At 61.1% G+C, this 57,671-nt stretch carries 44 protein-coding genes (2 of these 44 cut by a window edge); 19 read left to right on the top strand and 25 right to left on the bottom strand.

What is annotated here, in order from left to right; translation table 11 throughout:
* Positions 1 to 1,113: the 3' portion of an Rne/Rng family ribonuclease gene (locus E4631_RS04295; protein ID WP_166648256.1), read on the top strand. Its footprint begins 498 nt before the window's first position; the window shows 1,113 of its 1,611 coding nt (coding positions 499–1,611); its start codon lies off the left edge, out of view; the stop codon is at positions 1,111 to 1,113.
* Positions 1,114 to 1,258: 145 nt separating this feature from the next.
* Here E4631_RS04295 and E4631_RS04290 read toward each other — a convergent pair whose 3' ends face one another.
* Positions 1,259 to 1,939 (bottom strand): porin family protein, encoded by a 681-nt coding sequence (locus E4631_RS04290; protein WP_133659874.1) that lies wholly within the window; start codon positions 1,937 to 1,939, stop codon positions 1,259 to 1,261.
* A 102-nt stretch (positions 1,940 to 2,041) separates the two neighbouring features.
* On the opposite strand from E4631_RS04290, the gene E4631_RS04285 reads away from it, so the two are divergent.
* Complete coding sequence (locus E4631_RS04285; RefSeq protein WP_133659875.1) at positions 2,042 to 3,037, top strand: gliding motility lipoprotein GldB; 996 nt, start codon at positions 2,042 to 2,044, stop codon at positions 3,035 to 3,037.
* 73 nt (positions 3,038 to 3,110) lie between these two features.
* A complete protein-coding gene (locus E4631_RS04280) occupies positions 3,111 to 4,310 on the top strand; it encodes a glycosyltransferase family 4 protein (protein ID WP_133659876.1) in 1,200 nt (399 codons plus the stop codon).
* Between the two features lie 78 nt (positions 4,311 to 4,388).
* Here the strand turns inward: E4631_RS04280 and E4631_RS04275 are convergent, their stop codons facing one another.
* Positions 4,389 to 4,652: a hypothetical protein gene (locus E4631_RS04275; protein ID WP_133659877.1), complete on the bottom strand. Its 264-nt coding sequence runs from the start codon at positions 4,650 to 4,652 to the stop codon at positions 4,389 to 4,391.
* Between the two features lie 241 nt (positions 4,653 to 4,893).
* On the opposite strand from E4631_RS04275, the gene E4631_RS04270 reads away from it, so the two are divergent.
* On the top strand, positions 4,894 to 5,112 hold the full coding sequence (locus E4631_RS04270) for a hypothetical protein (RefSeq protein WP_135318586.1): 219 nt from the start codon (positions 4,894 to 4,896) through the stop codon (positions 5,110 to 5,112).
* An 83-nt stretch (positions 5,113 to 5,195) separates the two neighbouring features.
* On the opposite strand, the gene E4631_RS04265 is transcribed toward E4631_RS04270, so the two are convergent.
* Positions 5,196 to 7,859: a T9SS type A sorting domain-containing protein gene (locus E4631_RS04265; protein ID WP_133659879.1), complete on the bottom strand. Its 2,664-nt coding sequence runs from the start codon at positions 7,857 to 7,859 to the stop codon at positions 5,196 to 5,198.
* A 424-nt stretch (positions 7,860 to 8,283) separates the two neighbouring features.
* Entirely contained in the window at positions 8,284 to 9,258 is a 975-nt protein-coding gene (locus tag E4631_RS04260) for a MoxR family ATPase (protein WP_133659880.1), read from the bottom strand.
* Between the two features lie 201 nt (positions 9,259 to 9,459).
* On the opposite strand from E4631_RS04260, the gene E4631_RS04255 reads away from it, so the two are divergent.
* The 5 genes from E4631_RS04255 (at position 9,460) to E4631_RS04235 (ending at position 22,051) form a co-directional block, all read left to right on the top strand.
* Positions 9,460 to 14,715, top strand: a complete 5,256-nt coding sequence (locus tag E4631_RS04255; RefSeq protein ID WP_133659881.1) for a translocation/assembly module TamB domain-containing protein — start codon at positions 9,460 to 9,462, stop codon at positions 14,713 to 14,715.
* A gap of 105 nt (positions 14,716 to 14,820) precedes the next feature.
* A complete protein-coding gene (locus E4631_RS04250) occupies positions 14,821 to 17,175 on the top strand; it encodes a BamA/TamA family outer membrane protein (RefSeq protein ID WP_133659882.1) in 2,355 nt (784 codons plus the stop codon).
* A gap of 563 nt (positions 17,176 to 17,738) precedes the next feature.
* Positions 17,739 to 19,718, top strand: a complete 1,980-nt coding sequence (locus tag E4631_RS04245) for an endo-1,4-beta-xylanase (RefSeq protein ID WP_135318585.1) — start codon at positions 17,739 to 17,741, stop codon at positions 19,716 to 19,718.
* Between the two features lie 157 nt (positions 19,719 to 19,875).
* Entirely contained in the window at positions 19,876 to 20,877 is a 1,002-nt protein-coding gene (locus E4631_RS04240) for a DUF1028 domain-containing protein (RefSeq protein ID WP_133659883.1), read from the top strand.
* Positions 20,878 to 20,953: 76 nt separating this feature from the next.
* The gene (locus tag E4631_RS04235; protein ID WP_133659884.1) at positions 20,954 to 22,051 is read left to right on the top strand and encodes an alpha/beta fold hydrolase; all 1,098 of its coding nucleotides are present in this window, start codon (positions 20,954 to 20,956) and stop codon (positions 22,049 to 22,051) included.
* 125 nt (positions 22,052 to 22,176) lie between these two features.
* Here the strand turns inward: E4631_RS04235 and E4631_RS04230 are convergent, their stop codons facing one another.
* The 8 genes from E4631_RS04230 to E4631_RS04195 all read right to left on the bottom strand — a co-directional run bounded on the left by E4631_RS04230 (position 22,177) and on the right by E4631_RS04195 (position 31,728).
* Positions 22,177 to 23,214 (bottom strand): acetamidase/formamidase family protein, encoded by a 1,038-nt coding sequence (locus E4631_RS04230; protein WP_133659885.1) that lies wholly within the window; start codon positions 23,212 to 23,214, stop codon positions 22,177 to 22,179.
* 152 nt (positions 23,215 to 23,366) lie between these two features.
* A complete protein-coding gene (locus E4631_RS04225; protein WP_133659886.1) occupies positions 23,367 to 24,437 on the bottom strand; it encodes a chorismate mutase in 1,071 nt (356 codons plus the stop codon).
* Between the two features lie 118 nt (positions 24,438 to 24,555).
* The gene (locus tag E4631_RS04220; RefSeq protein WP_133659887.1) at positions 24,556 to 25,404 is read right to left on the bottom strand and encodes a prephenate dehydrogenase; all 849 of its coding nucleotides are present in this window, start codon (positions 25,402 to 25,404) and stop codon (positions 24,556 to 24,558) included.
* Positions 25,405 to 25,469: 65 nt separating this feature from the next.
* Entirely contained in the window at positions 25,470 to 26,696 is a 1,227-nt protein-coding gene (locus E4631_RS04215; protein WP_133659888.1) for a pyridoxal phosphate-dependent aminotransferase, read from the bottom strand.
* A 130-nt stretch (positions 26,697 to 26,826) separates the two neighbouring features.
* Positions 26,827 to 27,714 carry a prephenate dehydratase gene (locus tag E4631_RS04210; protein ID WP_133659889.1) on the bottom strand — a complete coding sequence of 296 codons (888 nt, stop codon included), beginning with the start codon at positions 27,712 to 27,714 and terminating at the stop codon, positions 26,827 to 26,829.
* Between the two features lie 290 nt (positions 27,715 to 28,004).
* Positions 28,005 to 28,856, bottom strand: a complete 852-nt coding sequence (locus tag E4631_RS04205) for a pirin family protein (RefSeq protein ID WP_133659890.1) — start codon at positions 28,854 to 28,856, stop codon at positions 28,005 to 28,007.
* Positions 28,857 to 28,884: 28 nt separating this feature from the next.
* Complete coding sequence (locus tag E4631_RS04200; protein ID WP_133659891.1) at positions 28,885 to 30,177, bottom strand: glycoside hydrolase family 2 TIM barrel-domain containing protein; 1,293 nt, start codon at positions 30,175 to 30,177, stop codon at positions 28,885 to 28,887.
* 186 nt (positions 30,178 to 30,363) lie between these two features.
* Positions 30,364 to 31,728 carry a Gfo/Idh/MocA family protein gene (locus E4631_RS04195; RefSeq protein ID WP_133659892.1) on the bottom strand — a complete coding sequence of 455 codons (1,365 nt, stop codon included), beginning with the start codon at positions 31,726 to 31,728 and terminating at the stop codon, positions 30,364 to 30,366.
* 227 nt (positions 31,729 to 31,955) lie between these two features.
* On the opposite strand from E4631_RS04195, the gene E4631_RS04190 reads away from it, so the two are divergent.
* The gene (locus E4631_RS04190) at positions 31,956 to 33,032 is read left to right on the top strand and encodes an NADH:flavin oxidoreductase/NADH oxidase (protein WP_133659893.1); all 1,077 of its coding nucleotides are present in this window, start codon (positions 31,956 to 31,958) and stop codon (positions 33,030 to 33,032) included.
* A gap of 97 nt (positions 33,033 to 33,129) precedes the next feature.
* Positions 33,130 to 34,581 (top strand): Gfo/Idh/MocA family protein, encoded by a 1,452-nt coding sequence (locus E4631_RS04185; RefSeq protein ID WP_133659894.1) that lies wholly within the window; start codon positions 33,130 to 33,132, stop codon positions 34,579 to 34,581.
* A 93-nt stretch (positions 34,582 to 34,674) separates the two neighbouring features.
* On the opposite strand, the gene E4631_RS04180 is transcribed toward E4631_RS04185, so the two are convergent.
* A complete protein-coding gene (locus E4631_RS04180) occupies positions 34,675 to 35,190 on the bottom strand; it encodes a DinB family protein (RefSeq protein WP_133660002.1) in 516 nt (171 codons plus the stop codon).
* A gap of 57 nt (positions 35,191 to 35,247) precedes the next feature.
* Complete coding sequence (locus tag E4631_RS04175; protein ID WP_133659895.1) at positions 35,248 to 35,814, bottom strand: hypothetical protein; 567 nt, start codon at positions 35,812 to 35,814, stop codon at positions 35,248 to 35,250.
* Between the two features lie 130 nt (positions 35,815 to 35,944).
* Between E4631_RS04175 and lysA the strand changes: the two genes are divergently transcribed.
* Positions 35,945 to 37,156, top strand: a complete 1,212-nt coding sequence (lysA, locus tag E4631_RS04170; RefSeq protein WP_133659896.1) for a diaminopimelate decarboxylase — start codon at positions 35,945 to 35,947, stop codon at positions 37,154 to 37,156.
* Positions 37,157 to 37,210: 54 nt separating this feature from the next.
* Here the strand turns inward: lysA and E4631_RS04165 are convergent, their stop codons facing one another.
* Positions 37,211 to 37,627 carry a hypothetical protein gene (locus E4631_RS04165; RefSeq protein ID WP_133659897.1) on the bottom strand — a complete coding sequence of 139 codons (417 nt, stop codon included), beginning with the start codon at positions 37,625 to 37,627 and terminating at the stop codon, positions 37,211 to 37,213.
* Between the two features lie 130 nt (positions 37,628 to 37,757).
* On the opposite strand from E4631_RS04165, the gene E4631_RS04160 reads away from it, so the two are divergent.
* From E4631_RS04160 to E4631_RS04145, 4 genes are all read left to right on the top strand, one after another.
* Entirely contained in the window at positions 37,758 to 38,366 is a 609-nt protein-coding gene (locus E4631_RS04160) for a pentapeptide repeat-containing protein (RefSeq protein WP_133659898.1), read from the top strand.
* A 175-nt stretch (positions 38,367 to 38,541) separates the two neighbouring features.
* Positions 38,542 to 38,916 carry a cupin domain-containing protein gene (locus E4631_RS04155; protein WP_133659899.1) on the top strand — a complete coding sequence of 125 codons (375 nt, stop codon included), beginning with the start codon at positions 38,542 to 38,544 and terminating at the stop codon, positions 38,914 to 38,916.
* 99 nt (positions 38,917 to 39,015) lie between these two features.
* Entirely contained in the window at positions 39,016 to 39,807 is a 792-nt protein-coding gene (locus E4631_RS04150; RefSeq protein WP_133659900.1) for an SDR family oxidoreductase, read from the top strand.
* A gap of 131 nt (positions 39,808 to 39,938) precedes the next feature.
* Positions 39,939 to 40,466 (top strand): NADPH-dependent FMN reductase, encoded by a 528-nt coding sequence (locus tag E4631_RS04145; RefSeq protein WP_133659901.1) that lies wholly within the window; start codon positions 39,939 to 39,941, stop codon positions 40,464 to 40,466.
* A 66-nt stretch (positions 40,467 to 40,532) separates the two neighbouring features.
* Here the strand turns inward: E4631_RS04145 and E4631_RS04140 are convergent, their stop codons facing one another.
* The 3 genes from E4631_RS04140 to E4631_RS04130 form a co-directional block, all read right to left on the bottom strand.
* Positions 40,533 to 42,167 (bottom strand): PepSY domain-containing protein, encoded by a 1,635-nt coding sequence (locus tag E4631_RS04140; protein ID WP_133659902.1) that lies wholly within the window; start codon positions 42,165 to 42,167, stop codon positions 40,533 to 40,535.
* Between the two features lie 77 nt (positions 42,168 to 42,244).
* The gene (locus tag E4631_RS04135) at positions 42,245 to 44,590 is read right to left on the bottom strand and encodes a TonB-dependent receptor (RefSeq protein WP_133659903.1); all 2,346 of its coding nucleotides are present in this window, start codon (positions 44,588 to 44,590) and stop codon (positions 42,245 to 42,247) included.
* 116 nt (positions 44,591 to 44,706) lie between these two features.
* Entirely contained in the window at positions 44,707 to 45,078 is a 372-nt protein-coding gene (locus E4631_RS04130; protein WP_133659904.1) for a hypothetical protein, read from the bottom strand.
* Positions 45,079 to 45,415: 337 nt separating this feature from the next.
* On the opposite strand from E4631_RS04130, the gene E4631_RS04125 reads away from it, so the two are divergent.
* From E4631_RS04125 to E4631_RS04115, 3 genes are all read left to right on the top strand, one after another.
* A complete protein-coding gene (locus E4631_RS04125; protein WP_133659905.1) occupies positions 45,416 to 46,201 on the top strand; it encodes an MbnP family protein in 786 nt (261 codons plus the stop codon).
* 67 nt (positions 46,202 to 46,268) lie between these two features.
* On the top strand, positions 46,269 to 47,291 hold the full coding sequence (locus tag E4631_RS04120) for a cytochrome-c peroxidase (protein ID WP_133659906.1): 1,023 nt from the start codon (positions 46,269 to 46,271) through the stop codon (positions 47,289 to 47,291).
* Between the two features lie 110 nt (positions 47,292 to 47,401).
* The gene (locus E4631_RS04115; protein WP_133659907.1) at positions 47,402 to 48,535 is read left to right on the top strand and encodes a cytochrome-c peroxidase; all 1,134 of its coding nucleotides are present in this window, start codon (positions 47,402 to 47,404) and stop codon (positions 48,533 to 48,535) included.
* A 182-nt stretch (positions 48,536 to 48,717) separates the two neighbouring features.
* On the opposite strand, the gene ftsZ is transcribed toward E4631_RS04115, so the two are convergent.
* The 7 genes from ftsZ to murD all read right to left on the bottom strand — a co-directional run.
* Positions 48,718 to 50,235 carry a cell division protein FtsZ gene (gene ftsZ, locus E4631_RS04110; RefSeq protein ID WP_133659908.1) on the bottom strand — a complete coding sequence of 506 codons (1,518 nt, stop codon included), beginning with the start codon at positions 50,233 to 50,235 and terminating at the stop codon, positions 48,718 to 48,720.
* A gap of 106 nt (positions 50,236 to 50,341) precedes the next feature.
* On the bottom strand, positions 50,342 to 51,748 hold the full coding sequence (gene ftsA, locus E4631_RS04105) for a cell division protein FtsA (protein WP_133659909.1): 1,407 nt from the start codon (positions 51,746 to 51,748) through the stop codon (positions 50,342 to 50,344).
* An 85-nt stretch (positions 51,749 to 51,833) separates the two neighbouring features.
* On the bottom strand, positions 51,834 to 52,592 hold the full coding sequence (locus E4631_RS04100; RefSeq protein WP_133659910.1) for a cell division protein FtsQ/DivIB: 759 nt from the start codon (positions 52,590 to 52,592) through the stop codon (positions 51,834 to 51,836).
* A gap of 132 nt (positions 52,593 to 52,724) precedes the next feature.
* Complete coding sequence (gene murC, locus E4631_RS04095; protein WP_133659911.1) at positions 52,725 to 54,110, bottom strand: UDP-N-acetylmuramate--L-alanine ligase; 1,386 nt, start codon at positions 54,108 to 54,110, stop codon at positions 52,725 to 52,727.
* 146 nt (positions 54,111 to 54,256) lie between these two features.
* Positions 54,257 to 55,345, bottom strand: coding sequence for an undecaprenyldiphospho-muramoylpentapeptide beta-N-acetylglucosaminyltransferase (murG, locus tag E4631_RS04090; RefSeq protein WP_174805477.1), 1,089 nt, complete (start codon positions 55,343 to 55,345; stop codon positions 54,257 to 54,259).
* A gap of 195 nt (positions 55,346 to 55,540) precedes the next feature.
* Positions 55,541 to 56,740 carry an FtsW/RodA/SpoVE family cell cycle protein gene (locus E4631_RS04085; protein ID WP_133659913.1) on the bottom strand — a complete coding sequence of 400 codons (1,200 nt, stop codon included), beginning with the start codon at positions 56,738 to 56,740 and terminating at the stop codon, positions 55,541 to 55,543.
* A gap of 19 nt (positions 56,741 to 56,759) precedes the next feature.
* Positions 56,760 to 57,671, bottom strand: the 3' portion of a protein-coding gene (gene murD / locus E4631_RS04080; protein WP_133659914.1) for a UDP-N-acetylmuramoyl-L-alanine--D-glutamate ligase. The gene runs 468 nt beyond the window's last position; 912 of the gene's 1,380 nt are visible here — the last part of the coding sequence; the start codon falls outside the window, past its right edge — the gene reads right to left on this strand; its stop codon occupies positions 56,760 to 56,762.

The raw sequence follows: 57,671 nt of genomic DNA, 5'->3' as shown, positions 1-57,671 counted from the left end.
AAGACGGAGCGTGACCGACTCAAGCGCCTCATTGCCAGCATTAAGCCCGAAGGGTTTGGCGTCATCATCCGCACCGTGGCCGAGGGCCACGAGGTAGCTGAGCTCGACCGCGACATGCAGAGCATGGTGGACAACTGGAACTCGCTCTACGAAAACCTGCGCAAAGGCCAGCCCCGCGATAAAATGCTGGGCGAGCTAGGCCGTACCTCTTCGATGCTTCGCGACATGCTGAACGAGTCGTTTGACTCGATTGTCGTGGATACGCCGGGTCGCTTTGAGGAGATGAAGGAGTACGTGCAGAAAATCGCGCCGGATAAAATCGGGCTCGTGAAGCTGCACAATAATAAGGCTAAGGTGTTTGAGCACCTGGGCATTGAGAAGCAGCTTAAGACGCTGTTTGGCAAGACGGTGAGCGTGCCGGGCGGCGGCTACCTCGTCATTGAGCACACCGAGGCGCTACACGTAATTGACGTAAACTCGGGCTCGAAGAGCAACCAGGAAAACGACCAGGAGGCTACGGCCCTGATGATTAATCTGCTAGCGGCCAAGGAGGTAGCGCGCCAGCTGCGCCTGCGCGACATGGGCGGTATCATCGTAGTGGACTTCATTGACATGCGCGCCGCTGAGAGCCGCAAGAAGGTGGAGGACGCGGTGTACCACATCATGAAGCAGGACAAGGCCAAGTTTACCATCCTGCCGCTCACCAAGTTTGGCCTGATGCAGATAACCCGGCAGCGGGTGCGCCCGGCCGAAACCATCGTGACCGGCGAGGTGTGCCCCACTTGCGGCGGTACGGGTAAGATTTCGGCGTCCATCCAGGTGACGGACGAAATCGACAACAGCATCGACGACCTGCTGGTAAACCAAAACCAGAATGGCCTCACGCTCTACGTGCACCCCTTCCTGCACGCTTACTATACCAAAGGGCTGGTAAGCAAGCAGATGAAGTGGTACTTGAAGTACTACAAGTGGGTGAAGGTGATGAAGGATACTGCCCTCGGCCTCACCGATTTCCGCATCGAGGACGAGCACGGCGAGCAGATTGAGCTGCACTCGGCGGCCGCCGCGATGGCGCGCGCCCAAGACCGTGAGGTAGTAGAGGTTGATGTCTGAACCGCGGATTTTTCGGATTAATCGGATTTTGCGGACGATTTTCAACAACTCGTTAGCTAAAAAAAGGGCTGCCTCTAATAAGGCAGCCCTTTTTTAATCACTCACAAAACCCGTAAAATTCATTGGAATCCGTGCTAATCAGTGGTCAGAATTTGAGGCCCAAATCCAGCGCAAAAACGCTATTTTTAATACTTACATCGCTGAAGTTCCGGTCCTTCTGGAAATAGCGGTCGAGGTCTACTAGCCCGTGATGATAGCTGAGGCCTGCCAGTACTTTGGTGCTCTGCCCCAACTGGTATTCGGCACCGATTGAGCCCAGCACGTTCAAATCGACGGCGAATACGTGGTCCAGGGCTTTGGTTTGGGCATTACCATTGTAGCTATCCGTGTAGTATTTGTCGCCATTGATGCGGGCGCCAACCGGCACGGCTATCGAAGGCCCGAGCTGAAAATAAAGCCGGGTAGCCGGCGCTATCTCATTAGTAAATAGCTTAATGGTGATGGGTACTTCTACGTAATCAATACCTAACTTGTGCGTAACGGTAGTTGGCTTAGCACCAGCTGGCATTGGTTCCTGGTAGGAATAGGTACCGCCCTTACCCGTTAGGAAGAGCCCGGTGTTGAACGCGTAGTTCTCACCAAAGAAGTAATCGACGAAAATGCCACCACCAAAGCCAACTTTGCTATTACCATTTTGGAAGCTATTACTTTGCGAGCTAGTGCGCAGGTATGCAATAGACGGCGATACCTTGAGGCCGATTTCGACCTGGGCAAAGGCGGCGGGGGCTACGGCCAGCGCCGCGAGGGTAAGCAATAGTTTCTTCATAAATAGGTGTGGAGGTATTGAGTACTGCGGAACGTGGCCCCGCGTGGGGAAAGTGTAATTTTGTGCAAAAATAGCTTTAGCTTGAAAATATCTGCATTTATCATGGCGCTGAGCCTAGCGGCCGTAGGGCTGCTGGCCGGTTGCCAGCGCGACGCCGAAGAGGGTGGCTGCCGCCCCGACCCTGCCAGTAGCGCGCCCGCCGTGGCCCTACCCCTGCACCACCTCGAAAGGTCCTTTTTCCAGATTAAAAATCCGGCCGAAGGGTTGCAGTTTATGCGCGCCAACCCGATTTTTGCGCAGTATTATTTGCAGGCAGCTCAGGCTCCGGCCGATACGCTGGCCAAGGCGCTGGCGCAGCTGGCAACCAACCCCGACCTGCAAAAGCTGAGCCAGCAAACGGCCACGGCCTTTGCCGACTCGGCGGCACTGCGCCAGGATATGGCGGCCATGTTTGGGCGCGTTAAGTATTATTTCCCCGATTTTAAGGCGCCGGCCGTGGCGGCTACCTACGTGAGTGGGCTAATGGGAAAGGATATTTTTATCAATGACAACCTGCTGGTAATCAGTCTCGACTGGTTTGCGGGGCCGCAGGCCAGCTACCGGCCCGACCTGCCGCAGTATATGCTGCGCCGCTACCGCCCCGCCAACGTGCTACCCACCCTGGCGCTGGCTGTGTCGAGCAAGTACAACAAGCACCAGCTGACGGCCACTTCGATGCTCGACCAGATGGTAGACCAGGGGAAGCGCCTATACTTCGCGGGCCAGGTGCTGCCCTGCGCGCCCGACTCGCTGCTCATTGGCTACTCGGGCAAGGAGCTGAAAAATGTGCGGTTTAACGAGGCGCGCATCTGGGGGCATTTTCTGGAAAATAACCTGCTCTATACCACTACCCCCTTCGTGGTGCAGAAGTACGTAGGCGAGCGGCCCAACGTGCCCGAAATCGACCGCACGTGCCCCGGCCGCGTGGGCCAGTGGGTGGGCCTGCAAATCGTGCGCAAGTACATGAGCGAGCATTCCGACGTGTCGCTGGCGCAGCTAATGGCGCAGCAAGATGCCCAACGCCTGCTCAACGACTCGCACTACCGACCCAAGAAGTAAATGGGTACCTGAGTAAGTGAGTAATTTTTTCTACTGTCGCACTTGCTCAATTACTCATTTACTCACTTACCGTATGCACATCGCGGTTTTTAGCCAGTACCACACCAGCCCCGACTGCCCGGCCACCAGCCGGCACTACACGCTGCTGGCTGAGATTGCGCGGCACCACCGCGTAACGCTGCTTACTACCCCCGCTTGGCGGCCCCAACAATTGACGCACGAGTGGCCTTGGGTGCCGCCGGGCGTGGAGCTGCTGGAGGCCAACGTCCCGTACGACAATAAGATGGGGCCGGCGCGGCGGGCGCTGGCGTTTGTGCAGTACGCGGCCTGGGCGGTGCGCGCGGGGCGGCGCCTGGCGCAGCCCGACGTGGTGTGGGGCATCAGCACGCCGCTGACGGCGGCCTGGGCGGCGGCGCGGGTGGCACGCTACTGGCGGGTGCCGTGGGTGTTTGAGGTGCAGGACTTGTGGCCGTCGTTTCCGGTGGCGATGGGGGCGGTGCCCACGGCGCTGGCCCGGCAGCAGCTGTTTGCCCTGGAGAAACGACTGTACCAAAGCGCCGCGCACATTGTGCCGCTCTCGCCTGACATGAGTGATTATGTGGCTGGGCTGGGCATTGACCGCGCTAAAATAACGACCCTGCTCAACGGCACCGACCTTGACCTGGCGGCCTGCCCTACCCCCCCCATGGTGGCCGAACTGCGCCAAGCGCAGGGGCTGACGGGCCAAAAGGTAGTGCTGTATGCCGGCACCTTTGGGCGGGCCAACGACATGCCCACGGTGGTGGCTGCAGCCGAGGCGTTGGTAGCCGCCGACCCGGCCGCGACGTTTCTATTTTTGGGGCACGGCTACTTTGCGCCGCTGGTAGCGGCGGCGGCGGCGCGCTGGCCGGGACGCATTCGGCTGGTGGGCGGGCAGCCGCGCCACGCGGTATTCAGCTGGTTTGCGCTGGCTGATGTGGCAGTGGTTTCATTTCTGGGTTTGCCGGTGCTCGATACCAACTCACCGGCCAAGCTCTACGACGCGCTGGCCGTGGGCACGCCGGTGGTGGTGACCAATGCAGGCTGGACCAAAAAGCTGGTGGAGCGGCACGGCTGCGGCTGGTACGTGCCTGCTGGTGAGGCCGCTACCCTAGCGGCACGGCTGCAAGCTATCCTGGCCGACACAGAGGGCCGCTTGGCCGCTGGCGAGCGCGGCCAAGCGCTAGCGCGCACCGAGTTTGACCGCATACTCATAGCCCGGCAGATGCAACGCATTCTGGAGCAAGTAGCTTAGCTCCTACAACCATCTCAACGCAAAGAAGCCCAGCTGCAAGTACTTGCAGCTGGGCTTCTTACTTGTTAAATCAAGCGTTTACTTGATTTTAGTCTTCTTGCGGTTTGACTTTACCTTAGCATTAGCTGGTACCGTCATCGTGTTAGCAGTATTCGGGTTGGCCGTCGTTGTGGTCGACTCTACTGTAGTCGAAGACGGGGTAGTTTGCATCGGGTCCGTCGTCGTGGTGGTAGTCGGCGTGGTAGTAGTCTGACGGGTAGTGGTGGTAGTCGTGCCAGTCTGGGCATTAGCCGAGAAAGCGCCGGCGGTCAACATGGCGGCAAGAATGAGCAGCTTTTTCATTGGAGTGAAGATTTGCGTTGAAAAAGGAAAGGGCGGGATGGTAAGCCCACTCCTGCGGGAATCCGCGTTGCCTTTAACGCAGCTTCACCTGCGAAGGTTGAGTTTTCGTAAAGTTGGGCCAGCCTGTGGCTTCAGCCGTGCACTAGGCTACACCGCAAGCTACCTTGCTGCCTCGCCTAAATAGCCCAATGACTGATTATTGCGTATTATTGACATTCTCATTATTCCTAACCTTCTAGCTATGAAATGGCTACCCTCCTTTGTGAAGCTTTTCCTGACTTTCGTGGCGGGCGCCGTGCTGCAGCTAGGCGCTGCTATGGGAGAAATGGAAAACCTGGGCAGACCCACGCTCGTGAATATTTTTAGCTTATTACGCTTGCTGGGCTTGCTGATGCTTGTCGTGAGCCCGGTGCTGATGGGAGTAAAATTCTTTGCCCGGCTGGACGGCAAGTCCAATTAGCTTATTCCCTAACCGGTCTCATTACGCAGGAGTAGCCTTCGGACCCGGCACCGCACGAGCGCAGCACCGGGCCCGAGAGCCAACTATTCCTTCACGATGCGGCGCACATCGAGTCCGCCTTCGGTTTTGGCCCGCAGCACGTAAATACCGGCGGCCAACCTGGTGAGGTTGAGGGGCTGCACGTGGGTGCCGGCGGGCACTGTGGCGGTGGCTACCACCTGCCCCAGCGCGTTGAGCACGGTGAGCTCCACGGCTTTCGGATAGCCGGATAGCTCCACGCGCAAGTGGCCATCGGGGGTAGGGTTGGGCGCTATGCTCAGCGAGCTGCCGGGTAGGGGCTGCACGCTCGCAGTTACTACGAGCGTTGGTGAGGCAGATGAAGAGCACCCGGTAGCATCCGTGACCATCACCGAATAAGCGCCTAGCTGCACGGGGGTAGCCACTTCGTAGACGGGGGCAGTAGCGCCGGGAATAGCCACGCCATTGATGTAAAACTGGTTGCCGCTCGCCGCGCTGGACGTGAGCCGGGTAATAGCGCCCAGGTATTGGGGAGTCAGGGTTGGGGTTGGGGGTAGTAGGTTGACTACCACTGCCACGGGGACTGAGGTGGCCACGCAGCCGCCCGCGTTGCGCACCGTTACGGTATAGGCTCCGCTGATGCGGGCTGAGTACGTGGCAGCCGTTGCTCCCCCAATAGCCGCGCCGTTCAGTTGAAACTGATAGGAGTTGCCAGCGCCAGCAGGGGCAGCCAGCTGCACGGCATCGCCCTGGCAGAAGGTGGTAGGGCCCGCTGCCGTGATAGTAGCGATAGCAGGCGCCGCGATGGTTATCTGGGCGGTAGCCGCTACTGGGCAGCTGCCTACGGGCGCGCTGTACGTAACGGCGTAGGTACCAGGGCTGGAAGCAGCTACGTTCACCACTCCCGTGGCCGCATCGAGGCGCAGGCCGGCCGGGGCGGTGAAGGTGCCGCCGACAGGGCCCGTCAGAGAGGGGGTAGGGTTAGGGTCGGTGGGGCAATAGCTGGCGGCTCCGTAGGCCAGGGTCGCTACCGGGCAGGGGTCAACGGTAAATAACAGCCCGTTGGAAGTGCCGGCCGCCGTGGTTACGGTTACGAGGCCGCTGGTGGCGCCGCTCGGCACGCTCAGTACCAGCTGCGTGGCACTGTTGCTGCCCAAGGTGCTGGTGGCAGTGCCGTTGAAAGTTACGCTCGTAGCTCCCGCCAGGTTGGTGCCCGTCAGCGTGACGGTGGTGCCTACTACGCCATTGGCTGGGCTGATGCTTGCCACGGCCAAGCTGTTGGCGGCGCTGGCCCGCAGGAAAATCGGCGTGCCCGACAGCGCGATGCCCTGCGCCGCCACGGTGGTTTGGGTAGCCGTGCTGGCGTAGTTCCAGTCGTAGCGCTGCAAGTTGGCCAGGCGCCAGGTAGCCGGGAAGGAATACGTGGCGCTGGCGTACTCCGAGGTATCATATAAGGCCTTGGCCCACAGCACATACGTATATGCGCCGTCTTTGCTGAAGGCCGCGCCGTTGAGCGTGGCGGGCAGGGCCAGCGCGGCGGTGCGGGCCGCGTCGTAGGTCCAGCCATATAGCAGCTTGGAAGTGGTGGCGAACGCCTGGCCAAGCTGCGTTATCTTTTGCGCGCCTGGCGCGTCGCGCTTCAGGTTTTCAAACAAGCCCATCAGCGCCAGCTCCTCGTCGCCCGATACGGAGGTGCCCGGCGTCGGTGCATTGACCGACTCACCCAGCTGGTAGAGGTACACCTGCCGGATGTTGTTTTTCTGCGCCAGCACCAGGGTTTTGATGCCAAAGTTGCGCTGCATATCGTCCGAGCCGGTGCGGTCGTCGGAGGTGCGGCGGCCGATGTTGGTTTCCGACATCAACAGGTATTTGGCGGGGTAGGTGGTGCCGTAGCCGTGCCGGCTCAAGGCGGCGGCCATCGAGTCGCGGTCGGCCATCACCATTTCGGCGGCATAGTCGGAGGTGCGCGAGTAGCGAAAGCCGCTAATGCTGTTGTCCCAATAGTGCAGCTTGTAGGCGGGGTAGCTGTGGAAGCTCAGCGCATCGAGGTAAGCGCCGGCTTTTTGCGGGTACTGGGCCGTTACGGTGCCGCCGTTGGGGTTGTCGGTGTAGCGCAGCAGCGCGTCCACAAACTGCGAGTAGCCTACCCCCCCGGTGGTGATGTACGCCTCGGGGTGGTACTTTTTCAGCACCTCGTAGCTGATGCGCAGCATGCGGATGTAGTGGTAAATAGGGGCCTGCAGGTTTACCAGCTCGCCGGGCTGCGGCGCGCGCGTGCGCCACGCATCTATATCAGCCTGGTCGGACGTAAAGTCGGGCTCGTTTACGACCTCCCAAAACCGCACCTTATCACCATAAATCTGCTGGAGCTTAAAGAGATAGATGGCGTAGTAGTTGTTGGCATTGACGGTGCCGTCGCTGTTCCAAATGGGTTCGTAAAGGTTCGCAAACAGCTTCGACGGGCCATCGGTGTTGGGGAAGCGCGTCATGTCGCGGTGCGCGGCCGAGGGGCCTTCTACAAAGCAGGTCAGCTCCTTCATGCCGTAGGTACCCACGTAAGAATTGAACGTGGAGGCCCGGATGGAGTAGCCGTAGCGCTCTACAAATTCTTCGGGGAGGGTAGGGCGCAGGGTGTGCCCCCCGAGGCCCTGAGCCGTGGCGGCCAGCACCTCGTCGCTCCAGGCAGCATTATAATATCCTAGATTAGTACCATATTGAAAATTTTCCACATACGGCCGAATGTAATCATTTGCCGTTTTAATTGGAGTTTGCCCAAATACATAAAATGCAGATTTAGCGGCCAATAAAAATGTTAATAGCGTAAATTTTTTCAAGATAAATAGTATTTAAAGGGTAAGAAGATTCACTAATCTAAAAAACGCCTTATGCCTAATGTACAAATGGCCATTCGATGAGCTAAGCTACTAAAAATCCTGAAACCACAAAAAAATGCGCGCACCGAGCCGGCCGGCTCGGCTGCGAAGCCGCCCGCTGGTGAAGTCCCTACCCCTGGTTTTGGTGGTGGCGCGAGGCCGGTCTGTAAGAATGCCCACCACGGGGCCTTATATCTTACTTCCTTATATACCTGTGTTTATGCAAAAAGTAGCGCGAACTTTGTAGTTCGCGCTACTGGCACGGTGGCGGCCCTACCCCCTACGAAATCGGCACTTTGCGCAGAATTGCCTCAATGAGGTCGTGGGTGCGGATACCGTCGGCCTCGGCTTCGTAGGTCATCAGGATGCGGTGGTTGAGCACGTCCTCGGCCACGTCCTTGATGTCTTCGGGCAGCACGTAGTCGCGGCCGTCGAGGTAAGCCACGGCGCGGGAGGCGCGGTGCAGCGCGATGCTGGCCCGCGGACTGGCCCCAAACTGCACGGCCTGCGCAAACTCGGGCAGGTCGTAGTCGGCCGGGCGGCGTGTCGCAAATACCAGCTCGATGAGGTATTTCTCTAGCGTGTCCGAAATCGTCACCTGGTTTATCTGGTCGCGGATGCCGAAGATGTCTTCCTTGGTCAGCACGGGCTGCACATTGCCCTGAAAACCCATATTGGCCATGCGGCGCATCACTTCCAGTTCGTCGGCTTTTTTGAGGTAATCGACATGCACTTTCAGCATGAAGCGGTCGACCTGGGCCTCGGGCAGGGGGTAGGTACCTTCCTGCTCCACTGGGTTTTGGGTGGCCAGCACCAAGAACGGCCGGTCGAGCTGATACGTCTGGTCGCCGATGGTGACCTGGTTTTCCTGCATGGCTTCGAGCAGGGCGCTCTGAACCTTGGCCGGCGAGCGGTTGATTTCATCGGCCAGCACGAGGTTGGCGAAGATGGGGCCTTTCTTGACCTCAAACACCGACTGGTTCTGGTTGTAAATCATGGTGCCCACGAGGTCGGAGGGCAGCAGGTCGGGGGTGAACTGCACGCGCTGAAAGTGCAGGTGCAGCACCTGGGCCAGCGTGCTCACGGTGAGGGTTTTGGCCAGGCCCGGCACCCCTTCGAGCAAAATGTGACCACCCGTAAACACGCCGATGAGCAGGCGGCTGACCAGCGCCCGCTGGCCCACCACCACTTTTTCCATCTCGGCAAAAGCCTGGCGAATGAGGGGGCGATAGTCGGGGGCGGAGGTGGGCTGCATGCCGGCAAAGTAACGGCCGGCAGCGGGTTTATGCGGCCGCCGCAGCATACCAAAACCCCTACCCCCCCGCGTTACGGTGAAGCTCGCGGCGGCCCGGCAGCGCCGCTGGCGGCCAACCTAAGCCGCAGTTTTTCGTTCAGAAATACTTAGCCTAGTTTCTTTACCGAGCCCCGCTCGGCTTCACTCACGCCTTTTCTGCCTGTGCCAGTCTACTTACGCCGCTTTTTGTACGTAATTTTTGGGTTAATCGCGCTGGTATTGCTACTGGTGATTGGCGTCGTTGTGTTCTTGCAATTTCCAGCGGGTCAGGACTTTGTGGCCCGGCGCGCCGAAGGCTACCTGCGCGACAAGCTCAAAACCGAAGTGCGCCTGGGCACGTTCCGCACCGATTTCCGGCACGCCATCAACTTCGACAACGTGTACCTGGCCGACCAGCAGCGCGACACGCTGGTGAGCGTGGGCCATCTGGGCGTGAGCATCGATATTTTTGCCCTGCTGCACAGCCAGGTAAATATTAAGGACGTGGAGCTGGAAAACGGCCGCGTGCGCCTGACCCGCACCGAGCCCGATAGCGTTAATAACTACGACTTCATTATCAACGCGTTCAGCGACCCCACGGCGCCGGTAGACACGACCAGCTCCAGCCTGAAGTACGATATCGGCAAGCTGCACGTCAGCAACCTGCTTTTCACGCAGAATGACCAGGTGGCCGGCTCCGACCTGCGCGCCAAAATTGGCGACCTGCTGGTGAACATGGATGAAGTAGACGTGACCAACTCCATCTATAAGGTGAACAATGCGGCACTGCGGCACAGCTTCATCAAGATGGCGCAGACCAAAACTGCGCCCGAGCTGGCCAGCCCCGAGCCCACCAAGCCGCTCGATTTGACCTTTGGCCTGAACAAGGCGACGCTGGAAGACGTGGGCTTTGTGTATAAGAATGGCCCATCGGCGCAGTTTATCGACGCAAAAATTGGGCTGGCCGACGTCACGGCCAAGAATATCGACCTGGCCAAGGAGCGCATCGACCTCGATAAGTTGACGCTCAAAAACACCTCTTTCGCCTACGCCCAGAACAAGGACGTGCCGGTGGAGCAGCGCGCCATTAACCCCGCCGAGGCGGTGCGCAAGGTGAACGATGCGGCCCAGCAGGCGGCCCCTACCCCCCTGGCCTGGCGCGTAACGCTGGGGCAATCGGACGTGAGCGGCGTAGAGGTCAAGTTTGACAACTTCAACGACCCCAAGGTGAAGAGCCGCTACCCGGCACTCGACTACAGCCACCTGCATTTCACGGACTTGGTGCTGAACACGCACGACTTGTCTTTCAGCGAGAACCTGACGACGGTGAAGCTGGACAACCTGGCGGGCAAGGACCAGAGCGGCTTCGCCATCACGTCGGCGCGGGCCAATGTGGTGTACGACTCGACGGACATCAAGCTCGATAGCCTGGACTTGATAACGCCGCACACGCGCATTAAGCGCAGCCTGGCGCTGCACTACAAGAGCCTGGGCGTCATTGCCGACGACCTGCCCAACCTGGGCCTGGCCGGTGACCTGCGCAACACGCGGCTGGGCTTCCGCGACATCCTGTACCTGGTGCCGAGCCTGGCCTCTACCCCCCCTTTCACGACCGGCCCCAACCAAAGCGTGCTGGTGAGCGGGCTGGTGAGCGGCCGGCTGGGTGATTTGCTGATTCGCAACTTTGACTTCGTGGGGCTGCGCAACACCGTGATGCAGGCGCGCCGGGCGCACATCGTGGGCCTGCCCAACGTGGATGGTCGCCTGTACGTGGACCTGGATATTCAGAAATTCAGCACCACCCGCGCCGACCTGCTGAGCGTGCTGCCCAAGGGCACAGTGCCCGACAACATCAGCATTCCCCCTACCCTCTCGCTAAGCGGCACCTTCAAGGGCCGGCCCACGACACTGGCGTTTGATACGAACCTGAAGCTGCGCTCGACCTACGGCAACGTGGCGTTTAGCGGCAAGCTGGGCGCGGCGCAGGCCAATGGGCAACAGCCGCTGGTGGGCACCTTCGCGGTGCAAAACTTCGACGCGGGCAAGCTGCTGAAAGACCCGACCATCGGGACGATTACGGGCACGGGCCGCATCAATGCGGTTGGCAATTTACAGGACCCCAATACCTTGGTGGGCAAGCTGACGGCCAACATCCAGAGCGCCCGCTACAACGGCTACACCTACCACGGCGTGACCACTACCGTGGACATCGACCGGGGCAAGTATACGATTGCCGCCAGCAGCCACTCGGACCCCAACCTCGACCTGGACCTGAACGCGGTGGTGAACCTGCGCGACGCCAACAACCCGACCTACCAGGTAACCTCGCTGAACCTACGCGGCGTGAACCTGACGGCGCTGGGCTTCTACACGGGCGGCGACCTGCGCATTCAGGGCGATTTGAAGGCTAACATCAGCGGCTCGGGGCTGAATACGATTAACGGCACGTTTAGCGGCAATAATATTGTCATTGTCAACAATAACCAGGCGTTTCCGCTGGATTCGGTGAGTGGCCGCATCGTGCAGAACGCGACGCGCACGCTGGTGGATTTCAACTCCAACGTGGCCAACTTTAACCTGGATGGCAACGTGCACCTGGGCGATTTAGCGACCGAATTGCAGCGGCACATCAACCGGTATTTCCGGCTGGCGGGCGTGAAGCCGTTTACGTCCAATGCGGGCGGGCAGCAGTTTACCTACTCGCTCAAGATGAAGCAGACGCGGCTGTTGCGCCGGCTGGTGCCGGGGCTGCGGCGGCTGTCGCCCTTCACGCTGGCCGGCGACTACAGCCGCGCCGACGCCCGCCTCACGGCCAAAACCAGCATTCCGCTGATTCGCTACCAGAGCTATAAGCTTGACTCGCTGACGCTGAATGTGGGCTCGAATCCACAAAAGCTTGACTACGCGCTGCGCATGGCCCAGGCCGCCGAGCAGTCGGCGCGGGATACTACTTTCCTGCTGCGCCGGCCGAGCCTGGTGGGCAATGTGGCTGATAATAAGGTGAATGTGCGCGCCGCCATCCTGGGCGATAGCACGGATAAAGAACGGCTGGCGCTGGCCGGCGCGCTACAAGTGCTGGAGCAGCGAGCGGGCAGCGCCTACCAGTTTGCGTTCGCCGACGACCAGATTATTAACTACGATACCTGGACGGCGGGCACCGGCAACTACGTGCGCTACAACGCCGATGGCACAGTGGTGGCCAATGCCTTGCGCCTCACCAATGGCTCGTCGGCGCTGGTGGTGCAGAGCCAGAACCCGGCCGTGAATACCTCGCCGCTGGCTGTGCGCTTCGAGCAGTTCAACCTGAGCATCTTGGGCAAAGCCATCGGCATGGCCGACTCGACAGTGGGCGGCCTGCTCAATGGCGAAGCCGTGGCCCGCAACCTGGGCACGCCAAAGCAGGCTTTCACCGCCAACCTGACTATCAAGGACTTGTTGTATAGCAAGACGGTGCTCGGCGACCTGGCGCTGCAAGCCAACAACCCCGTGCCCGACCGCTACGACGTGGATGCCCGCCTCACCGGTGGCGGCGGCAACGATGTGACTGTGAAGGGCGCATACCGCACGGTGGGCACCACGCCGCTCGATTTCGTGGTCGATGTAAACCGTCTCAACGTGAAAACCGCCGAGCCCTTCTCGGCCGGGCAAATCAGCCAGGCCACGGGCTTCCTGAGCGGGCAGCTGACGCTGGCTGGCACTACCAGCGCGCCGCAGGTGCGCGGGCGGCTTACCACCTCGCCCGATGCCAGCTTCGTGGTGCCGCAGCTGGGCTCGCCGTTTAGGCTGGTGAGCCAGCCGATTGTGTTTGATGAGAAAGGCATTGCCTTTAACAATTTTACGGTGCTCGACTCGGTCGGAAATAAGGCGGTGGCCAATGGCTACTTGCTGACACCCAACCTGCTGGACTATAGCTTCGACCTGCACATAACGACCAATGATTTTCTGGCCGTGAAGAGCACGCGCACCAAGGACAACACGTTGTACTACGGCCGCCTGGTGGTGGACTCAGATACGCGCCTGACGGGGCCGCTCTCGCTCATCAAAATTGATACCCGCGCCACGGTGGTGAAGGGCTCGGACCTGACCGTGGAAAACCCGGCCGTGGACCCTAGCGTGGTAGCTCGCGAAGGAATCGTGCAGTTTGTGGACAAGAGCGTGAAGCTGAACCCGCTGCTGGCCAAAAAGCTGGCGGCGGCCGACTCAGCGGCGCAGGCCAACTCGATTAACTACGACATTTCGGCCCAGATTACGATTACCGATAATACGCCCTTCACCTTCGTGGTAGACCCCATCAGCGGGGATAATCTGCGCATCCGGGCGGCGGGCACGCTCACGACCAACATCGACCCAAGCGGCAACATCACGCTCAGCGGGCGGCTCGACGTGCGCCGGGGCAAGTACAAACTCTCACTTTACGGCCTGGCTACCCGCGAGTTTATCATCTCGAAGGGCTCGTACATTACCTGGAGCGGCGACCCCTACAATGCCGACCTCAACATTACGGCCGTGTACAAGGTGAAGGCTGCCCCGGCCGACCTGCTGGCCGCCCAGGGCAGCAACGACCCGACCTCCAACACGGTATCGCGCAATGCAATGGCGTTTAACGTGTTGATAAAAGTAACTGACCAGCTCAGCAAGCCCACGATTGGGTTTGATATTACCCTACCCGAGTCGTCGCTCAACAGCGCGGTGGGGGGCGAAGTAGAGGCGGTACTTAGCAACCTGCGCCAGCCCAGCCAGACCTCCGAGCTGAGCAAGCAGGTGTTTTCGCTGTTGGTGCTGGGGCGCTTTATTCAGCAAAACCCCTTCCAGTCGGCGGCGGGCGAGAGCTTTGCGGCCAGCCAGCTGCGCGGCTCGGTGAGCCAGGTGCTCACCGACCAGCTCCAGAGCCTGACCGGCAAGTACCTCTCGGGTCTGGGCCTTGACCTGGGCGTAACCAACCAAGCCGACTACAGCAGCGGCTCGAACGGCTCGCGCACCGACCTGAACGTGGCCGTGCGCCGCCAGCTCTTCAACAACCGCCTCACCGTGCGGGTGGGAGCCGACGTGCCGCTGGCCGGCGCCGGCAACCAAACCACTTCGGGCACCAGCTCGGCCAGCAACCTGGCCGGCGACGTAAGCCTCGAATACACGCTGCTGGCAGATGGCCGCCTGCGCCTGCGCGCCTTCCGGCAGAATGCCTACGAGGACATCGACGGGGCCATTGTGCGGACGGGCGCGGCGCTAGTGTTTCAGCGCGACTACAATAATTTCCAGGACTTGTTTGAGAAAGTGAGCCGCGAAGTGAAGGAGCGGGGCAAGAAAACCCGCAAGCAGGACAAGAAAGACGAGGAGGAGCAAAAGCGCCATGAGCAGTACCTGTCCGACTCGGCCTCGGGCGTGACGAGCGCCCGCACAAGCCGCCCCGATACCACCCGCCGCCCGGCCACCAGCCAGTAAGCTGTCAAAACGGAGTGGCACGCCGTTTCCATTCGAGCGGCTTTGCTGGCAATACGCAGCGTGCCACTCCGCCCTACCCCCTTCGCCCCGCGCCAAGAGTATAGTATGAAGAAAATTTCCCTATTCGCCCACCTTACGCATTCCGCTTCCTCGGTGGCAGCCTCGGCCGGCGGCCGCTGGGCGGCCGTGCTGAGCCTGCTGTTTTTTGCCTCGTGCTCGGGGCTGAAGTATATTCCGGAAGGCCAGAAGCTGTACACGGGCAGCAAAGTCACCATTGAAGCGCCCGACAAGCTGCGCAACCAGGACGCGCTCCAAACCGAGCTGGAAGCCCTGGTGCGGCCGCAGCCCAACTCATCGATACTGGGCCTGCGGCCCAAAATCTACTTCTGGCACCTGGGCGTGGGCAAGTCGAAAGGCATTGGGCATTTTCTGGCTGGCAAGCTGGGCCAGGCCCCGGTGCTGCTCAGCGATGCCCAGCCCGCCAACACGCGCGGCCTGATGGTGAACCGCCTCCAGAACCGGGGCTACTTCCACGGCAGCGCGTCGAGTGAGACGCAGACCAAGGATAATACGGCCCAGATAAACTACACCGTGCGGCCCGGCCAGCAGTATACGATGCAGGAAATTCACTTTCCTGACCGCGATACGCTTATTGATGCCGCCATTCGCAACACCGCGCCCCAAACGCTGCTGAAAGTGGGCGACCCTTACGACCTCGACGTGCTCACCAACGAGCGCACCCGCGTGGACCAGGCGCTGAAAAACCAGGGCTACTACTACTTCAACCCCACCTACCTGCTGTTTCAGGTCGATAGCACACTTAATGGCAAAGTGAATGTGTACTACAAGGTGAAGGCCGAAACTCCGGCGCGGTCTACCCGGCCGTACTGGCTCAAGACTATCAGCCTGAACACTAATTATGTACTGACGGACACGGTGAAGCGGGAGCCCATTCGCTACCAGAAATACCTGTATTACCCCGACGAGAGCATGTTTCGGGCGAAGGCCATTACGCGGGCCGTGTTCCTGTTTCCCGACAGCCTGTTTCGGCAGCACCGACGCGACCAGACGCTGAGCCGCCTGATGAGCCTGAACACCTTTCGCTACGTCGAAATAAAGTTTGCGCCCTCCACGGCGGGCGACTCGGCTGGCCGCGCCCGCCTCGACGCCAGCGTGCTGATGACGCAGCTCAAGAAGAAAAGCCTACGCGCCGAACTGCAACTGGTGAGCAAAAGCAACGGCTTTGTAGGGCCGGGCCTCACGGCGCAGTTCCGCAACCGCTCGGCGTTTCGCGGGGCCGAGCAGCTGCTCGTCAATGCGGTGGCCTCGTACGAAACGCAGACTAAAGCGCCCTCCAACGTGGAAGGTACGCGGGGCACTACGGGCCTGCTTTCGACCGAATTCGGCCTGGATGGTCAGGTGCTGGTGCCGCGCATTATCGCGCCGCACCTACCGTTTTTAAATCCCAACCTGATTAACTCCGACTTTCAGCCACGTACTACGTTTGGGCTGGGCGTACGCTACGTCACGCGCACGGGCTACTTCAGCACTACCAGCTACTCAGCCAGCTATGGCTACAGCTGGAAAACCAAAATCACCAACGAGCAGCAGCTGAAGCTAATAGATGCCTCGTACAACTCCGTTTCGACCGACACGGCCTTCAATCGGGTGCTTATCGCCCGCCCTTTTCTCAAGCAGGCCTACACCTCGCAGTTTATACTGGCCAGCTCGTATCGGTACACCTACAACCAGCAGGTGCTGGAGCAGCGCCGCCAACAGATTTTCTTCCAGGGCATGGCCGAGGTAAGCGGCAACGTGGCCAATGCTATCAGTAGCGCCGTAGTGGGCAAAAAAACGCCCACTGAGTATTATACCATTGCCGGCCAGCGCTTTGCGCAATATGCCAAGTTTGACTTGGAGCTGCGCGAATACTACCGCATCAGCCCCAAAGCCACTTCGGGCAACCGCATCGTGGGCCGCCTGCAAATCGGGGTGGGCCTACCCTACGGCAACTCGGCGGGGGGCACGCTGCCCTACCTGCGCCAGTATGGCATCGGGGGCCCCAACTCGGTGCGGGCTTTCGCGGCGCGCCAACTCGGGCCGGGCTCCTACAAGCCCTTGGCCACCGACATTATCAACAACTACTACGACCAGGTGGGCGACCTGCGCCTGGAAGGCAACCTGGAATACCGCCAGGATTTGTTTCCCTACGTGAAGGGTGCGGTGTTTATAGATGCGGGCAATGTGTGGCTCGTCAATAATGACCCCCAGCGGCCGGGCGGGCAGTTTCAGGCCAGCACCTTCCTCAACCAGCTGGCCGTGGGCGCGGGCGCGGGACTGCGCATCGACGTGCAGTTCTTCGTCATTCGCTTCGACTACGCCTATCCGCTGCGGGCCAACTATGGCACTCCCGACGACACAAGCGGCCGCCTGAACCTGGCCATCGGCTACCCCTTCTAAGCAATCAGCCACTAGCTTTCAGCTACTAGACTTATGCCTGGATAGGGAAGCCGCAGTGGGAGTATAGCAGTAAATTCGATAGTAGGCCCCGGAGGGGCGACCGGCACTTATTTAGTCGCCACGAGTCGCCCTTCCGGGGCTTATTCCTTTTCGACCACTTGGGCCTGACCGACCTGCCGCCTTACCAGGGCTTCCCTAGCCAGGCCAGGGCGTACGTGTTGAGCAAACTACGCGTCGCAACTAAACGCCTCGCGGCCGGGCCAGCGCACGCCAGCCGCTAGTAGTGCTGAGTGCCGGGCACCACATGAGCTGGCGCTGAGGCGTTTGGGAGCTGCTACTGAAACGCTGTGCCTCAGCGCACTCATTACGACTAATAAAATTCCGGCATTTACGGCTATCACAAACGATTGCCTTTCCTATCACAAACGTTTGCACTAGTTTCTTGGGACATTTAATTCACAATCAATTATTTAATAGTCCCACACGGAATCTAATTTTAGCCTTAGGCAGGTATCGCCTACAGGCATCCCTACCCCCCTTTTCCCACCCAAAAACCCTTCGCTATGAAGAAACCTCAACGCATAATAGTTGCGCTAGTGGCCGCGCTCGGCAGCCACTTCACCCTTTCGGCCCAGACTACCCCCGTGGTAGTGGAGGCCGAAACCGGTACCTCTACCAACCCCGCTACCCCCGTAGCGGGCGCCACTACCGGCGACTGGGCCTTTAAAACAGTAGCGGCGGCGGGCACCACGCCGGCCATCAACTACGCCACCTGCCTCACCGACGTGGCGGCCTATACCGCCACTACCTCGCCTGGCGGGGGGGTAGGCGGCTCGGCCCCGGCCACGGCGGCGCGGGTGCTCACCTACACCGTCACGTTTCCGGCGGCGGGCACCTACGATTTGTACGCCCGGATGCGGGTAGGCGCCGGCGGAGCCAGCGACGATAGCTACTTCTACGCCACTGGCTTCGGCACGAAAGACCCCACGGTTACTACGAATTGGGTAACCGCCAATGGCCTCAACAATGTGGGCTACGTGGCCGGCAATAGCCTGGCCGTAGATGGCGCCGGCGGCAGCGGCACCGGCGTTTGGAAATGGGTTGACATGTCGAAATTTATCGTCAATGGCAGCGCGGCCACCACCTTTACGGTGCCGGCCGGCGCGCTCACCCAGACGTTTCAGATTGGGGCTCGTGAGGACGGACTCGACTTTGACAAATTCGTGTTTGGCCAAACGGGGCTGTACTTTACAGTAGGCCAGCTCGATGCCGGCACGCAGGGCACAACCGCGGCGCCAGTGGCATTTGTGCCGGCCTACGCACCGCTAGCGGCCGGCAAGACTAAGTACCTGGGCAGCGCCTACAGCACGGCCCAATCGACGTATTTTGGCGACTACTGGAACGCCGTGACGCCCGAAAACGGTGGCAAGTGGGGCAGCGTGGAAAACACCCGCGGCACCTACAACTGGACCGACCTGGACTCGGCTTATAACCGCTTAGCGCGCATCGGGGGCGTATTTCGGCTGCACACGCTCATCTGGGGCGCGCAGCAGCCGACCTGGCTGCCGGCCCTATCGCAGGCCGACCAGCTAACGGCCATCAACGCGTGGTTTCAGGCCTTGGCTACCCATTTTGTGGGCAAAAAAATCGACTTCATCGATGTGGTGAACGAGCCCCTGCGCACGCCTCCAACCGGCCTGATTACGATAGGCAGCAATGCCGGCACTGTTGACCCCAGCGGCGGCGCCTACATCAACGCGCTCGGCGGGGCCGGTACCACCGGCTACGACTGGATTATCACCTCCTTCCAGCTGGCGCGCCAGTATTTCCCCAATGCCAAGCTGGTACTCAATGAGTACAGCATCGTGAACGACGGCAACTCAGCAGCCAAGTACGTGACGATGATTAACTTGCTCAAGACCCGCAACCTCATCGACGGGGTAGGCCTGCAGGGCCACGCCTTCTCGACCGGCTCGGCCACGGTGGCCACCATGACGGCCAACCTGAATACCGTAGCCGCCCCCGGCATCCCGCTCTACATCACGGAGTATGACTCGGACGGCCTCACCGACGCCGCCCAAGTGGCGGAGTACCAGCGCGTGTTTCCGCTGTTTTGGGAGTATCCGGCCGTGAAGGGCATCACGCTGTGGGGCTTCCGGGTGGGCCACTGGCGCACCGCCCAGGGCGACAACCTCATCAACGCCGACAACACCGAGCGGCCGGCCATGGTGTGGCTGCGCAACTACGTGAAAAGCACTACGCTGGGCACCAAGGCTACCAGCGCCGCCACGGCGGGCCTGTTCCTCTACCCCAACCCGGCCCAGGACGGCAGCGTGTCGCTGAGCATGCCCGCCAGCCTGGGTGCGCAAGCTGTGGAAGTAGCGCTATTTAACAACTTAGGGCAGAGTATATTGCGCCAGACGCTCGCCGCCGGGGCCAGTGCCGTGCGCACCCTACCCCTGCCCGGTGTGGCCAAGGGCCTCTACACCGTGCGCCTGACCACCAGCGCCGGCGCGTTCAGCCAGCGCCTGACCGTGGAGTAGCCTCCTTCGGGGCTACCCTTCCGGCACTTACAGCGGCTAGTTCCGCAGTCCACAGCCTCCTGGCAATTTTGCCGGGAGGCTGTTCTGGTTAGAAGGGGCGGCCAACACTTGGCTGGGGAACACGGTTTGGCCGCTACATTCGCTTTTCTTCCAATTTATGCTTCGCAAACTCCTACCCCTCCTTGCCATGCTGACGCTGCTGGGCCGCCCGGCCGCGTGGGCCCAATCCATCTACTCAGCCACCGACCCGCTGGCCCACACCTTCAGCATCGTGGCCCGCGACCCCAAAACCGGCGAAATGGCCGTGGCCGTGCAGAGCCACTGGTTTTCTGTGGGCACCTCGGTGAGCTGGGCCGAAGCCGGCGTGGGCGTGGTGGCCACGCAGTCGTTCACAAACAAGTCGTTTGGCCTAAGAGGATTGGCTTTGCTGAAAAGCGGCAAAACCGCTCAGCAGGCCCTCGACGAGCTGCTGGCCGCCGATGAAAGCCGTGAGGTGCGCCAGGTAGCCATATTGGACAACCAGGGCCGCGTGGCTACCCACACCGGCAACAAATGCGTGGACATGGCCGGCCAGCAGCAAGGCAACCAGTTTTCGGTGCAGGCCAACATGATGCTCAACAACACCGTGTGGGGTGCCATGGCCAAAGCTTATGAAGCCAGCGCCGCTCTCCCCCTCGCCGAGCGCGTGCTGGCCGCCCTCGACGCGGCCCAGGCCGCCGGGGGCGACATTCGGGGCCGGCAATCGGCCGCGCTGCTGGTGGTGCGCGGCACCACCACCGAAGGCCCCTGGGCCGACCGCCTCGTGGACCTGCGCGTGGACGACAGCGCCGCGCCCCTGCCCGAGCTACGCCGCCTGCTGAAGCTGCACCGCGCTTACGACCACATGAACGCCGGCGACCTGGCCGTGGAAAAAAACGACATGCCCAAGGCCATCGCCGAGTACCAGGCCGCCGAAAAGATGTTTCCGCAAAACCTGGAAATGAAGTACTGGCACGCCATCACGCTGGCCAACAAGCAGCAGGTGCCCGCCGCGCTGGCGCTGCTAAAACCCATTTTTCAGCAAGAGCCTAATTGGCGCATCCTCACCGAGCGCCTGCCCAAAGTGGGTTTGCTCATGGTGTCGCCGGCTGAATTAAAGCAGATTCTGGCGCTGAAATAACACTAATTGCTGTGTATAAAAGAACGTCATGCTGAGCATGACGTTCTTTTTGTTAATTCTTCTATTTCCACTTTCCATGCGCCACTTCCTACCCCTCCTTTTCCTGCTCGCCAGCCTCACCGCCGCAGCCCAAACCAAGCCGGCCGCATCGTCGGTGCCGCACCACTTTTTCACGCTTACTAATTTCAAAACGGAGGGCGGCGCGGTGCTGCCGAAGGCCCTGGTGGGCTACGGCACCTACGGCCACCTCAATGCCAAGCGCGATAATGCCGTGCTGCTGCCCTCGCACTACATGGCCGGGCACCGGGGCTACGAGTGGCTCATCGGCCCCGGCAAGTGCCTGGATACTACCAAGCTATTCCTGGTCACCACCGAGCTGTTTGGCAATGGCAAGTCGTCGTCGCCGAGCAACACACCCGAGCCATTTCACGGCCCGCGCTTTCCGGTCATGACCATCCGCGACAACGTGCAGGCCGTGCACGAACTGCTGACGAAGGAGCTGAAAATAACGCATCTACGGGCGCTAATCGGCTTTTCGATGGGCGCGCAGCAGGCGTTTCAGTGGGCCGTGAGCTACCCTACCTTCGCCGACCGCATCGTGGCTACCTCGGGCACGGCCAAGAACTACCCGCACGGCGTGGTGCGCCTCGAAGGCCAGATTGCCGCCCTCACCGCCGATGAAGCCTTCAAAAACGGCGACTACACCGCCCCGCCCACCAAGGGCATCGAAGCCTTCGCCACCGTCTGGACGGGCTGGCTCTTCTCGCAGGAATGGTGGCGTAAAGAACTTTGGCGCAACGAAGAAAAGCCCGGCGTCACGTTTGAGCAAGTGCTAAATAACTACCGCACGCACTTCATTCCGGGGGCCGATGCCAACGACCTCATCGCCCAGATGCGCACCTGGGAATACCACAACGTGGGCACTACCCCCGGCATGGGCGGCGACGTGGAAAAAGCCTTGCGCAGCATTAAGGTGCCCATTCTGTACATGCCTTCCGAAACGGATTTATACTTCCCGGTGGGCGATGCGCGCTACGAAGCGGCGTTTATTCCGGGCGTCACGCTGCTGCCCATCCCGTCCTTGTGGGGCCACACCGCCGGCGCCGCCAGCAACCCGGCCGACTCGAAGTTTTTGAATGAGAATATTGGGAAGTTTTTGGCTGCTGGTAAGTAGTCTTGTGTCATTGCGAGCGTAACGAAGTGAAGCGCGGCAATCTTTCCTTATCGTTGGATTAGTAACCCTAACGTGCAGGAAAGATTGCCGCGCTTCACTTCGTTACGCTCGCAATGACACAAGACTTATCTCTTCTTATCGAAAATGCTTTTCGGCAGCAGCATGTGCGCGCCGCGCGTGCCGTCCACTACCTGCGTTACGTTGAGGTCGCCGGCCACGCTGCACAGCATGTAGGCGTCGTCTTTGGTCATGCCCTTGGTTTTCATTAGGAAATCAATCATTTCGCGCACGGCCTGCTTGCCGGCCAGCGTCAGGTCTTCGTTGAGGCCCATACTGATGTAGTGGGTCGGGGTTTCGGCGCGGGGCACGGCCAGGTGCATGTCTTTGTGCACGATAAACTCCAGGTTGCCCACCAGCGACGTTTCCAGCGCCGTGATGTCTACCTCGCCGTTGCCTTGGCCGGCGTGGCCATCGCCCACGAAGAAGAGTGCGCCCGGTGCATGCACCGGCAGGTAAAGCGTGGTACCTACTACTAGGTCTTTATTATCCAGGTTGCCACCAAAAATGCCGGGCGGCGCGCTATTTACGCGGCCCATCGTGGTGGGCGGCGCTACCCCCATGCTGCCAAAAAACGGGTGCAAAGGAATCTCAATACCGGGCGCGAAGTCGGCCACCATCCGCTTTTTATCGAGCGGAATAATCTTCATCTTGGCGTAGCCGAAGTCCTCAGGAATAAACCCGCTCTTCGGCCCAAAACCATTGTAGGCGTACGGAATGGCCAGTTCGATGGCCTTGATGCGCACTTCCAGCACATCGCCCGGCTCGGCACCTTCCACAAAAATGGGTCCGGTGAGAATGTGCCCGCCCGGCCCCTTATTGGTCACTTTGTCATAAATATCGCGCAGCGACTGCTCGACCTGCGCCGGGGCTACACCCGCGCCTTCGAGGCGGGTAGGGCTCGACGTGAGCAAAGTATGCACCTGCACCGTCTCGCCCGACTTGATGCGCATAACGGGGGTAGCGGCCGCATCGTAGTAGCCCCAGGCCACGGTGGTGGGGCTGGCCAGCAGCTCGTGCTGGGCTTTGGGCAGGTGCTGCGCCTGAGCGCCGCCGGCAAAAAGCAGGGCAGCGGCTAGTAGGAGGAATCGGGTATTTTTTTTCATCGCTGAAAAGTACGCGACGCCTGCCAACTATCTATCATTGCGAGCGCAACGAAGTGAAGCGCGGTAATCGCCCCAGAACGACCTTCGTGGGTATCGTTCTGGGACGATTGCCGCGCTCCACTTCGTTGCGCTCGCAATGACAAACGGTATCCCTACCCCTTCATTACCTTCTCCTGGCGCATAACCGACTCCAGGTGAACGGCTTCCAGGTAGCGCTCCACAAATTCTTCGGTGAGGCCCACTTGGGCACCCTGGCGCTTGCTGCGCTCCAGAATCTCGTTGAGGCGGGCAGTTTGCAGAATGGTGATGTCATTCTCCTTCTTGTACTGGCCGATTTTTTCGGCCACGGCCATACGGCGGCCCAGCAACTGCATTACCTCGGCATCGAGGTTGTTGATTTGCTCGCGCAGGCCGGCCAGGGCGGTCAGGTACTCGGCCTTGTCAGTGGTTTCGTGGCGCCACACCAGGTCCTCGATGAGCTGGCCCAACACCTCAGGCGTGATTTGCTGCTTGGCATCGCTCCAGGCATTGTCGGGGTCGATGTGGCTCTCAATCATGGTGCCATCGAAGTCCAAATCCAGCGCCTGCTGGGCCACGGCAAACAGCGTATCGCGGCGGCCGCAGATGTGGCTGGGGTCGTTGAGGATGGGAAGCTCGGGCATGCGGCGCTTCATCTCGATGGGCAGGTGCCACATCGGCGCATTGCGGAAGTCGGTGTTGCCGTAGCTCGAAAAGCCCCGGTGAATCATACCAACCTGCTTTAAACCAGCCTTTTGCAGGCGCTCGATGGCGCCTACCCACAATTCCAGCTCGGGGTGAATAGGGTTTTTAACCAGCACCGGAATGTCCACGCCGCGCAGGGCATTGGCAATTTCCTGCACCGAAAACGGGTTGCCGGTGGTGCGCGCGCCCACCCACACTAGGTCTACGCCAAAGGCCAGGCAGTCTTCGACATGCTTGGCGGTGGCTACTTCCACGGCCACCGGCAGGCCGGTGAGCTCGCTGGCTTTCTTGAGCCAGGGCAGGCCCTTGGCCCCTACCCCCTCAAAGCCGCCCGGCTTGGTGCGGGGCTTCCAGATGCCGGCGCGCAGGGCCTGCACCTTACCGGTGGCGGCCAGGCGCTGGCAGGTTTCGAGCACTTGCTCCTCGGTTTCAGCCGAGCACGGGCCGGAGATGAGGAAAGGCTTATCCTCGGGTTTGCGGTTAAACAGGTCGTTGAACATGGGGTAGGGTGTTAATTGTTGAAAGGCGATGTAAAACGGAGTGGCACTCCGTTTGGCGTAAGGTGCCAGCCGCGCTGAACTGACCGGCCGGCAACGGAGTGCCACTCCGTTTTACAGTTTAAGGAATGATTTTTCTTATTTCATTAGCGTGTTCAAGCTCGGTAGTGAGCCCGGCGTAGTCCTCGCGGGCCAGCAGCTCGCGCAGCTTATGAAGCTGCAGCAGGTGTTCGTCCAGCACATCCAGCACATTCTCCCGGTTTTGGCGGAAAATGGGCACCCAGGTAGCCGGCGCGCTCTTGGCCAGCCGCACCGTAGAGGCAAAACCGCCGCCCGCCAGGTCAAAAATGCGCTGCTCGCCGCGCTGCTCTTTCTCCAACACGGTGAGCGCCAGGGCAAACGACGTAAGATGCGAAATATGCGACACATAAGCCGTGTGCAGGTCGTGGTCGGCCGCGCCGAGGTGCAGCACCCGCATGGGCAGGGCCTGAAACAATGCTTCGACCATAGCCACGGCATCGGGGTCGCTCATCTCGGCATCACAGACGACCAGCGTTTTGCCTTCAAAGAGGCCGCGCACGGCCGCGTTGGGGCCCGAATACTCGGTGCCGGCCATGGGGTGCACCGCCACGAAACGGCCCCGGCGCGGGTGCCCGGCCACGGCCGCCAGCAGGTTGCCCTTGGTCGAGCCCACGTCGATAACCAGCTGCTCGTCAGTTATCAGGTCTAGCACCTGCGGCAGCACGGTCAGCATAGCATCCATGGGCACGGCCACGATGACGAGGCCGGCCGGGGCCACGGCGGCCGCCAGGTCGGCGGCAATTTCATCAACCAGGCCCAGCTCCAGCGCTCGCTGGGCGTAGGGGGGGTAGGCCTCCACGCCAATGAGGTGGTCGGCCAGGCCGTGCTGCCGCAGGCTGAGTGCCAGCGAGCCGCCGATGAGCCCGAGGCCGATGATGGTGATAGTCATTTTGAGTTAAGAGTTATAATATAGTCTGTCATTGCGAGCCTGCGAAGCAATTGCCCCGGAACGAGCTAGCGGGACGAACCCGCGCGAACGTCATCGTGCTGGTGCGCTTGCTTCGCATTGCTCGCAATGACAGGTGAGCTTTTTACCCTCTCCAGCGCCTTGCGCAGCACGCTTTCGGGCTGGCACAGGCTGGCGCGGATGTAGCCGAGCCCGTTGCTGCCGAAGATGCCGCCGGGCGTCAGAAACACGCGGGCTTCGGCCAGCACGGCGTCGCTCAGAGCATAACCGTCGGCGTAGGCCGGCGGCACGGCGGCCCAGATGAACAGCCCCACCTGGCCCGGTGCGGGCGCGCAGCCTAGGGCGCGCAGCAGCGCCACCACCAGCTCGCGGCGGGCGCGGTAAGTGGCATTCAGCTCCGCAAACCACTCGTTGCCGAGCGCCAGCGCCGCCACGGCCGCCTGCTGCGTGCCCAGGAACATGCCCGAGTCCATGTTGCTCTTGAAGCGCAGCACCTCGGTCAGCCAGTCGGCGCGGCCTACCAGCATTCCTACCCGCCAGCCAGCCAGGTTATGGCTCTTGCTCAGCGAGTTTAGCTCTAGTGCTACTTCTTTGGCGCCCGGAATGCTGAGCAGGCTCGTGGGCGGCGTTTCGTTCAGCACGAAGCCGTAGGGGTTGTCGTGCACCAGCACGATGCCGTGGGTTGTGGCAAACTCAACCAGCTGTTGCAGAAACGCGGGGCTGGCCGGCGTGCCGGTGGGCATATGCGGGTAGTTAACCAGCATCATCTTCACCCGGCTCAGGTCAGTTTTAGCCAGCGCGACCAGGTCGGGCAGCCAGCCGGTGGCGGCGGTAAGGTCGTATTCGCGCACCTCGGCCCCGCAGATTTCAGCCACGGCCCGGTAAGTGGGGTAGCCGGGGTTGGGGATGAGCACCGCATCGCCGGCCTCCAAAAACGTCATGCCGATGTGCATCAGGCCCTCCTTGGAGCCGGCCAGAGGTAGCACCTCGGTAGCGGGGTCGAGGGCTACGCCGTAGCTTTTTTGGTAAAAGCCGGCCATGGCCTGCCGCAGCGCCGGCGTGCCCTGGTAGCTCTGGTAGCCGTGGGTAGTGGGCTGGCTAGCAGTGGCCGCCAGGGCCGCCACCACACTCGGATGCGGCGGCAAATCGGGGCTGCCGATACCCAGGCTGATGATATTGGCCCCGGCCGCGTTGAGGGCGGCCAGCTCGCGCAGCTTGCGCGAGAAGTAGTATTCGCCGGTGTGGGCCAGGCGGCTGGCGGTGGTGATGGTCATTTTGTTTGCTCTATTTAATCGTTTGTCATTGCGAGCGCAACGAAGTGGAGCGCGGCAATCTTTTCTACACGTTAAGATTGTTAATCCAAGTGAAGCGAGCGACAAGGAAGGGTTGCCGCGCTCCACTTCGTTACGCTCGCAATGACAATGCTTCTGCGTTATTACCTGCCTCCTGCCCAAAATCCATGCTGCCGCGCTGGTAGGCGCCCAGCACCCGCAGTTCCTCCGTCACGGTGGGCAGCTCGGCCAGCAGCGCCGCCAGTTGGGCGGGAGCATCGAACTCCACGTCGGTGTGGAAGCCGTAGTGCCAGGGTTGGCTGGGCCGGGGGCACGACTGCAACTTGCTCAAATTCAGGCCATGGCTGGCTACCAGCGTGAGCACCCGCGCCAACATCCCCGGCGCGTGCGAGGTATAGAAATACAGCGAGGCCTTATCGGGCTGAGCCACCGGCACGGCCTCGGCGGCGCGCGCCAGCACCAGGAAACGGGTGTAGTTATTGGGGTCGTCGTTGATGGCGGGGGCCAGAATTTCCAGCCCAAACGCCTCGGCCGCCTGGGCGCCGGCCACCACGGCCACGCCGGGCGCGCGGCTTTCGGCCAGGCGCTGGGCGCTGAGGCCGGTATCCTCCGTTTCGACCAGCTGCCAAGTGGGGTACTGGCTCAGGTAGTCGCCGCATTGGCGCAGGGCCATGGGGTGCGAGTGCACCGCTTTAATATCGGCCAGCGTAGTGCCGGGCAGCACCAGCAAGTGCTGATGAATGGGTAGGTATACCTCGCCGGTGATGGTGAGGTCATTGCGTTCCAGCAGCAGATAATTTGGCAAGATGCTGCCAGCCAGCGAGTTTTCCATTGCCATGAGGGCTGCCTCGGCGCGGCCGTCGGCTACCTGAGCCACTACCTCACCAAAGGTGGCGCAGAAGCTCAGGACCGGGGCCACGCCGAAATACTGGCGGGCCGCTACCTCGTGAAAACTTCCTTGGAAACCCTGGATAGCTACTCTTGCTGGTGCCTGATACATGGTGCTTGGTGTTGGAAATAAACTGCCCGAAGGCCGGAACGCATAAAAAAAGCGCCACCCGTGGAACGAGTGGCGCTGCTAATTTTTTGTGGCTTAGCTACATGGCGACTCGTTCTACGCGGGCGGCGTAAAATAATAGAAGCCAAAAAAGTAGCGGTTGCTGAACATGATAGGTGTCGAATTGGGCAGCAAGGTAGGGAAGATTTTCGCAAATGCAAGGGTTGCAGCGTGGACGCTGTGAGGCCGCGCGTAGTTCGGTCAACGCGCGGACTCACAGCGTCCACGCTGCATTACCCATTCCAGGTACCGAATTTTCCCTGCTGGTAGTCGGCATACGCCTGCTGGATTTCGGCCTCTGTATTCATCACAAATGGCCCGCCCGATACCACCGGCTCCCCAAACGGCTCGGCGTGGCCCAGCAACAATACGCTGTCGGTCAGAGCTTCAATAGCTAGCTCGTCGCCGTCGTAATCAAACTCCACCAGCTCGCGGGTGAAGGCTTCGGTGCCATTCACGCGCACGCTGCCGCGCACCACGTAGCAGAAAATGCTGCGGCTGGCCGCGATGGGCAGCGTCACTGCCGCTCCCTCCGCGAAGTCGAGCCAGGCCAGCGCCACGTCGGCCAGCGGCTGCACGGCCCCGGCGGCCCTACCCCACTCGCCCGATACGGCGTGGGCCGTAACGCCCGGCGCCAGCTCGGCCGCGGGTATCTCATTGGCTTGCAGGCCAATGTAGCGTGGCGCCACCATCTTATACTTCGCCGGCAGGTTTACCCACAGCTGCAGAATTTCGAGCGGGCCGCCGGTTTTCTTGAATTCACTGGATGATACTTCGGCGTGGATGAGGCCCGCGCCGGCCGTCATCCACTGAATGCCGCCGGCTTTTATTACGCTTTCGTGGCCGCTGCTATCCTTGTGCAGAATATCGCCTTCCAGAATAAACGTGACCGTTTCGAAGCCCCGGTGCGGGTGCGGGCCGAAGGGCAGTCCCCGGTTATTGGCCCGGTATACCTGCGGCCCGTGGTGGTTTAGAAACAAAAAAGGGTCGATGTACTCAACTGAGGGCGTGGGAATTGCCCGAAACGTAGTGAGGTCGGCGATGGGGGCGTTCACGGCCCGGTGCTTTTGAATGACGGTGCGCATAGTAGCGAATTAACTGCAAATGGGCCGGTTAGTTCTGCACGAGAAAGGGCACGTTGCCGGTGGCCACATTGCCGTGCCCATCGTGGGCGTAGATAAATAACCGGTAGGCGCCTGGCTGGCTGGGCGCCGTGAGGGTGGTTTGGCCGGTAGCCCCGGCCGGTAGGGCGCCCGCCAGGGGGGTAGGGCGGCTTTCGCGGTCGCCACCCTGCTTGAGGTCGGTGCTTTCGGGCAGCAGCTCCCACTGGTAGGTGAGCGGGTCCTTCTCGGGGTCGGCTACGGCGGCCTGTATGGGGTAGGGCTGGCCGGGCTTTAGGTACACGCCGGCCGTAGCCGCCTTACCGTCAAGGGTTAAGACACTGATGTGCGGAGCACGATTTTGCGGGTAATGACCAGTCCAGAGGTATTGAATGACGTCCATCACCTCCGTTTCCTGGCCGTCTTCAGTAAAGAGGCCGTACCAGGTAGGCGTGCGCTCCTGCTTCTGGCCCCACAGAAATACGTAGCTGCCCAGGCAATGCGCCCGGTCCTTCTCTATCGAGGTTTCGTAGCGACTCTTATACACGGCGGCTTTTTGGCTGCTGGTTTCCTCCACCGAGGCTTTCCAGGGAGTTTGGGGGCCTTCCCAGTGGCCGGTGGGGCCCCACTCGGTCACGAGGTAGGGGCCAGTCCAGCCGGTATCGCGCACCTGCTGGGGCAGGGTAGCCAGGCCGGCGTAGGTGTTGATACTCAGGATATCCACGGCCGGGCAGCGCGCCTTTATGTACTCGACTTCCTTCTTCCCTACCCCCGCCAATACGGTCGATGTCGGGTGGTTGGGGTCGATTTCGTGAATCATCCGGGCGATGTCGTTCACGGCGTCCCACACCTTGGGGTTGGTGTAGTCGAGGTTCAGCTCGTTGCCGATGCCCCAGAGCAGCACGGCCGGGTCATCTTTATACTTCAGCACCTCACCCTTGATTTTTTGCAGCTGCGCAGCCACGGCCGCCGCATCGTTGTAGTCGAAGCCGTGGCGCTCGCGGGCCACGTCGAGGCCCAGCATCACGGTGAGGTGGTTTTTGTTGGCCTCGGCCAGCACGTTCGGCGCATCGCCGGTGCCCCAGGTGCGAATAGAGTTGCCACCGTAGGCCACGATGCGCTCGGGATATTGGCTGCCGCCCGCGCCTTTCACGAAGTAGGGTTGGCCGCCGCGCAGCAGCTCGTACTTGCCATTGGCCTGGCGCACAGTCACTTTGATGGGGGTAGCGGGTGGGTTGGCATTGGCTTGGGTGGCAAGGGCCAGCGCCGCCAGCGCCAGGCCAGCGCGTAGAAATGGGTAGCTCATGGGTGAGAAGGGGGGTAGGCCGCAAAAGTAGCCGGGCGGCTTGCTTTGGGCACTTATCTAGCAACGCAAAAAAGGAACGTCCTGCTGAACTTGTCAAAGCATCTTGGCCGCGCCGTTGAATTGCTGCTTCAACGACGCGGTAGAGATGCTTCGACAAGCTCAGCAGGACGTTCCTTTTCTAAGCAGTTACGCCTGCTCCTCGGTGGGCGGCGTGCCGCGGAAAGCATCCACTTTGCCCAGGCCGGTGGTGAGTTTTACGGGCTTGCCTTCCTTGGCCGACTTATAGATAGCTTCCATAATGCGCTGGTCTTGCAGGCCTTCTTCACCGGGCGTGTAGGGCGTTTTGTTGTCGCGCACGCACTCGGCCATATGGTCCATTTCGAGGGCAAACTGCTGCTTGTGGGGGTTGCTGGGCTGCTCGGTTACCTGCTTGCCCTTGGGGGCGTGCACCAGCTGCTGCTGGAGGCCTTGGTAGGAAAAAGCCGGGTCCATCTTGATGGTGCCGGTTTCGGCGTGCACGGCATAGCTTTTGGCATTGAACGAGCCGTAGCCACTGAGGCACTGCGAGATAACGCCGCTCGGGAAGCGCAGCGTAAAGCTCACGTTTTCTTCGATTTCCTTGAAGCGGTCGTCGCCAGGCGTGCTGTAGGTGTAGGCAAATACCTCGTTGGGCTCCTCGCCCAGCAAAAAGCGCGTGGTGTTGAGGCAGTACAGGCCAATGTCGGGCAGGGCGCCGCCGCCAGCCAGGGCTTTTTTGTGGCGCCACTGCTGGTCGTGGGCCTGGTTCTGGGAGTTCATCATCTGGATAAGCTTGGTCTGGCCGTACTGCTTGTCGCGCACCAGCTTCATAGCGGCGCGGTTGAGCGGCTCGTACTGAATGCGGTAGGCAATCATGAGCTTTTTGCCGGCCTTGTTGCAGGCCTCAATCATCTCCTCGCACTCCTTCACCGAGTTGGCCATCGGCTTTTCGCAGAGAATATGCTTGCCGGCCTTGGCGCCGCGCAGGGTAAACTCGTGGTGCATCGAGTTGGGCAGCACGATGTAGATAACCTGCACCTCGGGGTTATCCTTGAGCTTATCGTAGGTTTGGTACGAGTAGCAGCTGCTGGGCTTAATACCGTATTGCTTGGCCGCTTTAGCCATCTTTTCGGGGTCGCCGCTCACCAGGGCCACCGGCTTGGCATGCTTGCACTGGCCAAAGGCGGGCAGAATTTCGGCCAGCGTGAGGTGGCCGAGGCCCACAATGGCGTAGCCCACGCGCTGGTCGGGGGCATCGGGGTTGGGGAAAGGGCCGGGCTTGGGGTCGGTGGGCGCTTCGAGGGGGGGTAGGGTAATGTCGAGCGGGCCGGTGGGCGGCGGGGCGGTGCCAAAGCCACTGAGGTCGGCGGCCTCGGCGGCAGCCAGGGGCAAGGCCGAGGCCAGGCCGGCGGCCAGCAGCCCGCGCCCGGCGTGGTTGATGAACTGGCGGCGCGAGGCGTCGCAGGCCGTAGCCGCGGTGGTTTCGGCCGCCACGCGGTCAAGGGTATCGGCAGTGGAAGTTTCCTGGAACATATCTAGTTGACTTGTGAAAAAGAGTTAGCCAGCCTGTCCTTACGTGCCGAAGGCGGCAAAGAGTTGCCAGCCGGCCGAGTAAGCTCGGCGGTGATAACCTCTCCCGTACTGGCCGGTTTAGCAGGGGTCAATTACTAGCTGCCAGCGCTTTATGGTTCAGCATAAACACTTGACAGACAACGAGTAGTTAACGGATTATTCTTCACCCGACGCTTATTTCCTTTCGCATGTCCGCACTTTTCGAGCCGCTCACCTTGCGCGGCCTCACGCTCAAAAATCGCCTTGTTGTATCGCCCATGTGCCAGTACAGCGCCCAGGATGGCTTCGCCAACGACTGGCACCTGGTGCACCTGGGCAGCCGCGCCGTGGGCGGGGCCAGCCTGCTCATTCAGGAAGCCACGGCCGTATCGCCCGAGGGCCGCATCACGCCCGAAGACCTGGGCATCTGGAAAGACGAGCACATTGATTTTCAGCTGCGTATCAATCAGTTTATCGAAGCCCAGGGCAGTGTGCCAGGCGTGCAGCTGGCCCACGCCGGCCGCAAGGCCAGCACCTATACCAGCTGGCTCGGCCAGGGCCACGGGGCGGTGCCCGAGGCCGAGGGCGGCTGGCCGGTGGTGGCGCCCAGCGCTATTAAATTTTCCGACGACTATCCCCTGCCGGTGGCCCTGGATGCGGCGGGCATCAAAAAGGTCATTGCCGACTTCCGTAGCGCTACCGAGCGCTCGCTGGCCGCGGGCTTTAAGGTAATTGAGATTCATGCGGCGCACGGTTATTTGCTGCACGAGTTTTTGTCGCCGCTCAGCAACCAGCGCACCGACACCTACGGCGGCTCGTTTGAGAACCGCATACGGCTGCTGCTCGAAGTGGTGGCGGCCGTGCGCCAGGCCCTACCCCCCGATTTTCCGCTGTTCGTGCGCATCTCGGCCACCGACTGGACGGAGGGCGGCTGGACGGCCGACGAGTCGGTGCAGCTCAGCAGTTGGCTGCGTGAGCGCGGCGTAGACCTCGTAGACTGCTCAACGGGCGGCAACGTGGCCGACGCTAAAATCCCCGTCGGTCCCGGCTACCAGGTCGAGTTTGCCGAGCGCATCCGGCGCGAAGCGGGCATTGCTACCGGCGCGGTGGGCCTCATCACGACCCCCGCCGAGGCCGAGGAAATCGTGGCCAGCGGCCAGGCCGACCTCGTGCTGCTGGCCCGCGAGGAGCTGCGCGACCCGTATTTTCCGCTGCGGGCGGCGCACGAGTTGGGTGCCGACGTGACCTGGCCCGTGCAGTACGAGCGCGCCAAGCCGCGTAAATAAGCTGGCTTTGCGGAGCGATTGAAATGGCAAAGGTGGGTAGGAGAGTGCGCAGATTTGCGTACCTTTTGCCCACCTTTTCCCATCCAACTTCCTTCGCATGAGTCAGCTTCCTGAAAGCCCTTCCCGGCGCTCGTTTCTCAAACAAGGCACGGCTGCCACGGCCGGCGTTCTTATCGTGCCGCGCTTCGTGCTCGGCGGCAAGGGCTACACCGCCCCCAGCGACCAGCTGGTGATTGCCAGCGTGGGCGTGGGCGGCAAGGGCGAAAGCGACATTGCCGCCTTTGCCAAAACCGGCAAGGCCCGCATCGCCTACCTCTGCGACGTGGACGACCGCCGGGCGGCCAAGTCGCGCCAGGCATTTCCGAAGGCCGAGTATTACAAAGACTGGCGCAAGCTGTTCGATAAGGAGCACAAGCACTTCGATGCGGTGTCGGTGTCGACGCCCGACCACAACCACGCCATCACGACGCTGGCGGCCATGCAGCTGGGCAAGCACGTGTACGTGCAAAAGCCACTCACGCACGACATTTACGAGGCCCGCATGCTCACCGATGCGGCCAGGCGCTACCCCAAAGTGGTGACCCAAATGGGCAACCAGGGCGCCTCCAACGACGGCGTGCGGCAGCTAATGGAGTGGTACGACGCCGGCACCATCGGCGACGTGCACACCATTTATTGCTGGACCGACCGCCCGGTGTGGCCCCAGGGCATTGCCTGGCCCACCACCAAGGCCCCCGTGCCCGCCGAGCTGGACTGGGACCTGTGGCTGGGCACGGCGCCCCAGCGCGACTACGTGGATAAGCTGGTGCCCTTCAACTGGCGCGGCTGGTGGGACTACGGCACCGGCGCCCTCGGCGACATGGGTTGCCACCTGCTCGAAGCGCCCTTCCGGGTGCTCGATTTGCAATATGCTAATACGGTGCAAGCCAGCGTGGGCAGCGTGTACGTGGATGAGTTTAAGCGCGGCTATTTCCCCGACAGCTGCCCGCCATCGAGCCACGTTACGCTTACTTTCCCGAAGACGGCCAAAACCAAAGGCGACATCACGGTGCACTGGATGGACGGCGGCATTCAGCCCGAGCGCCCCGACGAGCTGGGCCCCAATGAGCTGTTTGGCGACGGCGGCAACGGCATCCTCTTCATCGGCGACAAGGGCAAGATGATGGCCAGCACCTACTCGGCCGACCCGCGCCTGCTACCCCTCTCCCGCAACCAGGAAGTGCACGTGCCCCAGACCTTGGCCCGCGTGCCCGGCCAGGCCAATGGCCACTACGGCCAGTGGGTAGAGGCCTGCCTGGCCGGCGCTGGCAAGATGAAAGTCAGCTCACCCTTCGAACTGGCCGGCCCGCTCACCGAGGCCCTGCTGATGGCCAACCTGGCCATCAGGGGCTACGACTTGCAGCAGCCCAAAGCCACCGGGCAGGGCTTCAACTACCCCGGCCGCGGCCGCAAGCTACTCTGGGACAACCAGCAAATGCGCATTACTAACCTCGACGAGGTCAACCAGTTTGTGAAGCGCGACTATCGCCAGGGCTGGAAGCTGGCGTAGGGTGATAATGACTGGAGTGACCAATAAGAACGTCATGCTTCGACAAGCTCAGCATGACGTTCTTATTGGTCACTCTTCATTAGTCACTTGTCGTTAGTTATTATCAGCCTGCACCATTTTGGCCGTTACCAGCAGCTGGCCTACGTGGCGGGTGGTGTGCTCGGCGGCGTGCACCAGCAGGCCGATTACGGTGCTGGGCAGTTGGGCGCGCCCTACCCCCCGCCACTCGGGCAACGTGGCCTCGGCGGTGTTTTCTAGCTGAGCCAAAGCCTTATCTACTTGCTGATAAAAGGCTTGCACCAGCTCCGGCACGGCGGCGTGCGTGGGCGACAGGCCTTCGGCGGCCAGGTAGGCCAGCTGGCTTTTGCTGAGGGCCTCGCCGCGGGCGTAGGTAAAGGTGCGGTCGAGCACGCCCGTGAGGTGGCGCAAGTGGAAGCCCACCGAAGCCAGGCCCAGCGGCCGGGCCGCCAGCCGGCCGGCCGGAAAGTCGGCCATTAGCGCAGCTACTTCTTCGCAGGCTTGCAGCAGGGCGTGGGCTACTGGCTGCAACAGCGGCGGCACGGCGGGCAAGGGGCCGCGCAGCCACACTTCGGGTAAGTTATCGGCCATCATAGTTAATCGGCTGGAGAATGATTCGGTGCCCTACCAGGCGGCTTGTTATTTATCTCACGGCGCCAGGTCGGTTTCGGGCTGGCGGGGCGAGGTAAAATAGTAGCTGCGAGCGGTGCCGCCAGTATCGGCGGCGTTGCGAATGGTGAGGCGCAAATGGTCGCCGCGCACCCACTCCGACGTCCGAAACGGCTTATTAAAGGCCCGGCCGTTGCGCTCGCTGTACTCATACAGCCGCAGGCGCACCAGGCGATGCTGCTGGTAGAGCTCGGCGAGCAGCGGCTTACCATTGGTGGTATAATAAAAGACTTTGGCTACGTCGGCGCTGTGGGTTTTGTGCTTAGTTATCTCCCTTTTTATCAATGGATAGGCAAAAGCCTTTGACTCATTTGTAGGTGACCCCCTGCGGGCCCGACTTTGAGTGCGAAGACTAGTGCCACCCAATGCCATAAACGAGCTGTGCGACCGCACAATGCGCGAATCGACGAACGCCCGCACCCGGGCGGCCCGCTGCCACAAGGAGTCGTGCTCGGTTTGGTAGGTAGTGGGGGGGGCGTCTTGGGCGTGGGCCACCAGGGGGGCCATAAGCAACCAGCTCAGCAGCAGTAGTAAGCAGTTTTTCACGGAAAAGGAAGGGAAAGAAAACCTACAGGCAGGCTGGCAAATATATGGGTGGCTCTCTGGATGCGGCTACCTCCGTAGCGCCCGTACCTTTGTGGGTGCGGCCCGGCCGCTGCTCTCTTGCTGCTTCGTAATGTCTGCTTCGCTCCCTACCCCCGCCCTGCTGGCCGCCGCCACGCAGTTTGGCACTCCCCTCTACGTGTACCAGGCCGATACCATTCGGGCCCAGTACCACAAGCTCACGACGGCCTTTGCTGGCCATCCTACGCGGTTTTTCTACGCCTGCAAGGCGCTTACCAACGTGGCCGTGCTGAAGGTGCTGCTGGCCGAGGGCGCGGGCCTCGACTGCGTGAGCATCAACGAGGTACGCCTGGGGTTGCACGTCGGCTTTCAGCCCGAGAATATTCTGTTTACGCCCAATAGCGTGGCGTTTAGCGAACTGGTGGAGGCCAAGGAGCTGGGCGTGAACCTCAACATCGACAACCTGGCCATTCTGGAGCAGTTTGGGGCTACTTACGGCGGCTCCTACCCCGTGTGTGTGCGCCTGAACCCGCACATTGAGGCGGGCGGCAACTACAAGATTTCGACCGGCCATATCGATAGCAAATTTGGCATCAGCATTCACCAGCTGCGGCACTTAGAGCGCGTGGTGAAGGGCACCGGCCTGCATGTGCGCGGCCTGCACATGCACACGGGCTCCGAAATCAAGGACGTGGCCGTGTTTCTGCGGGCACTGGAAATTTTATTTGACGCCGCCCGGCGCTTCCCCGACCTGGAGTTTCTGGACCTGGGCTCGGGTTTTAAAGTGCCCTACAAGCCCGGCGACCCCGAAACCGACATTACCGGCCTGGGCCAGCAGGTAGCGGCGGCCTTCCGGGAGTTTGAAACCGAATACGGCCGGCCGCTCGAAGCCTGGTTTGAGCCCGGCAAGTACCTGGTGAGCGAGGCGGGCTTTCTGCTGGTAGAAGTTTCGACGGTGAAGCACACCACGGCAACGGTGTTTGCGGGCGTCAATTCGGGCTTCAACCACCTCATTCGGCCCATGATGTACGACGCCTACCACTACATCAGCAACCTTTCGCGCCCCAACGGCCCGGAGCGTATGTACACGGTAGTCGGCAACATCTGTGAAACCGACACTTTTGCCTGGGACCGCCTGCTGCCCGAGGTGCGCGAGGGCGATGTGCTGGCCTTTCACAACGCCGGCGCCTACGGTTTTGAGATGAGCAGCTCGTTCAACTCGCGCCTGCGCCCCGCCGAGGTGCTGCTCGACGGCGACGCCGCCCCGCGCCTCATCCGCCGCCGCCAAACCTTCGAGGATTTACTGGCCGGGCAGGAGGGGTAGGACATGCTTTAGCTTGTCCGGCATGGAACGACCACGCACCGGACAAGCTAAAGCTTATCCTACACTGAGCAGCCAGTCGGTGGCTTCTTTTTCGTGCTCGAAATTGCGGTAGGTGTGGCCCAGCTTGCGGCTGGTCATCACGATGCTCGTCATGGCCAAGCGGGCAAATACGTCGTGCGCTACTACCACGGCACCGTAGCGGTAGCCGGCTTCGCGCACGGTTTGGGGCAGCCACTCGTTCACCATCCAGGTTTCTTCGGCGGGCTTGAAGGGGCTCATTTGCTGCTGATTGATGAGCAGGCGGCTCCAGTTGTGGCGCTGCAAAGCCTGGCGCACGTGCGTGAGCAAGGCCTTGAACTGCGCTTCTTCCCGCGGGCCGGGGTAGTAGTCGAGGCGCAGGTAGCCTTCGGGTTCTTCCCAAATGCAGCCGACGGTATTTTTGAAGTAGATAGTGCGGGTGAGGGCGGGCATAGCGCGCAAGTTGGGGTGCCCGGCGCAGAGCCGGCCGCAGGGGCGCGGGGCGGGCCTGCGCCTGGGCAACTTGCCTTAAACTGCGAAGCGCGCCGAGAAGTTAGCCCACCCGCCGCTTTACTTTGGCGGCATGAAACCTCGCCGCAAACCCGCTGCCCTGCGCGCCCCCGATTATTTTCCGGCCGAAAACGTGCTCACCGGCCTCGATGCGGCGCGCCTGCTGGCGCTGGGCCGCGAGCTGGAGCAATATCATTTTGTGGGCTGCGACCTGAGCGAGGCCAATCTGGCGGGCCTGCGCTTCGAAGATTGCCGCTTCGAGCGCTGCAACCTGACCACGGCCAAGCTCGGCGGCGCGGCCCTGCAAAACGTGGCCTTTGCCGACTGCAAGCTGCTGGGCGTGGCCTTTGGTGCGTGCCAGGATATGCTGTTTGGGGTGCATTTCGACCATTGCCAGCTCCGCTACGCCTCGTTTGGGGGCAAAAAGATGGTGGGCACCCGCTTCGCGCACTGCTCACTGGCCGAAACCGACTTCACCAACGCCGACTTGAGCGGGGCTGCATTTACTGATTGCGACCTCACGGGTACTATTTTCCACGATACCCGGTTGGTGGGCACCGACTTCACCACCGCTACCGGCTTCAGCCTTGACCCCGAGGCCAACGTGCTGACCGGCGCCCGCTTCGCCCTGGCCGGCCTGCCGGGCCTGCTCGACAAGTACAGGCTGGTGGTGGAGAATTAATGACTAATAACGATTGGCTAATAGCTATTTAATGAACGTCATGCTAAGCTTGTCGAAGCATCTCTACCGCGTAACTAACCTTAACCATTAGGATTACTTACGCGGCAGAGATGCTTCGACAAGCTCAGCATGACGTTCTTTACTACCCCTTATTCCACTTTCCCTACCCCCTCTTATGGACTCCATTCCGCCCGCCACCTACTACCGCTGGGACGACATGCCCAAGGACGAGCTTTCCGACACCATTTCGCGCCGCCTCATCACCGGCGACCAGATGATGCTGGCCCACGTGTACCTTAAGAAAGGCGCCATCGTGCCCAAGCATTCGCATCATAATGAGCAGATTACCTACATTCTGGAGGGCGCACTGCGCTTTCACCTCGGCGACGACGGCAGCCAGGAAGTAATCGTGCGCGCTGGTGAGGTGCTCACCATCCCGTCGTGGCTGCCCCACACCGCCGAGGCCTTGGAAGACACCCTCGACGTGGACGTGTTCAGCCCGCCCCGCCAGGACTGGCTCGACGGCAGCGACAGCTACCTGCGGAAGTAAGTGAGCTAGTGAATTGGGCAGGGGGTGAATTACTCCCTACCCCCCTCCTCCCCTCGCCAATTCGCTACCTAGCCTTTTCACCATTTCACCAATTCACCAATGGACCTCGGAATAACCGGAAAAGTGGCCCTCGTAACCGCCGCCAGCAAGGGCCTGGGCCGCGCCGTGGCCGAAGAGCTGGCCGCCGAAGGTGCGCACCTGGTGCTGTGCGCCCGCCACGACGACACCTTGCAGCAGACCTGCGCCGACATCCGCGCGGCTACCGGCGCGCGGGTGCTGGGCGTGGCCGCCGACGTGGCCAACCCCGCCGACGTGGCCCGCCTGGTGCAGGCCGCCCTGGCCGAGTTTGGGCAGGTAGATATCCTCGTCACCAACGCGGGCGGGCCGCCGGCCGGCACCTTTGCCCAGCACGATGCCGCCGCCTGGGACGCCGCTACCCGCCTGCTGCTCACCAGCGTAGTGGAGCTGACGCGGGCCGTGCTGCCCGGCATGCAGGCCCGCGGGTGGGGTAGGATTCTCAACATCACGTCCATTGCCGTGAAGCAGCCCGTGGCCGGCCTGCTGCTTTCCAATAGCCTGCGGGCGGCCGTGACGGGCATGGCCCGTACGCTGGCCAACGAGGTGGCGGCCAGCGGCATCACGGTCAACTGCATCCTGCCGGGCTACACGCGCACCGAGCGCGTGGAGCACCTGGCCGCTGCCGCCGCTACCCGCGAGGGCATCTCGGCCGAGCAGGCTACCGAGCGCTGGACCAGCGAGATACCCATGCGCCGCCTGGGCGAGCCGCGCGAGTTTGCGGCGTTGGCGGCGTTTCTGTGCTCCGAGCGGGCCAGCTATATCACCGGCACTTCCACGGCCGTGGATGGTGGGTGGGTGCGCGGACTTTTTTAGGAGTTGCTGGTTACACGTTTGTCATGGCGAGCGAAGCAATCGTCCCCGAACAAATCGTTCTAGGGCGATTGTTTCGCTTCGCTTGCCCTGCCAGATGTCCTCAAACTATAATACCCTTAGTTATCAGCCAGTTGATTACCCTACTTGTCGGCACCAACCGCCCCCAGTCCCGCGCCCGCATTGTGGCCGAGTTTTACGCTACCCTGCTCACGGAGCTGGGCGCGGCCTACCAGTTTATGGACCTGATGGAGCTGCCGGAGGACTTTCTCAACGTGGCGCTCTACCACAATGCCGGGCGGCACGACGATTTCAACGCCTTCATTGCCCCGCTCAACCAGTCCGATAAGCTCGTCATCATCGCGCCCGAATACAATTGCTCCATTCCCGGCGCGCTCAAGTCATTTATTGATGCCCTACCCTACCCCGGCGGCATCCGGGGCAAAAAGGCGGCCCTTATCAGCCTAAGCAGCGGCGGCATGGGCGGTGCGCTGGCCCTAAGCCACCTCACCGATATTCTATTTTACCTGGGCACTAATGTATTACCGCAGCGCGTGCGCCTGCCCGGCATCAGCAAGCACCTCTCGGCCGAGGGCAAGCTGAGCAGCCCGCTCTTTGAGCAATTGCTGCGCGAACAGGCCGAAGCGCTGCTGGCTTGGTAGGCTATGGGTACTGGGGCAAAAAAGAACGTCGTGCTCATCTGACGTTCTTTTTTGCCCCAGTACCTCTTACTTCTGCCGCGTTTTGAGCAGCAGCGTGAAACCGTAGAGCGTCACGGCCAGCACGCCCAGCGCCGAGAGCATGGCCACCGCGTCGCGGATATTTTTGCCCGCCCAGTCCAGCAGAAAAAACTTGTGGAGCACTGCGAAGGACAGGCCTTCGCGCCGGTCGCCATCGGTGACGAGGGCGGCGAGGCGGCCGGTGCCGGGCTCCACGTACAGGGCCGGGTGGCCGGGGCCGGCGTAGCTGAGCTTCATCACCGGCAGGCGCTTGTTTACGAAACCGTACTCACCGGCAAATTTGGTCACCAGCTCGGGGCTGCCCAGGCTGGCTAAGGAAGGCGCAAAGCCGCCTACCCCCCCCGCCGCGGCGGGCGTGCCGATGGCCGCCGGAGCTTCCGCTTCCGCGGTGGGCGGGGTGCAGCAGTCGGGTAGGGCGCCGTCTTCGGCCGCGCCGGTAGCGCTGGCCGTGGCCGGGTGGCCGTTGAGCGCCAGCATAAATTCCTGGCCCAGCTCGGCGGCGTAGCGCATCTCGCCGGCGGGCAGCGGCTGGCCGTCGCGGGTGCTGCGGTACTGCACAGTAGGCTTACCCTCAGAGCCTTTGCTAACGATGCGGTAGTAAGGCTGGCCGCCTACCCGCGCCAGCGATACCCGCGTGACGGGCGCGGGGCCGGGTAGGGCGTCGGTCAGCGGCCAGGTCAGTTCGCTGGCAGCGAAGGCACTCACCCGCGCCACTTCCTCGCGGCGGTCGGGGTTGAATTTCTGAATCAAATGGTAAGACGCGCTCAGGGCAAACGTGAACGTGACGAACGCCACCCACAGCCCCAGCGTGCGGTGGCGGCGGCGCAGCCAGCCCACCTGGTCCTGGGCCGAGCGCGGCTGCCGCAATTTCTTCCGCACGAAGCCGTAAATCACTAGCCCACTCAGGGCCGACAGCCAGATAACCGTCGTGAACACCAGCATAATACCCAGATGCAGCGGCCGGGGTAGGGCATCGAGAAAGTCCCAATTGTGCAGCATCCCAAATACCCACAGGAAGCGGGCGCGGGCGCGGTTGTTGAACGTGCCCATCCGGCTCTGCCCGGTTTCCACGAACACGGCCATGCCATCGGGCCGGGCGAAGGTGATTTTCCAGACTGGCAGTAGGCGGTTAATAAACTTATAGTCAGCCGTGTAGTGCGTCAGGCGCTCGGCACCGGCCATGGCACTGGTCGAGTCAGCCAGCAGGTAACGGGCCACGTCTTCGGCGTAGGCGCGGTCACCATCGGGCAACTCCTGGCCGGTGGCTGCGGCAAAGTAGCGCAGCCGCCCCCGGTAGTCAGTGACTTGATAATAAGGCTGATGCTCAAATTGCACCACCCGCAGATTCTGGATAGCCGCCAGGTGATGCTGGCTCAGCACTTGCGCCACGGGCACGGCCAGCGCATTGGGCCGCAGCGGGGGGGTAGGCACAGTTTCGTGCGCAATGGCCGGCCGCAACCAGTTAGACATCAGCGGGTGCGAGAGCCCGCTGAGCGTCCACATGATAACCGGCAGCAGGGTAACCAAACCCAGCGTGCGGTGCCAGCGGTACATATGGCGGCCCACGAAGCGCCGCACGGGCGAGGCCGCCGCGCGAGGCGGCGGCGTGGAAGTTGTTTGCATAAGAAAGCTTGTAAAACGGAGTGGCACTTCGTTAATCGCAGAAGAAAATGAGCTTGGAAGCGGCGTTCCACTCCGCTTTACAACTCGTTTTTCGCCTTAGCGGCAAACGTGTAGCCTACCCCCAGCGTGACGGTGCGAGGCGCCGCCGCCGTGTAGGTAGTGCCGTATTGGTTGGCCGTTACCAGCGTGGCGTACAGCTCATTACTTAGGTTTAGCACGTTGGCCCACACCTCCAGGCCGCGCAGGGCCGACTGGGGTAGGCGGTAGCCCAAGCGCAGGTTCAGCAGGTTGTAGCCGGCGTAGGTTTTGGTGTTGGCCGTGTTGGTGTAGTAGGAGCCAATGCGCTGATACTCCAGGCCCAGCCGCGCGCCGGGCACGAAGCGCGGCTTGTAGTACACCTCCGCGTTGGCAATCCAGTTGGGGGCGTTCACCATGCGGTTGCCCGAGTAGTCGCGGTTCTTACCTTGCAGTACCTCACTGTATTCCAGGTAGGTATGCCGAGCATTGGTACCGCTGAGGCGGAAGTTTACTTCCGAAACGGGCGCGTAGGTCAGCGTGTATTCGATGCCCTGGTGGCGGGTTGCGCCCACGTTCTGGCTCTGGGTCGTGTTGTCGGGCTGCAACAGGCTCACGATTTCGTTGCGGCCTTCCATCTGGTACACGCTCAGGTCGATATACACTTTGCGCTCAAATAGCGCCACCCAGCCGCCGGCCTCGTAGTTCTTGAAGTTGGCTTCCTTCAGCTCGATTGTCTGGCGCGAGCTGTAGAGGCTGTTGGTTTCGGGCGGCTGAAAACCGGTGCTGAAGTTGGCGTACACTCCCTGGGCCGGGCCTAGCGCGTAGGTCAGCCCCAGCTTGGGTGCCACGATATTGTACACGTTGTTTTGGGCCGCTTTTTTGGTGGTTTGCGCGCCACTTAGGTTATTCACAAAATTGTACTGAACCTGGTCGTAGCGCAGGCCGCCCACAATGCGCAGCGCCTCGGTAGCCTGCACCTCGTACTGGGCGTAGGCGGCCGCGTTGTAGAGGTCGGTTTTATAGTCGTCGAGGTAGCGGCCGGTATCGGTGTAGCCGGTGTAAAAATTATTGGCTACGTCTTTCTGGATGGTCAGGTAGCGGGCGTAGTAGGTGCTGGGGCTGTAGTCGAAATACCCGCCCACGATGAGCCGCGAGTTCAGAAAGCCCAGGTCGGCGCGGTGTTGCGCCAGCGCTCCATAGCTATGGAATGACTGGTTATTCACCTGCCCATTAGAGCTTTGGTACGCCCCATTCACACGCACGTCGGCGATGTAGTAGCTTGGTAGCTGCCCGGTCGAGTTATAGCGGGTATAAGCCGTGAGGACTGTTTGCTGGCTCGGGCTCCAGTCGTGCTCCAGGCGCAGGCTGGCGCGCACGGCCGTCACCACGCGGTCCGTGAAGCGGTTGTTACTGGTGTAGCTGCGGCTGTAGAAATGGGCGCTATCAACGGTGCCGGGCGTCTGGGTGTTGAGGTAGTTGTAGGTGCCCATTCCCACGAGCCGGGTTTTAGCACTAAAAGCATAGTCGGCCCGCGCCGTCCACGACTCCTTATCGAAATCGGTATAGTCCTGCCAGCCGTTGCGCTGCCGGGCCGCGTAGCCGCCCGCATACAGCCCAAGCTTGCCCACCGTGCCGCTGGCGCTGGCATCGACGCGCCGGTAGCCGTAGTTATCGCCCTGCACCGACGCGCCCACCGTGGGCAGGGGGGTAGGGCGCTGGGTCAGAAAATTGATGGCCCCGCCAATGGCATTGGAGCCGTAGAGCGACGAGGCCGGCCCTTTCACCACCTCCATGCTGCGCACGCCGGCCTGGTTTATCTCATAAAGCGCGTTGTGGTTGAAGATACCGATGGGCCGAATTGGCAGGCCATCTTCCAGGTACAGGTACACCGCATTGGTACTAATCGGCTGGCGAATAGCCATCATATGCTGCTCATTGCCCAGGTTTACCATGTACACGCCGGCCACCTTGTTCAGCAGCTGGTAGGGTGCGGTGGCCTTAGAATCGGCAATGAGCTGCGGTGATATCTGGCTGATGGCCACCGGCTCCTGGGTGCGCCGCTCCTGCTCGCGGCTGGCCGACACTACTACCCCCTGCAAAGTGACCGGGGCCGCTTCGAGGCGCACCGTGAGGGGCTGGCCGCTGGCCAGCACCCGCACATTCTGGGTGTTATAGCCAATAAATGAGATAATTACCTCGCGTGTTCCGGCCGCTATGGGCAGGCTAAACCGACCATTGGCGTCGGTGGTGGCACCTACGCGGGTGCTGGGCAGTACCACGGTCACGCCCGGCAGCGGCTGCTGCGACTGCGCGTCGAGCACGGTGCCGCGCAACGGTGCTTGCTGCGCGTGGGCGCAGCCCAGACTAGCTACGGCCAGCCCGGCAATCCTAAAAACAGACTTCATCCCTTGATAATCAAGCTAAAAACAAACCAAGAGGGCAAGGCGCGGCGCGGCCGGACGCGCGCAATGCGGCATCCAGGCCTGGGCCGGCCGGCAACTCCCCGAGCGAAGGTTGGTTTTTAGCCGAGCGGCGGCCGGAAGACCGCGCCCAGCGGCGCAGCGTAGTGGCCCGGCACCAGATGGCCGTAGCGCAGGGCTACCCGCGCCACTGCGCGCAGGGACTGTGGTTGCCAGCCGCTGAATGCCCCCGGCAGCATTTCTAGCCGCTCCTTAAGCGGGCTGGCCGACTTGCTTTCGCGGTCCTGCTGCTTTTTGAGCTGCTTGGCAAAGTAGCATTTGCCATCGCAATGCAGCTCGGGCCGCGCCTTGTTCACGCAAAAGCGCGCCGTGATAGTGGCCCGGTTCAGCGCGTAATCCACCACCAACAGCTCGCGGCTGAAGGTTTGCAGCAGCACCAGAGCCGCGAGCAAATAGGCGAAAACAGGCTTCAAGGACGAAAAATGGCTTAACCGACGACAAAAGTAGCGCCAGCCAGCGAGTATTCACACCTTCGCTACTCGCCTGCTGCTATCTTTGGTAGCTGTCCGTTCGCTGCGCATCATGCGCCCGCTGGCCTTCTTTCTCACCGCGCCAGCCAGCACCGCAACGGCCAGACCGCATAGAAGACTTTTCGGCCGCCAACGGCGCACGACTGAACTTTTCCAAATGCGGTGCGTGTGGAGGAAGGTGCCCCCGACGCAGTAGTTGCCAGGCTTCTACCACCCCAATGCAGGGGGTAGGGCCGGGTTGAGAGCATCTGCCTACTTCCACTCAATCAGCATTTTATCGATGACTACTCGTCACTTTTTCGCAGTTTCCGCGCTGCTTCTTTCCCTCTCGGCCGGCCTGCTCAATGGCTGCAAAAAGGACAGCTCCGCTAGCAGCCAGCCCACCGTGGGCACCGTTTCGCTAGCCCTGAACAACGTGGCGGGGAGCAAGGCCGTCGCGCTCGACGGCACTACCTACACCACGGAGAGTGGCGAAACCTTCAGCATCAGCACGTTGGAATATTATATCTCCAACGTCGTTTTCACCAAAACTGACGGCAGCACTTATGCCGCGCCAGGCGTGTACCACCTGGTGAACGTGGCCAAGCCTAGCACCACCTCGTTTACCATTGACAACGTGCCAACGGGCGACTACTCAGGCGTGAAGTTTACGGTGGGCGTCGATTCGACTACGACCAAGGCCGACCCGCTCTCGCTGCCTGGCGACCTCAACCCGGCCAATAATATGTACTGGGTGTGGGCTACGGGCCACATTTTTATGAAGCTCGAAGGCAACGTGACCTCGGCCGGCAACAAGGCCCTGACCTGCCACGTGGGCGGCTACCGCGCCCCGTACAGCGCCATTGTCACGGCCGCGCCGTCGTTTAACGGCGCTACCCTACCCGTGCGCGCCGACCACAATGCCGCCATTAACCTCACAGCCGATGTGCTCAAGCTGTTTGATGGCGGCACGCGCTTCGCGCTCAGCACGTTCCCGACCACGATGGAGCCCAGCCCCTCGTCGGTGCAAGTGGCCCAAAACTACGCGGCCAGCATGTTCACGGTCAAGACCATCAACGCCAACTAGGGGGGGTAGGGCCATGCGGGCGCTCAGGCAACTTTCGGCACGGGACCGGCTACTGGCGCGCGGCGGGATGCTAGCCGGCCTGGCGCTGAGTGCGTTGGCCCTGGGGCTGGTGGCGGTGGCGCCCGCGCCTCTGCCGCCCGGTGCCGGGCAGCCGGCCAATTTCCCGGCTATGACCTACCAGCTAGCCCAAAACCAGCCCGACCAGGCCACGTTTGAACTGGGCCGGCGGCTGTTCTACGACCCCCGGCTGTCGCGCAGCGGCGCGGTGGCCTGCGCCTCGTGCCACCAGCAAAGCCGGGCCTTCACCGATGGCCGGGCCCTGGCCGTGGGGGTAGGCGGCCGCCTAAGCCCGCGCAACGCTCCGGCCCTGCAAAACCTGCGCTGGCGCCACGGCTTCATGGCCGACGGCGGCGTGCTGGGCCTGGAGTTGCAAGCCCTGGCCCCGCTCACCAGCCCCGCCGAGATGGATACGCCCCTGGCCGACGCCCTGGCCCGCCTCAACGCCGACCCGGCCTACCGGCGGCGCTTCGCGGCCATCTATGGGCCGGGGCAGATTGACACGCCGCAGCTGCTGCGGGCGCTGGCGCAGTTCACGGCGGCGCTTACCTCGGGCCAATCGCGCTACGACAAGCACGTGCGGCACGAGGCGGGCGGCACCTTCAGCGCACCGGAGCAGCGCGGCCGTATGCTGTTCGTGGCCAAGTGCGGCGGCTGCCACGCCACCGATTTATTCACCGACGAGAGTTTCCGCAACAACGGCCTCGACCGCACGTTTCCGCGCGATTCGGGGCGGGCGCACATCACGGCCCGGCCCTTCGACCGGGGCCGCTTCAAGGTGCCGAGCCTGCGCAACGTGGCCCGCACCGCGCCCTATATGCACGATGGCCGCTTTGCTGCCCTGCCCCAGGTACTCGCCCATTACGCCCACGGCGTGCAGCCCTCCCCTACCCTCGACCCACTACTGCATCGGCCGGATGGCCGGCTGGGCATCCCGCTTTCTGATACCCAACAAGCTGATTTACTGGCCTTCCTTAACACACTCACGGACCAGGAATTCCTGACTGACCAGCGCCTTACCCCGCCCCGCTAGGCCCACCGGCACTGGGAGTAACGCCGCTTTGGTGGCCCCCGGAAACCAAGCCGCCTGGTTTCGTCGTTACCGCCGCAACGTCGCTTATTTTCGCCTCTTAAACCTGCTCAATGGCCTTTCGCACTACTACCCTTTCGTACGCTGGTGTGCTGCTGAGCGCCCTGGCGCTGGGCATTGCCAGCTGTAGCAAAGGCGGGGGCAGCGGCAGCAACGAACCACCCACACCGACCGCGCCCACGGCCTACGCGCTCGCGGTGCCGGCGGGTTTCCCTACCCCCGTCATTCCGGCCGATAACCCGCTCACCAACGAGGGGGTAGCGCTAGGCCGGCGGCTGTTTTACGAAAAGGCGTTGTCGAGCACCGGCACCATGAGCTGCGGCTCGTGCCACCAGCAAAGCAAGGCCTTCACCGATGGCCTACCGCTGGCCGTGGGCGTCGATGGCGTGGCCAACCCGCGCGGCACCATGTCCTTGATTAATGCGCTCTGGAGCACCCAGCTCACCTGGGACGGCGCTTTCACCACCCTCGAAACCCAGGCCCTTAAGCCCCTCGAAAATGCCGTTGAGCTGCACCAGCCACTTACAGTGGGGGTAGGGAAGTTGCAGGCCATAGCCGCCTACCCCCCATTATTTCTGGCAGCCTTCGGTACCAGCACTATCACCAATGAGCTGTTGCTCAAAGCCCTGGCGCAATTCGAGCGCACGCTCATTTCGGGTAGTTCGCGCTACGACACCTACATGGTGACCCGCCTGGGCCTCACGACCGATGAGGTGGCGGGCCTCAAGCTTTATACCACGCACATTGCGCCGGGCTCGGTGCGCGGGGCCGAGTGCTTCCACTGCCACACCCAGCCGCTGATGTCGTCGAATTACGAGGGCAAGTTTTTCAATAACGGCCTCGACCATACCTTCACTGACCCCGGCCGCGGCGGCCTCACCAAGCTGGCCGTGGACCAAGGCAAGTTTATCGCGCCGACTCTGCGTAACATCGCCCTCACCGCGCCCTATATGCACGATGGCCGCTTCAAAACCCTGGAAGAAGTGCTCGACCACTACTCCGACCACGTGCAGATGAACAGCCCCAACCTCGACCCCAATCTCGCCGCGCCCGCCGGCATCAACGACCCACCCTTCGGCACCCACATGGACCTCACAGCCACCGAGAAAAAACAGGTTGTCGCCTTCCTAAAAACCCTGACTGACTCTACGTTTATCACCGACAAGCGGTTCGCCAATCCCAACTGACCACTGATTAGCACGGATTCTACCGGATTTCACGGATTTTGTGGACGATTTACAACTCAAAATATACAGCACAAGAAAGGCCACCCGTTTGGGTGGCCTTTTCATTTCAACCGATTATCTGACGCTTAGCTAATCGTCCACAAAATCCGTGAAATCCGGTAAAATCCGTGCTAATCAGTGGTCTAGTCGACATTGTCGTGCAGAAAGCGATTATCCCCCAGCAGCTCATTGTCATCGCTTAGATTGAAGCGCGAGATGTTTTGGGCGCTGCTTGGGGTCACGGGTTCCAGCTTCTGGCCGCGGCGCAGGTAGGCGGGCGTGTCGAGGTGGGTCGTGGCTTCGGGCGAGAGGCCCTGGCTCTGGCTGAGCTGCTGCAAGCGGCGGCGGCGCTCCTCAGCCTGAGCCTCCAGCATGGCCGGGCGCGGGCGCGGCGCGCTGGGCTGCGGCCCTACCCCTTGCCCTTGTCCCTGACCCGGCAGCAGCACCGGGTCGCCGGGCGCGGTGATGGGCGCGCCGGCCAGGCCGGTTTGCGCATTAGGAGTGGCCGGGCCGTTGAGTTCGTAGGTAACGCGGACCGGCTCGGGCGCGGCGGGCGTGGTGAAAGTAGGCACCACCGGCGCCGGCTGGCTCGGGCGCGTCGGCTCGGGCGCGCTGGCTTGGGGCTCCGGGATGGGGGTAGGGGCCACGGTTTCGGGTGCTCCCTCGGGGCGGCCGCTGGTCGAGATAGTGTGCGCCTCGCGGGCAAAACCCGTGGCAATAACCGTAACCCGGATGCTTTGGCCCAGCGTGTCGTCGGTGCCGTGGCCGAAAATCATCTCGGCATCTTCGCCGGCCTTGCCCTGGATGTACTCCGTGATTTCCGACAGCTCATCCATCTCCAGCTCGGCCTGGTCGCCCGACATAATGCTGAGCAGAATCTTCTGTGCCCCCTGAATATCGGTGTTGTTGAGCAGCGGCGAGTTCAGGGCCTCCTCGGCGGCGCGGCGGGCACGGTTCTCGCCCTCCGTCACGGAACTGCCCATTACGGCCGCACCCGAGTCCTTCATCACCGTTTTCACGTCTTCGAAGTCCACGTTCACGTCGGCCGTAACGGTAATGATTTCCGCAATCGACTTGGCGGCCGTGGTTAGCACCGTATCGGCCTTTGCGAAGGCCTGGCCCATGGTCAGGTTACCATACAGCTGGCGCAATTTATCGTTGAGAATTACCAGCACCGTATCGCAGTGCTCGCTCAGCTCCTTGATGCCTTGCTCGGCCTGGTCGCGCTTCTTCTTGCCTTCAAACAGGAAAGGAGCCGTCACGATGCCCACCGTCAGAATATTCAGTTCCTGGGCCACCTGCGCAATAACCGGCGCCGCGCCGGTGCCCGTGCCGCCGCCCATACCGGCCGTGATAAACAGCATCTTGGTGCCGTTGCTCAGCAGCTCCCGGATTTGCTCGCGGCTCTCCATCGCCGCCTGGCGGCCACGCTCGGGCTTGGCGCCCGCGCCGAGGCCCTCGGTCAGGTCCACCCCAATCTGGAGCTTATTGGGTACCGTCGAGCTTTCCAGCGCCTGCCGGTCGGTGTTGCAGATGATAAACTCCACGTCCTTGATGCCCTGCTTATGCATGTGCTTCACGGCGTTGGAGCCCCCGCCCCCTACCCCAATCACCTTAATGATGGAACGGCTCTGGGTTGGAATGTCGAAGGTAAAATTCATAACTTTTTTAATTATGAGTTATGAATTATGAGTTATGAATTACGACTGACAGCTTCCGGTAAGAAGACGACAATTCATAATTCACAACTCATAACTCATAATTAATTTAATATTGCTTGTCGTCAAAATCGTCAATCAGAATGCCTTTCAGCTTGCGGGTGATATCACCCAAAAACTTGAGGCCTTTCTGCTCCTTCGGCGCTTTGGGCGCTTCGGGGGGGGTAGGCGCGGCGGGCTGCACGGCGGCCGGCGGCGCAGGCGTAAAGCTGGGCACTACCGGCGCAGCCACCGGCGCTACGGCCTGGTAGCTATAGGCGGGCATTTCCTCCTCACCGTAGCCGGGGCGGGCAATGCGCTCGTCCTGAGCCTGGTAGCCAGCCAGCACGAGGCCGACGCCAGTGGCGTGCATCGGCGACTTCACGGCTTCGATTTTACCCTTACCCAAGTGCTGGTTGGGGTAGCCGATGCGCGTGTCGAGGCCGGTGAGGTACTCGGTCAGCTGTTCCAGGTTCTGGAGCTGCGAGCCGCCGCCAGTCAGCACAATGCCGGCCGAAAGCTGCTCGTGCAAGCCCATGCGGTAGATTTCGGCATACACCAGCTCGATAATTTCCGACATGCGGGCCTCGATGATATACGCCAAATTCTTGAGCGATACCTCCTTGGGTGGACGGTTGGGCAAGCCCGGAATGCTCACGATTTCGTAGTCGCTGGCTTCCTCGGCAATGGCTTTGCCAAATTTCACCTTCAACTGTTCGGCCTGGTTGGGCGTCACGTTGCAACCCTGCTTGATGTCCTGGGTAATGATATTGCCCCCAAACGGCAGCACCGCCGCGTGGCGAATAATACCGTCCTTGAACACGGCCAGGTCGGTAGTACCGCCGCCAATGTCAATCAGCGCCACGCCGGCTTCCTTTTCCTCGTCGCTCAGCACCGATACGCTCGACGCCAGCGGTTCCAGAATGAGGTCGGCAATGGCCAACCCAGCCTTTGTTACGCACTTATTAATGTTGTTGATAGCCGCGCTCTGCGCCGTGATGATATGGAAGTTGCCTTCCAGCCGCACACCAGCCATGCCGATGGGGTCAAGCACGCCGCCCTCAAAATCAACTTTGTAGTCTTGGGGCATCACGTGGATAATCTGCGAGCCGGGCGGCGTCACCAAGCGGTACATGTCGGCCGTGAGGCGGTTCACGTCGTCCTGGGTAATCTCGTTGTCACCGCTGGGCCGCGTAATGGAGCCATTGTGTTGCAGCGATTTGATATGCTGCCCCGCAATGCCCACATTTACTACCCCAATGTCGATGCCCGACTGCTCCTCCGCTTGCCGAATGGCGCGCTTGATGGCATCTACCGTTTTGTCAATATTGAGCACCACGCCGCGCTGCACCCCATCGGATACCGCCTTGCCCATGCCCAGAATTTCGAGCTTGCCGTACTCGTTTTTACGGCCCACTAAGGCGCAGATTTTCGTGGTGCCAATGTCGAGACCGACGACTATTTTATCTTGTTGCATGTGGATGTAGTGGGCAGTGAAAGAGCAGTGACTAAATTAGTTAGCAAAATAGCTAAAAAATATATTTTTGATTAACAGGCGGTTACTACTCGCAGATTATTTGGTTTTGGTATTCCACGTTCACGCGGTGGTAGGTATCCCAGCCTAAAACTGAGGGAATTTGACGGTAAAATACCATCAATTTCGCGAATTTTCCAGAAATATCTTCCGGCGCACCAAATTCTATACGCTGGTCGCCCACCTGTTGCGTGAAGCTGAGCTTGCCGCCCGGCTCCACAAAAACCTCGGCTACCTGGGCGCGCCAAAAGGGGTGTTCATCAACGTAGCGCAGAAAATCGAGGTAGCCGCGGCTGGTGCTATCTTGAAAAAAAGTGGGGGGCAGGGTACCGCCGCCTGCCCGGCTTACCGTGGCCACCCGCGCCGTGTAGAGCGGCGAGAGGGGTAGGCGTCGGCCATTGGCATCAACATAAGTATCGAGGCGGTCGTCGGGGTGTACGAGCCGGGCGATGGGACGGTTTTGGTGAATATCGGCGTGCAGGTTGCCAGCCAGGTCGCGATACACCTGCGCATCGCGCACAAATGGGTGCGCCTGGAGGCGGCCTTCCAATTCGCGCAGGCGTGGGCCTTCGGGCACGGTACCAATTACCGGCTCTTTGCCGCCATTGGTTAGTAGCGCCGTAACGCCCCGCTCGCTGATAAAATAATTATCGAACTCGTTGGCCACGTTCACCACAATATTCTGCACCGGGCGATGGGCTTGGCGCAACGCCGCAAACGCGGCCATGCCACCCAAGCCTAGCAGGCTGGCCAACGCGACGAGCAGATTGCGAACGGTCTTATTCATAATAATCGCGGACTAACGCCGGTTGAGCTGATTTCGCAGGTGCAAACGGCGCTTATTTTGGGGTAATTAATTAAGTAGCGAATGACTGTTTTTTCAAAATAAAAAGCCGAAGTAGCTGCTAGCGAAAACTAGTTAGCTGAGGATATTTTTCAGCTGCGGCACCAGCGTATCAATGTCGCCGGCGCCTACGGTCGCCAGTATGTCAAAAGTAGGATTATTTTTCACATTTTCCAATACTTGTGCTTTGGTTTGCAGCGATTTAGCTTCGGAGGTAATGTTAGCCAAAAGCATCTCTGCCGTGATGCCTGGCAGGGGTAGCTCGCGGGCCGGGTAAATATCCAGCAAAACCACTTCGTCGGCCAGGCTCAGGCTCTGCGAAAAACCCTCGGCAAAATCGCGGGTGCGGGTAAATAAATGAGGCTGAAAAATGACGCGTAACTTCTTGTTCGGGTACAGCGCTTTTAGGGACCGTAAAAAAGCCTCAATCTCGCGCGGGTGGTGGGCGTAGTCGTCTACGTACACTTTGTCCGGGCCGGTTACGATAAATTCGAAGCGCCGCTTTACTCCTCGGTAGGCAGCCACAGCCTCAGGCAATTGCGATGTAGTGACGCCAAAAATTTGCGCCGCTGCCGCTGCCGCCAGCATATTTTCTACGTTGTGAAATCCCGGCACGGCCAGCTTTAACTCCTTTACTACCCCCTGCGGCCCGTGGTAATCGAAGTGAAACTGGTGGCCTTCAACCGTAATATTCCCGGCAAATAAATCGGCGCCCTGCGCGGCCGTGAGGCCGTAGCGCAGCACCCGCGTGCCGGGCGGCACGGCGGCGGCCACCCGCGCATCAGCCGTGTGGTTGAGCAGCAGCGTACCACCGGGCTTAATCTGGCTCACAAACTGGCAAAATGAGTCAATCAGCGCGCTTTGCTCGCCGTAGATATCGAGGTGGTCGGCGTCGGTGCTGGTCACAATGGCCACGTCGGGGTGCAGCGTCAGGAAGCTGCGGTCGTACTCGTCGGCCTCTACCACCACAGGCGCGTTGGGGCTGGCAGGCAGCAATAAATTCGAGCCCAGATTCACCGCAATACCGCCCAAAAATGCGCCGGCGTCGAGGCCCGCGTGCTTGAGCAAATGCGCCACCATGCTGCTGGTAGTGGTTTTGCCGTGGGTGCCGGCCACCGCGATGGTGGGCCGGCCTTCGGTGAGCACGCCCAGTACCTGGCTGCGCTTGCGAATATCGTAGCCCTGCTCACGCAGCCACGCCCATTCCAGGCTAGTGGCCGGAATGGCGGGCGTGAGCACCACCAGCGTCTGCGCTTTATTTTCCCGAATTTCCAGCGGAATATTTTCCACCGCGTCGGCGTAGTGCACGGCAATTCCTTCGGCCTGCAAAGCTTGCGTAAGGGGCGTTTCGGTTTTGTCGTAACCGCTCACCTGGTGGCCGTTGGCCTTAAACCAGCGCGCCAGCGCCGACATGCCAATGCCGCCAATACCGAGAAAAAATATAAAGGGAAATTGCTGCATTTTTTAATTTAGAACGTCCTGCTGAGCGCAACGAAGTGGAGTCGAAGCATCTCGCTTGAATTGGTAACTCAATCGGTCAACGATGCGAGCCAGATGCTTCGGCTCCACTTCGTTGCGCTCAGCAGGACAGCCTTTTTTATTCGGTTTTATTTTTTCAATAGCTTAAATAATTCGTCCACAATCGCCGTGGTCGCGTCGGGGCGGGCCAATTCCTGCACGCGCTGGCTGAGCTGCTGCTGGCGCGCGGGGTCGGCCAGCAGACGCAGTGCTTCATCGTAGAGGCGCTCAGCGGCGTGGGCATCAGTAATGAGCACGGCCGCTCCTTTGCTCACCAGCGACAGCGCGTTTTTGGTTTGGTGGTCCTCAGCCACGTTGGGCGATGGCACCAGCACACTCGCCTTACCCGTGAGGCAAAGCTCTGATACTGAGAGCGCCCCGGCCCGGCTGATTACTACGTCGGCGGCGGCGTAGGCCAGGTCCATGCGCCGGATAAATTCCAGGGCTTGCAGGTGGTCGGCGGCGTAGGGCGCGGCTTGCTGCTGGGCCTCAGGGTAGTAGAGCTTGCCGGTTTGCCAGAGCAGCTGCACGCCTGCCTCGCGCAGGCGGGGTAGGGCGGCGGCGGTGGCCAGGTTGAGGGTGCGCGCGCCGAGGCTGCCGCCTACCACGAGCAAGGTTTTCTTAGCGGGGTCGAGGTTGAAAAACTGCTGGGCTTCGGCGCACTGGCCGTGGGCAATTTCGGTACGCACGGGGTTGCCGGTGAGCACGATTTTATCGGCCGGAAAGAATTTTTCCATGCCGTCGTAGGCCACGCAGATTTTACTCACGCGGCGGCCCAGTAATTTATTAACCAGACCAGCGTACGAATTCTGCTCCTGAATTAAGCTCGGAATACCGCGCGAGGTAGCGGCCAATAATACCGGGGCCGAGGCATAGCCGCCTACCCCCACTACGACGTCGGGCCGGAATTCCTGAATTAATTTTCCCGCCTTGCGCACCGACCGAAATACCCGCACCGGGAACATAATATTTTGTGGCGTGAGGCGGCGCTGCAAACCGGTAATATCTAGGCCCACAATATCATAGCCGGCCTCAGGCACGCGCGTCATCTCCATGCGGCCGTTGGCGCCCACGAATAAAATCTCGGCGTCGGGCTGCCGCCGCCGAATTTCATTCGCAATTGCCACCGCCGGGAAAATATGCCCGCCCGTACCGCCGCCGGAGATGATGAATTTCATGGATTTAATTTTATTCGTTTACAATAGTCTGTCATTGCGAGCATGTTGCGCATCAAGCAAGGGCGAAGTGGAGCGCGGCAATCTTTCCTTCACAATAGGATTACTAGCTTAATGAAGTGAACGACCAAGGAAGGATTGCCGCGCTCCACTTCGCCCTTGCTTGATGCGCAACATGCTCGCAATGACAACTACTACTCATGCATACTGCGCGCGCTTGCTGGGGATGCGTACAGTGTCGGCGGGCTCGCCGGTCATGGGGCGGGTTTCGCGCTCGCCGCGGCTCACGGCGAGGATAATTCCAACGCTCAAGCCTGTGAAAATGAGCGAGGTACCACCCATGCTCAGCATGGGCAGGGGTAGGCCAGTGACTGGGCCCAGGCCCACCGCCACGCCCATATTTACCATCGCCTGCAAGACCAGACTAAAGCTCAAGCCAGCCGAGAGCAGGCCGCCGAAAGCGCCCTGACTATTCATCACCGTTTTGAGCCCTCGATACAGAAATGCGAGGTAGAGAAACAGCACCAGCAAGCCGCCAATCATGCCATATTCTTCAATAATAATGGCGTAGATAAAGTCGGAATACGGGTGCGGCATGATGTTGCGCTCGGTGCTTTTGCCGGGGCCTTTGCCGGTGAGGCCGCCCGTGGCGATGGCGATAAACGAATGCTCCAGCTGGAAAGCGGGCTTTTTATTGGGGTTAGAGAAGTTCTCGATGCGCGACTGCACCGTTTTCCAGCGCTGGCCGGCCACTAGCCCTACCCCCCCCAGCGTAGCCCCAATGAGCACCATCACCAGCATTTGCCGCATGGGCACGCGGCCGATGAACATGAGCAGCAGGCAGGTCAGAAACAGTAGCAGCGCCGTGGAGGCGTTCGACAGCACAATCAATCCACAAATGGCTCCTACCCAAAGCATTACGGGTAGCAACGTGCTTTTGAAATCGTGCAAGTGCTGCTGGCGGCGGCTGAGCATGCTGGCTAGGTGCGAAATGAGCGCTAGCTTGGCCAGGTCGGAAGGCTGGAAGGTCTGATTAATTACCGGGATGGTGAGCCAGCGCGAGGCGCCGTTGGTTTCGCCGCCCATCAGGTACGTGAAAAGCAGAAGCGGCACCGACAGCAGCAGTGCATAAAGCGATAGCCGCGAGTAGTGCCGGTAATCGATGCGGTGGGCCATCCACATTAAACCCAAACCCATGAAAATCAAGCTACTGTGCTTGAGCACAATCAGCTCGACCGAGCCGGTACGGCCGTGCAGCTCGTTGCGGTACGCCAGCGTGCCGGTGGCCGAGTACACGACGGCGATGCTGATGAGCGAAAACAGAATGACGATGGCCCACAGAATGGGGTCGCCCTTGAGGTTGCGTTGCAGCCACGTGTGGGGGGTAGGGGTTTCCATAAATCGCAGATTTAACGGATTAAACTGATTTCGCAGATTCGGACGGGGGTAGGGCCTGCACGGCAGCCATGAATTGGCGGCCGCGGTCTTCGTAGTTTTTGAACAGGTCGAAGCTGGCGCAGCAGGGCGAGAGCAGCACCACATCGCCGGGGGCGGCCAGGGCGGCGGCGCGCTGCACGGCGTCGGCCATACTTTGGGTTTCTTCGAGGTGCGGCACCTGGGTTTCAAACGCGGCACGCAGCTTGGCATTGTCCACGCCCAGGCAAATGAGCGCCTTTACTTTTTGCGCGGCCAGGGGCTGCACGGAGGCATAATCGTTGCCTTTGTCGGTGCCACCGGCAATCCAGACGATGGGCCGCTTCACGCCGTCGAGGGCGTACCAGGCCGCCTCCACGTTGGTGGCCTTGCTGTCGTTGATGTACTCCACGCCGTTGATTTCGGCCACGAGCTGCAGGCGGTGCTCGGCGTTGTGGAAGCTGGCGAGCGCCTGCTCAATGGCGGCGGGCGCTACACCCGCCACCCGCGCTACTAGTATGGCCGCCAGCACGTTCTGCCGGTTGTGCTCGCCGATGAGCGGCGAGCGGGAAGTGCTGATAAGCTCGGTGGGGCTGTAGTAGCCGGGTAGCAAATCGAGACGCACGGCGTCCTGCTTTTCGTAGTAGCCGCCGAGCTGAAAATCGGTGCGGTGATGCAGGCTGAAGGGCATCTGGTGCATCGGCCGCAGCGCGGCTTTGAAATAGCGCTGAATATTCTCGTCGTCGGCGTTGTAGATGAACGTGCCGTCGCTGTCCTGATTGCGCACGATATTGAGCTTGGCGCGGGCGTAGGCTTCGAGCGAGTAGTTGTAGCGGTCGAGGTGGTCGGGCGTGATGTTGAGCAGCACCGCAATCCAGGGCTGAAAACGGTCGATATCATCGAGCTGAAAGCTACT

Origin of the sequence: Hymenobacter sp. UV11 (genome assembly GCF_004684095.1) — a bacterium.
Lineage (GTDB): Bacteria > Bacteroidota > Bacteroidia > Cytophagales > Hymenobacteraceae > Hymenobacter.
This window is presented reverse-complemented; position numbering and strand designations above follow the sequence as displayed.

Coding starts and splice junctions, on each gene's coding strand:
- E4631_RS04290 (WP_133659874.1), bottom strand. CDS start 1,939: ATGAAGAAACTATTGCTTACCCTCGCGGCGCTGGCCGTAGCCCCCGCC.
- E4631_RS04285 (WP_133659875.1), top strand. CDS start 2,042: ATGGCGCTGAGCCTAGCGGCCGTAGGGCTGCTGGCCGGTTGCCAGCGC.
- E4631_RS04280 (WP_133659876.1), top strand. CDS start 3,111: ATGCACATCGCGGTTTTTAGCCAGTACCACACCAGCCCCGACTGCCCG.
- E4631_RS04275 (WP_133659877.1), bottom strand. CDS start 4,652: ATGAAAAAGCTGCTCATTCTTGCCGCCATGTTGACCGCCGGCGCTTTC.
- E4631_RS04270 (WP_135318586.1), top strand. CDS start 4,894: ATGAAATGGCTACCCTCCTTTGTGAAGCTTTTCCTGACTTTCGTGGCG.
- E4631_RS04260 (WP_133659880.1), bottom strand. CDS start 9,258: ATGCAGCCCACCTCCGCCCCCGACTATCGCCCCCTCATTCGCCAGGCT.
- E4631_RS04250 (WP_133659882.1), top strand. CDS start 14,821: ATGAAGAAAATTTCCCTATTCGCCCACCTTACGCATTCCGCTTCCTCG.
- E4631_RS04245 (WP_135318585.1), top strand. CDS start 17,739: ATGAAGAAACCTCAACGCATAATAGTTGCGCTAGTGGCCGCGCTCGGC.
- E4631_RS04240 (WP_133659883.1), top strand. CDS start 19,876: ATGCTTCGCAAACTCCTACCCCTCCTTGCCATGCTGACGCTGCTGGGC.
- E4631_RS04235 (WP_133659884.1), top strand. CDS start 20,954: ATGCGCCACTTCCTACCCCTCCTTTTCCTGCTCGCCAGCCTCACCGCC.
- E4631_RS04230 (WP_133659885.1), bottom strand. CDS start 23,214: ATGAAAAAAAATACCCGATTCCTCCTACTAGCCGCTGCCCTGCTTTTT.
- E4631_RS04225 (WP_133659886.1), bottom strand. CDS start 24,437: ATGTTCAACGACCTGTTTAACCGCAAACCCGAGGATAAGCCTTTCCTC.
- E4631_RS04220 (WP_133659887.1), bottom strand. CDS start 25,404: ATGACTATCACCATCATCGGCCTCGGGCTCATCGGCGGCTCGCTGGCA.
- E4631_RS04215 (WP_133659888.1), bottom strand. CDS start 26,696: ATGACCATCACCACCGCCAGCCGCCTGGCCCACACCGGCGAATACTAC.
- E4631_RS04210 (WP_133659889.1), bottom strand. CDS start 27,714: ATGTATCAGGCACCAGCAAGAGTAGCTATCCAGGGTTTCCAAGGAAGT.
- E4631_RS04205 (WP_133659890.1), bottom strand. CDS start 28,856: ATGCGCACCGTCATTCAAAAGCACCGGGCCGTGAACGCCCCCATCGCC.
- E4631_RS04200 (WP_133659891.1), bottom strand. CDS start 30,177: ATGAGCTACCCATTTCTACGCGCTGGCCTGGCGCTGGCGGCGCTGGCC.
- E4631_RS04195 (WP_133659892.1), bottom strand. CDS start 31,728: ATGTTCCAGGAAACTTCCACTGCCGATACCCTTGACCGCGTGGCGGCC.
- E4631_RS04190 (WP_133659893.1), top strand. CDS start 31,956: ATGTCCGCACTTTTCGAGCCGCTCACCTTGCGCGGCCTCACGCTCAAA.
- E4631_RS04185 (WP_133659894.1), top strand. CDS start 33,130: ATGAGTCAGCTTCCTGAAAGCCCTTCCCGGCGCTCGTTTCTCAAACAA.
- E4631_RS04180 (WP_133660002.1), bottom strand. CDS start 35,190: ATGGCCGATAACTTACCCGAAGTGTGGCTGCGCGGCCCCTTGCCCGCC.
- lysA (WP_133659896.1), top strand. CDS start 35,945: ATGTCTGCTTCGCTCCCTACCCCCGCCCTGCTGGCCGCCGCCACGCAG.
- E4631_RS04165 (WP_133659897.1), bottom strand. CDS start 37,627: ATGCCCGCCCTCACCCGCACTATCTACTTCAAAAATACCGTCGGCTGC.
- E4631_RS04160 (WP_133659898.1), top strand. CDS start 37,758: ATGAAACCTCGCCGCAAACCCGCTGCCCTGCGCGCCCCCGATTATTTT.
- E4631_RS04155 (WP_133659899.1), top strand. CDS start 38,542: ATGGACTCCATTCCGCCCGCCACCTACTACCGCTGGGACGACATGCCC.
- E4631_RS04150 (WP_133659900.1), top strand. CDS start 39,016: ATGGACCTCGGAATAACCGGAAAAGTGGCCCTCGTAACCGCCGCCAGC.
- E4631_RS04140 (WP_133659902.1), bottom strand. CDS start 42,167: ATGCAAACAACTTCCACGCCGCCGCCTCGCGCGGCGGCCTCGCCCGTG.
- E4631_RS04135 (WP_133659903.1), bottom strand. CDS start 44,590: ATGAAGTCTGTTTTTAGGATTGCCGGGCTGGCCGTAGCTAGTCTGGGC.
- E4631_RS04125 (WP_133659905.1), top strand. CDS start 45,416: ATGACTACTCGTCACTTTTTCGCAGTTTCCGCGCTGCTTCTTTCCCTC.
- E4631_RS04120 (WP_133659906.1), top strand. CDS start 46,269: ATGCTAGCCGGCCTGGCGCTGAGTGCGTTGGCCCTGGGGCTGGTGGCG.
- E4631_RS04115 (WP_133659907.1), top strand. CDS start 47,402: ATGGCCTTTCGCACTACTACCCTTTCGTACGCTGGTGTGCTGCTGAGC.
- ftsZ (WP_133659908.1), bottom strand. CDS start 50,235: ATGAATTTTACCTTCGACATTCCAACCCAGAGCCGTTCCATCATTAAG.
- ftsA (WP_133659909.1), bottom strand. CDS start 51,748: ATGCAACAAGATAAAATAGTCGTCGGTCTCGACATTGGCACCACGAAA.
- E4631_RS04100 (WP_133659910.1), bottom strand. CDS start 52,592: ATGAATAAGACCGTTCGCAATCTGCTCGTCGCGTTGGCCAGCCTGCTA.
- murC (WP_133659911.1), bottom strand. CDS start 54,110: ATGCAGCAATTTCCCTTTATATTTTTTCTCGGTATTGGCGGCATTGGC.
- murG (WP_174805477.1), bottom strand. CDS start 55,345: ATGAAATTCATCATCTCCGGCGGCGGTACGGGCGGGCATATTTTCCCG.
- E4631_RS04085 (WP_133659913.1), bottom strand. CDS start 56,740: ATGGAAACCCCTACCCCCCACACGTGGCTGCAACGCAACCTCAAGGGC.